General features: G+C 42.5%; 57 protein-coding genes and 1 tRNA gene (1 of these 58 only partly in view). 31 read left to right on the top strand and 27 right to left on the bottom strand.

Annotated elements, in window-relative coordinates; translation table 11 throughout:
• Positions 1 to 555, bottom strand: partial view of a lytic transglycosylase domain-containing protein gene (locus GS399_RS18860; protein WP_160846217.1) — the beginning only. The gene continues 576 nt to the left of window position 1, outside the view; 555 of the gene's 1131 nt are visible here — the first part of the coding sequence; its start codon is at positions 553 to 555; its stop codon lies off the left edge, out of view.
• A 163-nt stretch (positions 556 to 718) separates the two neighbouring features.
• Here GS399_RS18860 and dacB point away from each other — a divergent pair, with 163 nt between their 5' ends.
• The gene (gene dacB / locus GS399_RS18855; protein WP_160846216.1) at positions 719 to 2131 is read left to right on the top strand and encodes a D-alanyl-D-alanine carboxypeptidase/D-alanyl-D-alanine endopeptidase; all 1413 of its coding nucleotides are present in this window, start codon (positions 719 to 721) and stop codon (positions 2129 to 2131) included.
• Here the strand turns inward: dacB and GS399_RS18850 are convergent.
• The 3 genes from GS399_RS18850 to serS all read right to left on the bottom strand — a co-directional run bounded on the left by GS399_RS18850 (position 2123) and on the right by serS (position 4693).
• Positions 2123 to 2962: an oxidoreductase gene (locus tag GS399_RS18850; protein ID WP_160846215.1), complete on the bottom strand. Its 840-nt coding sequence runs from the start codon at positions 2960 to 2962 to the stop codon at positions 2123 to 2125. The two genes, dacB and GS399_RS18850, sit on opposite strands and share 9 nt — an antisense overlap.
• A gap of 133 nt (positions 2963 to 3095) precedes the next feature.
• Positions 3096 to 3365 (bottom strand): hypothetical protein, encoded by a 270-nt coding sequence (locus GS399_RS18845; RefSeq protein ID WP_160846214.1) that lies wholly within the window; start codon positions 3363 to 3365, stop codon positions 3096 to 3098.
• 56 nt (positions 3366 to 3421) lie between these two features.
• Positions 3422 to 4693 carry a serine--tRNA ligase gene (gene serS, locus GS399_RS18840; RefSeq protein ID WP_160846213.1) on the bottom strand — a complete coding sequence of 424 codons (1272 nt, stop codon included), beginning with the start codon at positions 4691 to 4693 and terminating at the stop codon, positions 3422 to 3424.
• A 53-nt stretch (positions 4694 to 4746) separates the two neighbouring features.
• Between serS and rsmI the strand changes: the two genes are divergently transcribed.
• From rsmI to lnt, 3 genes are all read left to right on the top strand, one after another.
• A complete protein-coding gene (rsmI, locus tag GS399_RS18835; protein ID WP_160846212.1) occupies positions 4747 to 5478 on the top strand; it encodes a 16S rRNA (cytidine(1402)-2'-O)-methyltransferase in 732 nt (243 codons plus the stop codon).
• A gap of 539 nt (positions 5479 to 6017) precedes the next feature.
• A complete protein-coding gene (locus tag GS399_RS18830; protein WP_160846240.1) occupies positions 6018 to 6629 on the top strand; it encodes a PH domain-containing protein in 612 nt (203 codons plus the stop codon).
• Positions 6630 to 8273: an apolipoprotein N-acyltransferase gene (lnt, locus tag GS399_RS18825; RefSeq protein ID WP_160846211.1), complete on the top strand. Its 1644-nt coding sequence runs from the start codon at positions 6630 to 6632 to the stop codon at positions 8271 to 8273.
• A 540-nt stretch (positions 8274 to 8813) separates the two neighbouring features.
• On the opposite strand, the gene GS399_RS18820 is transcribed toward lnt, so the two are convergent.
• Positions 8814 to 10454, bottom strand: a complete 1641-nt coding sequence (locus tag GS399_RS18820; RefSeq protein ID WP_160846210.1) for an NAD+ synthase — start codon at positions 10452 to 10454, stop codon at positions 8814 to 8816.
• A gap of 78 nt (positions 10455 to 10532) precedes the next feature.
• Positions 10533 to 11216, bottom strand: a complete 684-nt coding sequence (locus GS399_RS18815) for a porin family protein (RefSeq protein ID WP_160846209.1) — start codon at positions 11214 to 11216, stop codon at positions 10533 to 10535.
• A 112-nt stretch (positions 11217 to 11328) separates the two neighbouring features.
• Between GS399_RS18815 and gldB the strand changes: the two genes are divergently transcribed.
• Entirely contained in the window at positions 11329 to 12366 is a 1038-nt protein-coding gene (gldB, locus tag GS399_RS18810; protein WP_160846208.1) for a gliding motility lipoprotein GldB, read from the top strand.
• Positions 12367 to 12369: 3 nt separating this feature from the next.
• Positions 12370 to 13167, top strand: a complete 798-nt coding sequence (locus GS399_RS18805; protein ID WP_160846207.1) for a patatin-like phospholipase family protein — start codon at positions 12370 to 12372, stop codon at positions 13165 to 13167.
• Between the two features lie 2 nt (positions 13168 to 13169).
• On the opposite strand, the gene GS399_RS18800 is transcribed toward GS399_RS18805, so the two are convergent.
• Positions 13170 to 13388: a hypothetical protein gene (locus GS399_RS18800; RefSeq protein ID WP_160846206.1), complete on the bottom strand. Its 219-nt coding sequence runs from the start codon at positions 13386 to 13388 to the stop codon at positions 13170 to 13172.
• 175 nt (positions 13389 to 13563) lie between these two features.
• On the opposite strand from GS399_RS18800, the gene GS399_RS20725 reads away from it, so the two are divergent.
• Positions 13564 to 13737, top strand: coding sequence for a DUF6496 domain-containing protein (locus GS399_RS20725; protein ID WP_202409514.1), 174 nt, complete (start codon positions 13564 to 13566; stop codon positions 13735 to 13737).
• A gap of 38 nt (positions 13738 to 13775) precedes the next feature.
• On the opposite strand, the gene GS399_RS18795 is transcribed toward GS399_RS20725, so the two are convergent.
• Together GS399_RS18795 and GS399_RS18785 are read right to left on the bottom strand one after the other, a co-directional pair.
• Positions 13776 to 14561, bottom strand: coding sequence for a 5'-nucleotidase, lipoprotein e(P4) family (locus GS399_RS18795; RefSeq protein ID WP_160846205.1), 786 nt, complete (start codon positions 14559 to 14561; stop codon positions 13776 to 13778).
• Between the two features lie 350 nt (positions 14562 to 14911).
• Positions 14912 to 16141, bottom strand: a complete 1230-nt coding sequence (locus GS399_RS18785; RefSeq protein ID WP_160846203.1) for an NADP-dependent isocitrate dehydrogenase — start codon at positions 16139 to 16141, stop codon at positions 14912 to 14914.
• Between the two features lie 136 nt (positions 16142 to 16277).
• On the opposite strand from GS399_RS18785, the gene GS399_RS18780 reads away from it, so the two are divergent.
• The gene (locus GS399_RS18780; RefSeq protein WP_160846202.1) at positions 16278 to 16700 is read left to right on the top strand and encodes a hypothetical protein; all 423 of its coding nucleotides are present in this window, start codon (positions 16278 to 16280) and stop codon (positions 16698 to 16700) included.
• A gap of 78 nt (positions 16701 to 16778) precedes the next feature.
• Here GS399_RS18780 and GS399_RS18775 read toward each other — a convergent pair whose 3' ends face one another.
• On the bottom strand, positions 16779 to 18614 hold the full coding sequence (locus tag GS399_RS18775) for a DNA polymerase III subunit gamma/tau (RefSeq protein ID WP_160846201.1): 1836 nt from the start codon (positions 18612 to 18614) through the stop codon (positions 16779 to 16781).
• Positions 18615 to 18707: 93 nt separating this feature from the next.
• On the opposite strand from GS399_RS18775, the gene GS399_RS18770 reads away from it, so the two are divergent.
• The 5 genes from GS399_RS18770 to mtgA all read left to right on the top strand — a co-directional run bounded on the left by GS399_RS18770 (position 18708) and on the right by mtgA (position 21712).
• A complete protein-coding gene (locus GS399_RS18770) occupies positions 18708 to 19328 on the top strand; it encodes a Uma2 family endonuclease (protein ID WP_237488002.1) in 621 nt (206 codons plus the stop codon).
• A gap of 505 nt (positions 19329 to 19833) precedes the next feature.
• The gene (gene rpsF, locus GS399_RS18765) at positions 19834 to 20202 is read left to right on the top strand and encodes a 30S ribosomal protein S6 (RefSeq protein WP_160846199.1); all 369 of its coding nucleotides are present in this window, start codon (positions 19834 to 19836) and stop codon (positions 20200 to 20202) included.
• On the top strand, positions 20202 to 20465 hold the full coding sequence (rpsR, locus tag GS399_RS18760) for a 30S ribosomal protein S18 (RefSeq protein ID WP_160846198.1): 264 nt from the start codon (positions 20202 to 20204) through the stop codon (positions 20463 to 20465). Before rpsF ends, rpsR begins: the two co-directional genes overlap by 1 nt.
• A 13-nt stretch (positions 20466 to 20478) precedes the next feature.
• Positions 20479 to 20922 carry a 50S ribosomal protein L9 gene (gene rplI, locus GS399_RS18755; protein WP_160846197.1) on the top strand — a complete coding sequence of 148 codons (444 nt, stop codon included), beginning with the start codon at positions 20479 to 20481 and terminating at the stop codon, positions 20920 to 20922.
• Between the two features lie 67 nt (positions 20923 to 20989).
• Positions 20990 to 21712, top strand: a complete 723-nt coding sequence (mtgA, locus tag GS399_RS18750) for a monofunctional biosynthetic peptidoglycan transglycosylase (protein ID WP_160846196.1) — start codon at positions 20990 to 20992, stop codon at positions 21710 to 21712.
• On the opposite strand, the gene GS399_RS18745 is transcribed toward mtgA, so the two are convergent.
• The 3 genes from GS399_RS18745 to GS399_RS18735 form a co-directional block, all read right to left on the bottom strand.
• Complete coding sequence (locus tag GS399_RS18745) at positions 21702 to 21992, bottom strand: YciI family protein (protein ID WP_160846195.1); 291 nt, start codon at positions 21990 to 21992, stop codon at positions 21702 to 21704. The genes mtgA and GS399_RS18745 overlap by 11 nt on opposite strands.
• A 5-nt stretch (positions 21993 to 21997) precedes the next feature.
• Positions 21998 to 24409 carry an AsmA family protein gene (locus GS399_RS18740; protein ID WP_160846194.1) on the bottom strand — a complete coding sequence of 804 codons (2412 nt, stop codon included), beginning with the start codon at positions 24407 to 24409 and terminating at the stop codon, positions 21998 to 22000.
• 70 nt (positions 24410 to 24479) lie between these two features.
• Positions 24480 to 24965, bottom strand: coding sequence for an ABC transporter ATPase (locus tag GS399_RS18735; RefSeq protein ID WP_160846193.1), 486 nt, complete (start codon positions 24963 to 24965; stop codon positions 24480 to 24482).
• 52 nt (positions 24966 to 25017) lie between these two features.
• Between GS399_RS18735 and GS399_RS18730 the strand changes: the two genes are divergently transcribed.
• A complete protein-coding gene (locus tag GS399_RS18730) occupies positions 25018 to 25491 on the top strand; it encodes a hypothetical protein (RefSeq protein WP_160846192.1) in 474 nt (157 codons plus the stop codon).
• 226 nt (positions 25492 to 25717) lie between these two features.
• Here GS399_RS18730 and GS399_RS18725 read toward each other — a convergent pair whose 3' ends face one another.
• Positions 25718 to 26500, bottom strand: a complete 783-nt coding sequence (locus GS399_RS18725) for a (Fe-S)-binding protein (RefSeq protein ID WP_237488001.1) — start codon at positions 26498 to 26500, stop codon at positions 25718 to 25720.
• A gap of 16 nt (positions 26501 to 26516) precedes the next feature.
• Complete coding sequence (locus GS399_RS18720; RefSeq protein WP_160846190.1) at positions 26517 to 27812, bottom strand: 4Fe-4S dicluster domain-containing protein; 1296 nt, start codon at positions 27810 to 27812, stop codon at positions 26517 to 26519.
• 178 nt (positions 27813 to 27990) lie between these two features.
• Between GS399_RS18720 and GS399_RS18715 the strand changes: the two genes are divergently transcribed.
• Positions 27991 to 28066, top strand: a tRNA-Phe gene (locus tag GS399_RS18715).
• A gap of 55 nt (positions 28067 to 28121) precedes the next feature.
• On the opposite strand, the gene GS399_RS18710 is transcribed toward GS399_RS18715, so the two are convergent.
• Positions 28122 to 28928 carry a penicillin-binding transpeptidase domain-containing protein gene (locus tag GS399_RS18710; protein WP_160846189.1) on the bottom strand — a complete coding sequence of 269 codons (807 nt, stop codon included), beginning with the start codon at positions 28926 to 28928 and terminating at the stop codon, positions 28122 to 28124.
• Between the two features lie 66 nt (positions 28929 to 28994).
• Between GS399_RS18710 and GS399_RS18705 the strand changes: the two genes are divergently transcribed.
• The gene (locus tag GS399_RS18705) at positions 28995 to 29207 is read left to right on the top strand and encodes a hypothetical protein (protein ID WP_160846188.1); all 213 of its coding nucleotides are present in this window, start codon (positions 28995 to 28997) and stop codon (positions 29205 to 29207) included.
• Positions 29208 to 29231: 24 nt separating this feature from the next.
• Positions 29232 to 29795 carry a dihydrofolate reductase family protein gene (locus GS399_RS18700; protein ID WP_160846187.1) on the top strand — a complete coding sequence of 188 codons (564 nt, stop codon included), beginning with the start codon at positions 29232 to 29234 and terminating at the stop codon, positions 29793 to 29795.
• A 363-nt stretch (positions 29796 to 30158) separates the two neighbouring features.
• Here GS399_RS18700 and GS399_RS18695 read toward each other — a convergent pair whose 3' ends face one another.
• Positions 30159 to 31055, bottom strand: coding sequence for a pentapeptide repeat-containing protein (locus GS399_RS18695; protein ID WP_160846186.1), 897 nt, complete (start codon positions 31053 to 31055; stop codon positions 30159 to 30161).
• Positions 31056 to 31440: 385 nt separating this feature from the next.
• Between GS399_RS18695 and GS399_RS18690 the strand changes: the two genes are divergently transcribed.
• The 7 genes from GS399_RS18690 (at position 31441) to GS399_RS18660 (ending at position 39579) form a co-directional block, all read left to right on the top strand.
• Complete coding sequence (locus tag GS399_RS18690) at positions 31441 to 32193, top strand: DUF2092 domain-containing protein (protein WP_160846185.1); 753 nt, start codon at positions 31441 to 31443, stop codon at positions 32191 to 32193.
• Positions 32194 to 32213: 20 nt separating this feature from the next.
• Positions 32214 to 33263, top strand: coding sequence for a DUF6515 family protein (locus GS399_RS18685; protein WP_160846184.1), 1050 nt, complete (start codon positions 32214 to 32216; stop codon positions 33261 to 33263).
• Between the two features lie 270 nt (positions 33264 to 33533).
• Positions 33534 to 33779 (top strand): PKD domain-containing protein, encoded by a 246-nt coding sequence (locus tag GS399_RS18680; protein WP_160846183.1) that lies wholly within the window; start codon positions 33534 to 33536, stop codon positions 33777 to 33779.
• A gap of 170 nt (positions 33780 to 33949) precedes the next feature.
• Positions 33950 to 34204, top strand: coding sequence for a hypothetical protein (locus tag GS399_RS18675; RefSeq protein WP_160846182.1), 255 nt, complete (start codon positions 33950 to 33952; stop codon positions 34202 to 34204).
• Positions 34205 to 34555: 351 nt separating this feature from the next.
• Positions 34556 to 37369 carry a Kelch repeat-containing protein gene (locus tag GS399_RS18670; protein ID WP_160846181.1) on the top strand — a complete coding sequence of 938 codons (2814 nt, stop codon included), beginning with the start codon at positions 34556 to 34558 and terminating at the stop codon, positions 37367 to 37369.
• Between the two features lie 48 nt (positions 37370 to 37417).
• The gene (locus GS399_RS18665; RefSeq protein ID WP_160846180.1) at positions 37418 to 37954 is read left to right on the top strand and encodes a pyridoxamine 5'-phosphate oxidase family protein; all 537 of its coding nucleotides are present in this window, start codon (positions 37418 to 37420) and stop codon (positions 37952 to 37954) included.
• Between the two features lie 122 nt (positions 37955 to 38076).
• On the top strand, positions 38077 to 39579 hold the full coding sequence (locus tag GS399_RS18660; RefSeq protein ID WP_160846179.1) for a PAS domain-containing sensor histidine kinase: 1503 nt from the start codon (positions 38077 to 38079) through the stop codon (positions 39577 to 39579).
• An 86-nt stretch (positions 39580 to 39665) separates the two neighbouring features.
• On the opposite strand, the gene GS399_RS18655 is transcribed toward GS399_RS18660, so the two are convergent.
• The gene (locus GS399_RS18655; RefSeq protein ID WP_160846178.1) at positions 39666 to 39809 is read right to left on the bottom strand and encodes a hypothetical protein; all 144 of its coding nucleotides are present in this window, start codon (positions 39807 to 39809) and stop codon (positions 39666 to 39668) included.
• 230 nt (positions 39810 to 40039) lie between these two features.
• Here GS399_RS18655 and GS399_RS18650 point away from each other — a divergent pair, with 230 nt between their 5' ends.
• Positions 40040 to 40771 (top strand): DUF481 domain-containing protein, encoded by a 732-nt coding sequence (locus tag GS399_RS18650; protein WP_237488000.1) that lies wholly within the window; start codon positions 40040 to 40042, stop codon positions 40769 to 40771.
• A 77-nt stretch (positions 40772 to 40848) separates the two neighbouring features.
• On the opposite strand, the gene GS399_RS18645 is transcribed toward GS399_RS18650, so the two are convergent.
• Positions 40849 to 41025, bottom strand: a complete 177-nt coding sequence (locus GS399_RS18645; RefSeq protein ID WP_160846177.1) for a BF3379 family histone-like protein — start codon at positions 41023 to 41025, stop codon at positions 40849 to 40851.
• A gap of 180 nt (positions 41026 to 41205) precedes the next feature.
• Here GS399_RS18645 and GS399_RS18640 point away from each other — a divergent pair, with 180 nt between their 5' ends.
• Complete coding sequence (locus GS399_RS18640; RefSeq protein ID WP_160846176.1) at positions 41206 to 42012, top strand: N-acetylmuramoyl-L-alanine amidase family protein; 807 nt, start codon at positions 41206 to 41208, stop codon at positions 42010 to 42012.
• Between the two features lie 51 nt (positions 42013 to 42063).
• Here the strand turns inward: GS399_RS18640 and GS399_RS18635 are convergent, their stop codons facing one another.
• From GS399_RS18635 to GS399_RS18615, 6 genes are all read right to left on the bottom strand, one after another.
• Positions 42064 to 44253, bottom strand: coding sequence for a TonB-dependent receptor (locus GS399_RS18635; RefSeq protein ID WP_160846175.1), 2190 nt, complete (start codon positions 44251 to 44253; stop codon positions 42064 to 42066).
• Positions 44254 to 44295: 42 nt separating this feature from the next.
• Positions 44296 to 44595 (bottom strand): DUF6660 family protein, encoded by a 300-nt coding sequence (locus GS399_RS21145; RefSeq protein ID WP_369410135.1) that lies wholly within the window; start codon positions 44593 to 44595, stop codon positions 44296 to 44298.
• A gap of 79 nt (positions 44596 to 44674) precedes the next feature.
• On the bottom strand, positions 44675 to 45223 hold the full coding sequence (locus GS399_RS18630; protein WP_160846174.1) for a carboxymuconolactone decarboxylase family protein: 549 nt from the start codon (positions 45221 to 45223) through the stop codon (positions 44675 to 44677).
• 2 nt (positions 45224 to 45225) lie between these two features.
• Entirely contained in the window at positions 45226 to 46524 is a 1299-nt protein-coding gene (locus GS399_RS18625; protein WP_160846173.1) for an MFS transporter, read from the bottom strand.
• Entirely contained in the window at positions 46524 to 49295 is a 2772-nt protein-coding gene (locus tag GS399_RS18620) for a TonB-dependent receptor (protein WP_160846172.1), read from the bottom strand. Before GS399_RS18620 ends, GS399_RS18625 begins: the two co-directional genes overlap by 1 nt.
• An 18-nt stretch (positions 49296 to 49313) precedes the next feature.
• On the bottom strand, positions 49314 to 49874 hold the full coding sequence (locus tag GS399_RS18615) for a carboxymuconolactone decarboxylase family protein (protein ID WP_160846171.1): 561 nt from the start codon (positions 49872 to 49874) through the stop codon (positions 49314 to 49316).
• A 321-nt stretch (positions 49875 to 50195) separates the two neighbouring features.
• Here GS399_RS18615 and GS399_RS18610 point away from each other — a divergent pair, with 321 nt between their 5' ends.
• Positions 50196 to 50783, top strand: coding sequence for a DUF4142 domain-containing protein (locus tag GS399_RS18610; RefSeq protein WP_160846170.1), 588 nt, complete (start codon positions 50196 to 50198; stop codon positions 50781 to 50783).
• An 80-nt stretch (positions 50784 to 50863) separates the two neighbouring features.
• Here GS399_RS18610 and GS399_RS18605 read toward each other — a convergent pair whose 3' ends face one another.
• Both GS399_RS18605 and GS399_RS18600 read right to left on the bottom strand, forming a co-directional pair.
• Positions 50864 to 51373 (bottom strand): DinB family protein, encoded by a 510-nt coding sequence (locus GS399_RS18605; protein WP_160846169.1) that lies wholly within the window; start codon positions 51371 to 51373, stop codon positions 50864 to 50866.
• Between the two features lie 107 nt (positions 51374 to 51480).
• Positions 51481 to 52212, bottom strand: coding sequence for an acyl-CoA desaturase (locus GS399_RS18600; RefSeq protein ID WP_160846168.1), 732 nt, complete (start codon positions 52210 to 52212; stop codon positions 51481 to 51483).
• 1096 nt (positions 52213 to 53308) lie between these two features.
• Here GS399_RS18600 and GS399_RS18595 point away from each other — a divergent pair.
• From GS399_RS18595 to GS399_RS18585, 4 genes are all read left to right on the top strand, one after another.
• A complete protein-coding gene (locus GS399_RS18595) occupies positions 53309 to 53863 on the top strand; it encodes a hypothetical protein (protein WP_160846167.1) in 555 nt (184 codons plus the stop codon).
• 51 nt (positions 53864 to 53914) lie between these two features.
• A complete protein-coding gene (locus GS399_RS18590) occupies positions 53915 to 55456 on the top strand; it encodes an arylsulfatase (RefSeq protein ID WP_160846166.1) in 1542 nt (513 codons plus the stop codon).
• Positions 55457 to 55579: 123 nt separating this feature from the next.
• Positions 55580 to 55936, top strand: a complete 357-nt coding sequence (locus tag GS399_RS21140) for a sulfatase-like hydrolase/transferase (protein ID WP_202409513.1) — start codon at positions 55580 to 55582, stop codon at positions 55934 to 55936.
• Positions 55873 to 57168 (top strand): sulfatase-like hydrolase/transferase, encoded by a 1296-nt coding sequence (locus GS399_RS18585; RefSeq protein WP_202409512.1) that lies wholly within the window; start codon positions 55873 to 55875, stop codon positions 57166 to 57168. The genes GS399_RS21140 and GS399_RS18585 overlap by 64 nt, the downstream gene beginning before the upstream one ends.
• The last annotated feature ends 270 nt before the right edge of the window (positions 57169 to 57438 follow it).

Here is a 57438-nt window from a genome sequence, read left to right as displayed (position 1 = left end):
GCCAGCATTGTAAGATGCGATTGCCACGAGCCAGTCGTTGCCGTACATGTTGTAAGATTCCTGCAGATAATTTGCGGCGGCGTTGCAGGCAAGCAAGGGGTCGCGGCGTTCATCCAGCGAATCGTTCACTGCCAGTCCGTAACGTTTGCCGATTTCATTTAAGAACTGCCATGGACCGGCAGCGCCCGCGGTTGAAACTGCGTGTGGATTTAATGCCGATTCAATCACAGAAATGTATTTCAGCTGGTCAGGCATGTTATGTTCTTTCAATACCTTCTCATAAATAGGAAAGTAATATTTCGATAGGCCCAGCATCCTGCCAAAGCGTTCCTTCTGATTTAAAAAAGCCTTGATATAGCTTTTTACAATCGCGTTTTGGCTTAGCTCAATTTCCTGGGTTAGGGTTTTTGGCGTTCCGGTGCGGACTTGCGTAACTCCGTTGTCCGGATTACCTGTTTTAGTTTCTGCTTTCGAGGGAAGGGCAGTTAACGCGATTCCCGATACACAAAACATCGCGATTGCCAACGTTTTTTTCATCATACTTCTCTTACTCATCAGGCCTGAAAAACCTGTTTTGTACACGTTTTGCCAAAATAAGGAATAAATTATTACAACGGCAAACGGATATTTTTATGAGGCAATTATTTCTTGAGGCACAATGATCGTTTGAAACAAATTCAATACACCGGCATGGAATCAGTTTGATTATTTTAGGCGTATGAAAAAACTGGCTTTGCTATTCTTCCTGGTCCTTTCGCTGGATACATTTGCTCAAACAATAACGCAAAAAATTGAGAGAGCATATGCGAAATTTGAATCAGACAGCCAGTTCAAATACGCAACCACTTCCTTAACCGTGCTTAATGCAGAGACTGGCGAGATCGTATTCTCTAAAAATTCGAATATGGGATTAGCTTCTGCCTCAACGTTAAAAACGGTTACTTCCGCGACAGCGTTTTACTTGTTAGGGCCTAATTTTACTTATCAAACAACATTGGGTTACTCGGGCGTTATAGATGCATCCGGAACTTTAAATGGGGATTTAATTATTACGGGAGCCGGTGATCCGACGTTTGGAAGCGAAAGATACCAGGACACGAAGCCGGAAGTGATCTTAAAGAAATTTACAGACGCAGTAAGGCAATCAGGCATTAAACAAATTAATGGAAGAGTAATTTCGGACGATCATCTATTCGGAACGCAGACGCTGCCCACCGGGTGGATATGGCAGGATATCGGGAATTATTACGGCGCCGGTCCAAATTCATTAACCTGGCGGGAAAACCAACTCGACCTGATTTTACGTCCCGGAACAAAAGTCGGCGATCCGGTTCAGTTGGTACGAACGGAACCAGCTTTGACTTCAGTTCAGATTGTGAACGAGCTCACCACTGGCAAATCCGGCAGCGGCGATGAAGTTTATGCGTTTTCATCACCCTATTCGAATATCATTTATCTACGAGGAACCTACGGAATTGATTTGGAAAAGACGATTGCCGCTTCGATTCCGGATCCCGCATTAACGTTTGCGGCAGAGTTTAAAAGCCAACTGAATAAATCAGGAATGAAAGTATCCGGGTTAGAGACAACCACCAGAATATTATCAGCGAGTAAACAACCTTTTTCCCCGCCGTCTAAAATTATCGCCAATCAAACCTCGCCTGATCTGACAAAAATTGTGTATTGGTTCAACCAGAAAAGTATTAACCTGTATGGTGAACATTTGGTGAAAACAATGGCACTTAAAGCAGGAAAAGAAGTTACTACAGCGAACGGCGTTGAAATCGTAAAAGATTTTTGGAGGCAAAGGGCCGGAATCGACGAAAATTCAATGAACACAATTGACGGAAGCGGCTTATCGCCGGGCACGCGGATTACTACGTTAACAATGGCTAAAGTTCTTCAAACTGTAAAAAAGGAGCCCTGGTTTAAATATTACTTTGAAAGCCTGCCGGTTTATAACGGCATGCGAATGAAAAGCGGAACAATCAATGATGCTTTAGCTTACGCCGGTTACCAAACTTCATCATCGGGTGTTCCGCTGGTATTTTCTTTTATCGTAAACAATTATAATGGCAGCTCGAAGGAAGTAAGGCAGAAGATGTTTGCGGTTTTAGATCAGTTAAAATGAAGTATTTAACGATACTTCTTTCCAATCATTAATATTCTGTTCCACTGATTTAAGCTTATCCAGAATACCATTTACAGCAGCTTCGCCAAGCGGTAAACGCAGGGGCGGCTTTTCGCTGGTAACAGCTTTGATAATTGCTTTTGCTGCTTTTTCCGGGTCGCCGGGCTGTTGACCTGAATATCCGTTTATGCGGTTGATTACAACATGAGCAGTTTCTTTATAGTCTTCTATAAGTTTTTCCGCTCTTTTCGACGACGGTCCGGCCCATTCGGTACGAAAAGGGCCCGGCTCAACAATAGTGACAAAAATATTTAAAGGCAATACTTCTTTTGATAGCGCCTCGCTATAACCTTCTAAAGCGAACTTACTAGCGTTATATAAACCCACACCCGGATTGGCGTTCATTCCAGCCATTGACGATATCTGAACAATGTTTCCCGACCGCTGCTGTCGCATGATCGGCAAAACCTTTTGAGTAACCGCTAAAGCGCCAAAAAAATTCGTTTCCATTTGCTGCCTTGCTTCCTCCATGCTTACTTCTTCAATAGCGCCAAATAAACCGTAACCTGCGTTGTTTACCAATATATCAATCCGGTTTGTTTTGTCGATTATCGTGTCAATCGCAGTTTGTATGTCATCGTGTTTATTTACATCAAGCAGAACGCCAAACGTTTTCCCCGGAACAAGTTTATCAAACTCATCCACCTGCTCTCTTTTTCTCAGAGTTCCAAAAACGACATAACCGTTGTTTGCAGCCTCCACCGCGATTGCTTTTCCTAGCCCGCCGGAAACGCCGGTGATGAACCATGTTTTTTGTTCTTGTGTTGCCATGAAGAAGCAACAAGTGTTATAAGATTAGGTTTAGCAATTGGAATTAATTTGTTGGAATAACTTTTTGGATGACAGCAGAAGTTGACGTTAGAAAGCTTGATGTATAAGGCGCCTTTTTTTAAAATCTAAAATGCTAATACAATTTCTTGAAAAGCAGGTTCCTTAGGTCGTCGGTTGTGATAGTCCCGTGTTTTGGCCAAAGTTTTGCCGCCTCATGCCAACCTTCTCCAACGGGAGAAGGAGCCAACCTGGCAAAACTATCGCTGTCACCCGGTTTATTGATTTTAGCCACGATGGAAGCGGTTACCCCCGCAACTGAAGCGTAGGGAAATGTTGGTAGGGTAAGGAGTAAAAGCGCACAGCGGGAACAACCAATAATAGTTGTAGCTGCAGTGCGCTTCAAAATATTATAAATTTACTTTTACACCAATATTCAAGGAGTAACCATATCTAACCAATCTAATCTATATACTCAAACTTCGTATACGGTACCAGCACCGCCGGAATTTTAATTCCTTTCTCCGTTTGGTTTATCTCCAAAATCGATGCAACAATTCGAGGCAACGCCAACGCGCTACCGTTAAGCGTATGAGCCAGCTGCGTTTTACCTTCCTTGCCTTTGAAACGCAGTTTCAACCGGTTGGATTGAAATGTTTCGAAGTTGGTTACAGAAGAAACTTCCAGCCAGCGTGATTGGGCGGCACTCCAAACTTCCATATCATAAGTTTTTGCTGATCCGAAACTCATATCGCCGCCACACAGGTTTAAAACGCGGTAAGGTAAACCAAGTTCTTGTAAAAGAGATTGCACATACGTACTCATTTGCTCCAAAGTTTCGTATGACTTGTCCGGATGTACAACCTGCACAAGTTCTACTTTGTCAAACTGATGCAAACGATTGAGTCCGCGAACATGTGCGCCGTATGAACCGGCTTCGCGGCGGAAACATGGTGTGTACCCGCAGTTCTTGATCGGGAATTCTTCTTCCTTAACGATTACATCGCGGTATAAATTGGTGATCGGAACTTCTGCGGTTGGAATCAGGTACAGATTATCGCCCGTAACATGATACATCTGGCCCTCCTTGTCGGGAAGCTGCCCTGTTCCAAAACCTGATTCTTCGTTTACAACAACCGGCGGCTGTATTTCAAAATATCCGGCGGCATCCGCCTTGTCAAGAAAATAATTGATCAAAGCGCGTTGTAATTTGGCGCCCTTTCCTTTATAAACCGGGAATCCGGCGCCGGCTATTTTAACACCAAGTTCAAAATCAATGATATCGTATTTCGCGGCTAATTCCCAGTGCGGCAACGCTCCTTCAGGGAGCTGCGGCTTTTGGCCATGCTCTAAAACAACAGTGTTTTCTTCTGGTGTTGAACCCAATGGAACGGTGGTATGCGGCAGGTTAGGGAGAAGCACAATTTTGCTAAAAAGCTCATTCTCCAATGAAGCCAGTTTATCCGACAAAGTTTTGGATTGCTCTTTCAACGAAGATGTTTTGGCTTTGATCTCTTCAGCCTTTGCTTTCTCTCCCTGGCGCATTAACTCGCCGATTTGCTTGGCAGCGCTATTCGCTTCTGCCGAGAGTGTATCAAGTTCTGCCTGAGTTTTTCTTCTGTCTTCGTCTACGGAAATAATCTGATCAACTAGTTCCGGCTGTTTGAAATTTTTAACAGCTAATCGCTCTAAAACCTTTTCCCTGTTTTCGCGGATATAATTAACTTGCAGCATTAAATTGTTTTTTGGCAAATATACTATCACTTGCCAATCGACCGAAATTAAATATGAGCAAGCTTTACCTGGTGCCAACTCCGATTGGTAATATGGAGGATATGACATTCAGAGCGATCCGTGTTTTGAAAGATGCTGACGTAATTCTGGCTGAAGACACCCGGACAAGCGCACCGCTTCTCAAGCATTTTGGTATTGACAAGAAAGTTTTCTCGCACCATCAGCACAACGAACATCAGTCGGCTACCGAGATCGTCCGGTTTTTAAAAGAAGGGAAAAATGTTGCGTTAATATCCGACGCCGGTACTCCGGCAATTTCTGATCCCGGGTTTTTCCTGGTGCGCGAAGCGTTAAAAAACGGCCTGGATGTCGAGTGTTTGCCTGGAGCCACAGCCTTTGTTCCAGCGCTTGTTAACTCAGGGTTGCCGGCAGACCGTTTTACATTTGAAGGATTTTTGCCCGTAAAAAAAGGCCGACAAACTCGTTTAAAGGAGCTGGTAGAAGAGGAGCGGACAATGATATTTTACGAATCGCCACACAGGCTTTTGAAAACACTCGAAGAGTTCGGTGAATATTTTGGCGTTGAACGGCAAGCATCTGTCTCGCGCGAGCTGACAAAAATGTTTGAAGAAACCGTTCGCGGAACGTTGGAAGAAGTGAAAACTCATTTCGAGACAAATGTGTTAAAGGGTGAGTTTGTGATTTGCGTGGAAGGAAGGGAAAAGGTGAAGAGTAAGAGGAGTAAAGATGGAAATAGGGAATGGCGTGAAGGGAATGGCGAATAGAATTACGGTGATATTTGAGAATGGTATAAGGGAATAGCTTGATGAGCTAAGAAACGTTTTAACAAACACCTAGAGGAAATAAAAGCTAGAGTGAATGTAAAATTGGTGCGTGAAGAGACGAAGATTTTGTCTTTATTTTGAAAAGCAATTTCAGTGTTCCAATTAATGGCAGTCCCGTTCTTTGCTCATACTGCACAAGGCATTAGCCACAATGCCGGTATCCGCTTCGCCCGGGTTTAAAATGGTTCTGTTTTGCAACTTTATCGGACGGCCAGCGTTAATAGATGCTTAAAATTTGCATTTTAGCCCCGATGGCAGCGGATACCGGCTAGCGCGTAATGCCTGCAGGCGTATGAGCGTACAGCGGGAAGGACTTAGATAGTAGTACCTGCCTTGCGCTTCTGATGATTGACACGTCTCATTTAACGCAACACTCTTAGAAACAAGTTATTCATATAAACGATTTTAGATACTATCACAAATACCTTAAACCAATTGTGATTAACTTCGAATTAGAAAATAAGAAACAGACTATAACCATGTGGACCGACCAATATTTAACTGACGAACAAGAGCCGAAAACCGTTGAAAAGGTTCTGACGAAATTAAAGGACATGCTTACAGGGGGTGAATCAATTCTCTACGTCGCCGTGCAGAAAAAACCGGCTGTGACGCTGATTCCTGATTCGATTGTAATTACCGATAAGCGAATTTTCTTTTGTATTCCCGGCAACCTGGGATTAACAACCAACTTCGAAATATTCTCATGGAAAGATTTAAAAGAAGTTTCATTTAAGGAAGAATTTTTCGGTGCAAAATTCACCGCCGTTCCTTTGTCTGGCGAAAATATTACCACAGAATATATTCCCAAAGTTCAGGCGAGGAAGCTTTACCAGTTTTCAAATCAGCAGCTGGATAAAGAACGGGAGATGCGAAAGCAAGCTGAGCTTGAAGAAAAACGTATCCAAAACGCGGCTTCAATTCCGGTGAGTATTCAAACGGAACCAGCCCCCGAACCGCCGAAACCAATTGAAACCCCTGAAGATGAAATGACCCAAAAACTGGTGAAGTTGAAAACGCTGTTTGAAAAGCAGTTGATCACCCAGGAGGAATACGAACAAAAGAAAGCTGATATTTTATCGCAGTTTTAAGTGAGAAAGAATTATGCCGTGGCGCTTAGCAGCGCTTTTTTATTGTGGCTGGCATGGCCGCCGATGCCGTTTACTTCGCCGTTACTTTTGGGTGCTTTTGTGCCGCTGTTATTTGCAGTGGATAATATCTTAGCAACTGATTTAAAAAGAAAAGGTAAAACGATTTTTAATCTGTGCTTAGCCACATTTTTTATCTGGAATACATCCTGCATTTACTGGGTTTTCAACTCTCTACATGCGATTATGCCCTGGTATGTAGCGATAGTTATTTCGTTAATTCCATTTGGACTGGCAGCAATTTTAATGACGTTCGCTTTCTGGCTTTATTACAGATTGCGAAAAGTGACCACTAAATGGTTGAGCTACGCGGGCCTTATTTCTTTCTGGATCGCTTACGAATATCTGCATCAAAGCTGGGACCTGGCTTTCCCATGGATGACATTAGGAAACGGCTTTGCGCAGTTTCATCAGCTGGCGCAATGGTATGAATGGACCGGCGTTTACGGGGGAACTTTATGGATTTTATTGTCCAATATCCTGGTTTTAGAAACGTATTATGCGTTTAAAGCCGCTGATTTAAAAAAGGGAAAGAACTATTTTATCGGGAGCATGTCGCTTATCCTGGTGCCGGTTATCGTATCGTTGGTGATATACATGAGATACGAAGAAAAATCCGATCCGGCAAACGTGGTAGTTGTTCAGCCGAATATTGATCCGTACGAAAAATTCGGTTCGATCCCTTCATCGCAACAGGTTGATCATCTCATCAGGCTTTCTGATTCTATTGGCCAACCAAATACGGAATACTTCATCTGGCCTGAAACGGCAATCCCCGCTGAAGTTGATGAAAAGCGGATAAGGGATAACAGGGATTTTTTAACCGTCCAGAATTTCTTAGCTAAATACAAAAACGGCAACGTTATTTCAGGTATCGAAAGTTATGCGATCTATGATACTGCTAAAACGGAGACCGCCAGATTTGATCCTAACTCACGATTGTATTTCGACAGCTTTAATGCGGCGATTCAAATAGAAAATTCGGCCAAGGTAGATTTTTACCATAAATCGAAATTGGTCCCGGGTGTGGAGCAGACCCCGTATTCCAGCGCGCTCGGCTTTTTGAAACCTGCGTTTGCAGCCTTCGGCGGCACAACCGGTGGCTACGGGCGACAAAAAGAAGCCAGTGTTTTTTATTCTCAAAGCGGAATCGGTTCGGCGCCGGTTATTTGCTACGAATCAATTTGGGGCAGTTATGTAGCTGACTACGTACAAAAAGGGGCACAGTTTATCGCAGTCGTTACCAACGATGGCTGGTGGGGAAATACCTCGGGCAAAGATCAGCACCTGGATTATGCAAAATTGAGAGCTATTGAAACCAGGCGCTGGGTTGCTCGTTCCGCGAATACCGGTATTTCAGCTTTTATTAATCAGCGCGGCGATGTTGTACAGAAAACAAAATGGTGGGTTCCGGCAGCTTTAAAGCAGGATATTAACCTGAACGAGTCGCTTACGTTTTATGTGAAGCATGGTGATTATATAGCCTTCGCAGGATGTTTGGGAAGCGGGGTGTTTTTAGTCTTGTTAGTTGTTGGGCAATTTAAAAGAACAAAGCAAAAAATTCCGGTGATGAAGGGTCCTCTTTGAGAGACCCTTCTGGGACAAAAAATTCAAAATACATTCTGTGCCGGTTGGTTCGATTCGAAGGATCATCCGCTCACTATAAACCTGACCGTAACGGATACCGGCTTGTGAATAAGGCCTGAGCAGTATGAGTGAAGGGCAGGACTATCGGTGGTTATTAGCACGACTTTAGCTTTTTAAATAGTTAATTTCATAGATGGGTAACGGTCCTCGGTCTGTGTCCCCACAGACGGAAACCATCAACTCAGAAATCTTCACGATAATCTGTTAGAAAGCAGAAGTTATCAACACCTTTTTCATACAATTCATCCGAAGACCATGGATACTTTTCTGGTCTGTCGACAAGTACTTGGAAACTCTTCCCGCCAAGTACTTCCAGTCGGATTCGATGCAGCTTTCAGTCGGTTTCAATGCAGCATCCGGTTCCATTCGATGCAGCTTCGAAGGCTTCTGGGCAAGGCTTCGGTAGACTTTGGAAGCAGTGTCTAAGGATTGTGGATCGTAGATGTCTGACACTTTTAAAGTGTCTGACGTCTGGCAAGCCTACATCAAATACTTGCCAACAATCGGCATCCGCCTTCCCATCCCAAATGCTTTAGGCGAAACCCGCAAAATCGGCGGAGTTTGGTAGCGTTTAAATTCTGCAATGTTGACCAGTTTCAGAACCCGGCGAACGGTCGTTTCGTCAAAGCCCTGGGCGATAATGTCTCTTGAACTTTTCTTTAACTCGATGTATTCGTAGAGTATTTTGTCAAGAATATCATACTCAGGAAGTGAATCTGAATCCTTTTGATCTGGCCTCAATTCGGCCGAAGGGGGTTTTACAATCGTATTAACCGGTATTATTTCGCCGTCTTTGTTGATAAATTTCGCCAGTTCAAAGACCTGTGTCTTATAAACATCGCCGATGACCGAGATTGCACCAGCCATGTCGCCGTAAAGCGTTCCGTACCCTACCGCCGCTTCGCTTTTATTGGATGTGTTCAGAAGAATGTAGCCAAACTTATTCGACATTGCCATCACTACGACAGCACGGCATCGTGCCTGGATATTTTCTTCGGCAATATTAAATGGCAGGCCTTTAAAAGCAGGTTTCAGCATGTTGTCAAATGCTTGTGCTGCGTCCTTAATGGCCACGATCTCGTGTTTACAGTTAAGGTTATTTACGAGATCGATCGCATCTTTTATTGAATGGGCCGTCGAGAATTTTGAGGGCATTAAAACGGCCATTACATTTTGCGAACCGAGGGCCTTTGCTGCTAAGGCGCACACTACGGCGGAATCAATTCCTCCCGAAAGCCCAAGAACCGCTTGTTTAAAACCGGATTTTTCGAAGTAATCCCTGATGCCTAAAATTAATGCATCATGAATCTGTTCGACATCGCTTTGCGGACTATGCATAGTTGGCTCAAGGCCGAGAATTTCTCCTTTATCAAATTCATAGATCTTGAAATCCTCAGAGAAATAGCTCATTTCGTCGAGCAGATTTCCATCTGCATCGTAAACTGTGGAACCTCCATCAAAAATGATCTCTGTTTGAGAGCCAACCTGGTTCACGTACAGCAAGGGAAGTTTGTATTTTTTGCTATTGTCGCTCAATACTTTGTCGCGTTCATCGTCATGTTTATACGAAAATGGTGATGCCGCGATGTTGATCATCAAATCAGGCTTTTCTTCGATTAGCACATCCATCGGGTTGGCTATGTAAAGCGGATTATCATTTATATTCCAAAGATCTTCGCAGATTGTCAAGGCAATTCTGCTTCCTTTGAAATCAATGCATTTTGTGGTTTGAGAAGGTTCGAAATAGCGGTACTCGTCGAACACATCGTAGTTTGGCAGAAGTGTTTTATGGATCGTTTCTTTTATCTCGCCGTTTTCAATAAACATCGCCGAGTTGTAGAGGTCTTTACCAAGCGGATTATTATTGATGGTCGGCAGACCAATAATGCAGGCGATGCCGCTGGTTGCAGCAGCAATCTGTTTGGCGGAGTTCTCGCAAAGCTCAATAAACTCCGTAAACTCTAAAAAATCACGCGGCGGATAACCACATACCGATAACTCTGCAAAAACGACAAGGTCGGCGCCCAGCTGTTTCCCTTTTTCAATAGCAGCTATAATTTTATCGGTATTGGATTCGAAGTTTCCAATGTGGTAGTTCAGTTGTGCGAGTGCGATTTTCATCAGAGAATAGATTGTTTTTAAATGATGATGAGGCGATCATGTGCGACGAAGTTTTTTCATACACATGATGGTTTCATATTAAAAATACAGCGCTAGGTTTAAGGCTACATACGAATTTCGGGCTGATTGCCCATTAGAAAACACGTCTGTAAAACCATTGTTTAGTGTCACACCGGTTAAAATGCTGGTGTTAGCCCCAATGTTCCATTCAGCGCCGGCACCTGCAATAAGACTTAAGCGAAACGTTTTTTCGTTATCAATCGAAACGTTTTTTTCGTCGGCCGTCACTATTCCATTACTCGTTAACTTGAAATCACGTTTTGCTCCGATCGTTATTCCTGTACCCAAGCCGAATTGCCCGTAAAATCGAACTAGTTTTCCAGGATCTGTTTTAAGCTTAAGAGTTAAAGGCAGTTCAAGGTATTGAAGTTTGTAAACCGCATTAGAAATGTCGGAACCCGGTCCGCTGTTTGATGCCACAGTTTTTACCTTCGAATTGATCGTGGTCACTAAAAATCCTGAAGAAAAGTAATAATTTTTCGAGAAGCCGAAATCGCCAAGTACGCCATATGAAAACCCTGTTCGTAAGCCATCGCCGTTTGATCCAGGTGTATATCCGGATTTAAAATCCATCCATCCAAAAGTCGGCGTCGCAGTAAAGCCCAACCTGAAATTCTTTTCTTTTTCCTGCGCTTTGGATAATGATGGCAGAATAATTACGCTTAACACAATGATGGCAATTAGCAGAAGCTGTTTTTTCATCTATTAATTTGTTGTTTTAATGGTGACGAAGCTATCATGATTTATGTCATCCCGTTTCCGAATTTTGAAGAAATCATGATGGTTTCATATTTTCGCTTTTCTCTAAAATAAAATGTACTTGAAATCCCGGCAAATCTATTTGTTTTTTTTTATTAGCATATTCATTGCCTCATGCAGCAATAGAAAGAAGGTAGACGTAAGCAATATTAACCTTGATCTTAAAATAGAACGCTTCGATCAGTCGATGAAGGAACTCGATCAAACAAATCTTTCTGTAAAAGCGCCGCAACTGCAAAAACAATACGGTTTTTTTTATAACGATTACATGCGCGAAATGTTGAACGTGGGCGATCCCAGCGATACTTCGTATTATAAGAATCTGCGTGTGGTTTTGCAGCAAAAGGATTACAAAGAGTTATCGAAAACGGTTGATGAGACGTTTCCTGATCTGAACGGCGTGCAGAATGAATTGAACGATGCCTTTAAGCATATTTTGTATTACTATCCGAAGCAAAAAGTACCACGACTTATTTCGTTTCTCTCCGGCTTCACGGTGCAAACACCAATCGGAAATGATTACATAGGTATCGGTCTTGATATGTTTTTGGGTTCACATTCAAAGTTTTACCCGGCACTGATTGAAAGCATACCGGCATATGTTTCACGTCGCTTTACGCCGGAAAATATTACTCCACGTGTTATGGAGGCATTTACGCGGGAAGAGCTTTTTCCTGAGAAGGATAATTCAACCACATTGCTTGACAAGATGATCTATAATGGGAAGATCATGTATTTTATGGATCAGGTCATGCCGGATTTATCCGACAGTTTAAAGATTGGCTATACATCCAAACAGCTTCAGTGGTGCAAGGATTATGAAGGGGATATCTACGGCTATTTCCTGGATCAGAACCTTTTATATGAATCCGATTATATGAAGATACAGGGTTATTTAACCGAAGCTCCGTTTACGCCGGAATTAGGTGAAAAGAATGAATCGGCTCCTAAGCTTGGAGTTTACATCGGCTGGCAAATAGTAAAAAAATATATGCAGGAAAATCCTGATATTACCGTTCAGCAATTGATGCAAGATAGCGACAGTCAGCAGATATTGAATAAATCAAGATACAAACCAAAGAACGCAGTATAATTTATGGCCGATCATTTAAAAGTTGGAATTGTTCTTTCCGGCGGAGGAATTCGCGGTATTGCACATTTAGGCGTACTGAAAGCGCTTACCGATGCAGGCATTAAGATTGATCACGTCAGCGGAACAAGCGCAGGCTCAATAGTGGGTGCGTTGTTTGCACAAGGGCACGATCCTGAAAAGATTTTGTATGAATTTCTGAAAGTAAAGCTTCTCAAATTTATCCGTGCTTCCTTCGGCGCGAATGGGCTGCTAAGTATTGAAAACACGCAAAAGCTTCTTTTAGAGCTGATTCCGCATAACTCGTTTGAAGGACTAGCTGTTCCATTGACAATCGCTACTACAAACTTCAGCGAAGGAACGCTGACCTATTTTTCGTCCGGCGAACTAATTAAAGCTATTCAGGCGTCCTGTGCTATTCCAGGCGTTTTCAAGCCAGTAATTATCAATAACCAGATGTACGTAGATGGCGGAGTCCTGAATAATTTTCCGGTAGAACCGCTCAGGAAGGATTGCGACATTGTAATCGGCTCGACCTGTAATCATTTACCGGTGGTAGATAAGATTATTAATTTCAAAAAATTGATTGAACGTGCAGCTATCATGTCAACCAATGCCGACATGGAAAACAAGTACACGCTTTGCGACGTAGTTATCGAGCCTCAGGGAATGGGAGCAACCAGCATTTTCGACATTGGTAAAACGGAAGAAATTTACTGGTTGGGGTATGATTGTGCACTGAAAATGATTCAAACAAATCCAGTGCTTAAAAATCTTACAAAAAAGCCGTTAAAAATAGCTTGATGCTATTTCAGGATAGTAAAAACTGCTTTAAAGCCTATAATAATTCCGATAATTAACAAAATATTGGAAGCAAGATCAAGCATGCTGTTATCGCCAAAGAAGCGCAAAATAACACCTAAAAATCCAATTGCAACGGCAGCAACTATAATGATGTAATGACTGCTGGCGTTTGAATGCTCTAAACTTTCTTGCTTGGTGTATATTTTTGTTTCGTCTGCCATGTTTTAAAATTTGGCGCTAAAATACAAATCAGATTTAAATAGCAAGAACTTAAGTGAAGAAAGGTGTGTCGATCGGTTCTTTAATGCTGCTATTAAAGGAGACAAACGGCCCGAGTTTCAATCATGAACCAATTCCATTTTCTCTTGTTATCCTGATATCTAATTGGAAAACATCATGGCAAAATATTCAGAAAAAGCACAGGAAAAGGTGCATGATACGATGCACGAAATGAAAGAAGGAAAACTGAAATCCGGATCTGGTAAAAAAGTAACTTCAAAGAAACAGGCTGTTGCAATCGGATTATCGGAAGCCCGGAAAGAAGGGGCAAAGGTTCCCAAAAAGAAATAAACAATTAAGGCTTAGTTACATAACTAAGCCTTAATTGTTTAAAAAGATTTCAGCTTCGTGCTTTTAATCTCCGATTTTTCCTGTTCTGTTAATCCTTTTTTATTATCGAAAATCGCGGATTCCCAGTCGCCGTACATTGGATTGGGCAGCATAATGAACTTTCTGCCAAATTCATTGCGCAAGCTGTCCACAGCGGTGTTTCGGTCGGTTTGATTGCGCTGGTAAAACACTTCCGCGAAATCGCCAAGATTATCGCCGCAAAGCATTACGATATTATAATTTTTAAGAACTTCCTGGCGCCTAGCTTCTTTATTAGATGTTTTGTCTTTTAGCATCAAATGTTTCTGATCCGCAAACGGGAATCCCCAGTCGACAAGGTTTTTTAATGTTGTAGCGCTCTCATCCAAACCCCGGTTGCTGATATAAAACGTTTCCACGCCTTTTTTCGCTGCATATTTCAAAAAACTCAATGCGCCCGGAACGGTGTCGGCCTTGGCAAGGTCCGTCCATGCTTTCCAGTCGTTATAATTAAACACGCCGCCTTTTTGCAGTTGTTTACCTTCAGCGGGCGAATTGTCGAGAACAGTTTCATCAATATCAACCACGATACATCTTTTCTTTGCCGATTTCGTTTTCAGCGCCTGGTCAAGACTAAGCTTTGCAAAATTATAGCCTTGAAAACAGAGAGCGCGGTACTCGCCAGAATATTGCTGCCAGAGAACAGCATTAACGTTGTCGTGGGAGTAGGATGGGTAGTTTTCAGTCTGCGCGTACGATTTAGAAATTGTAAAAACCAGTGCAACGCATAAAAGTCTTTTAAGCATCAACAAAGATAAGGATGCCGAAGTAATTTGTGAGCTGGAAAATTGTTGGATTTAATTCCGGAGGCCTAAAAATAGTGTAAATGCCACAACAATAACGAGCATGAATAACAGGAATATATATGTTTTCCAGCTGGCGAAATTCAAAGTCCAGCCCATTGCCCGTGATTGTTTAGGCACTACGGTTCTATAATCGTTTTTGTTAAAGTAGAAGATGCCGTATTTGTAATTGAAAAGGTTATCTACAGGATCCATATTAAGCCGGAGGAAATATCAAGACGAATTTAAAAAATAACTGCCTATAAATACAAAAGTCCGGCTCATCGCCGGACTTTCCCTAAAAAATTTAAATCTTACTTACCTAGTTTCGCTTTCAGATTCTGATCAATTGCATCCAAAAATTCTTCTGTGTACAAATAATCTGTTCCGTGCTCAACATTTGGTTTAATGCTGATCGCCAAATCCTTGGTCATTTTACCGCTTTCAACAGTTTCGATACAAACTTTTTCTAAGGTATGACAGAAATCGATTAGCTCTTGATTACCATCCAGTTTACCGCGGAATTCCAAACCTCTTGTCCATGCAAAAATAGAAGCAATTGGGTTTGTAGAAGTTGGACGGCCTTTCTGGTGTTCGCGGTAGTGGCGTGTTACTGTGCCATGGGCAGCTTCCGCTTCCATAACGGTTCCATCTGGTGTAACCAAAGTTGAAGTCATTAATCCTAATGAACCAAAGCCCTGAGCAACTGTGTCCGACTGAACATCACCATCATAGTTTTTACAAGCCCAAACAAAGTTTCCGTTCCATTTCAACGCTGATGCAACCATGTCATCAATTAAGCGATGTTCATAAACGATACCTTTTTCGTCAAATTTCGCTTTATAGTCAGCCTGGAAAATTTCTTCAAAAATATCTTTAAAACGGCCGTCGTATTTTTTAAGGATGGTGTTTTTGGTTGATAAATATAAAGGCCAGCCTTTTTGTAAAGCGGTGTTAAAGCATGAGTGTGCGAAGCCGCGGATTGATTCATCCGTGTTATACATGGTTAATGCAACACCATCCCCTTTGAAATTGTAAACTTCGTATGACTGCGTTTCACCGCCATCTTCCGGAGTGAACGTAACGGTAAGCTTGCCTTTTCCTTTAGTAAGGAAATCGGTTGCGCGGTATTGATCTCCAAAGGCATGGCGACCGATGCAAATAGGAGCAGTCCAGTTTGGAACCAAACGTGGCACGTTGCTCATTACAATAGGCTCACGGAAAACAGTACCATCAAGAATATTACGGATAGTTCCGTTCGGCGATTTCCACATTTGTTTCAGGTTGAACTCTTTTACACGAGCTTCGTCAGGAGTAATCGTGGCACATTTAATACCAACGCCATATTGTTTGATCGCGTTGGCCGCGTCAACTGTTACCTGATCGTCGGTTTGGTCGCGGTATTCCATGCCCAAATCATAATATTTGATATCCAGGTCCAGGTAAGGAGTGATCAGTTTATCTTTAATAAATTTCCAGATGATGCGGGTCATTTCGTCACCATCAAGCTCCACAACCGGATTGGCTACTTTTATTTTTTCCATGATTTAAAAATTATCGGGTATTCAAATGAGCCGTAAAAATAAGAAGATCAGTCGAGTTGACAAGTAAAGAATGCGAAATTGAGGTGCTTCGAGAACTATAATGAAAATTGAATGTTTAACCTGAAAATAATTAAGAATGGCATTACCAGATGAGAATTTCCCTGAACTTAACGATACCGGTTCAGATAGAGACCGCACATTAAAAGACGATCTCGGTGAAACTATTGATCAAAATGATCTCGCTTTTAATGAAGAGGAAAATAGTTATGAACTTGATGTAAAAAGTGATGATCCGGACTATGATCACCCCGATCCTTATGATACTGCAGCCCCAAACGGTGAAGATGACAACTCGGATTGGGACGAGGCAAATCCGTATGTAGGCGACGAATATGATAAGGATCTGTCATTAGAAACTGAGGTTGACAAGTTAGGAATGCATATCGACAAGGGTTCTATTGTGGAAGTTGATCCTGTTGATGAGAAGCTTGCCGAAACTGAAGAGGATAAACGTGACGACCTGGATGAAGAGGGTTATCCAAAAAATGACCAAGTTTAGCAGATAAAGGATAAATATGAAGGAGTAAGGATGGCACTCGGCCTGTCTTTATTCCTTTATCTTGTCATCTTTACTCCCTTATTCTATTCCCAAATTAAAGTGCCTTCTGAATTCTTCCAGCGCAGGATTTTTTTCTACCATGTGCTGATATTTTTCGTTTGAGGTATACAACCTCCTTTTCGTCGTTTGCTCGGCTTGTTTCGGTACGATATCGATACTGAAGTTTTTAAGTTCGACACGTAGAAAGTTCAACAGATCAATTTTTTCAAGGATCAAAAGATCTTGCTGAATTTTGTTTTCGATGATCACTTCAATTTTCCAGTCAGGAAGCAGCACCGGCGGATTGGAAGTCATCACAGTAAATAAATTTAGCTTCGCTGCAGCCTTTGATTTTGAAGCATATTCATGCCAGAGCTTTAGAAAGTCATCATTTGAAAAGGCGTTTTTAGCGTCACCTGAAATATACTGAGGTTCGTCTGACTCAGCGACTTCTGATTTCACCGTGAGGTCATTCAAATTAGGTATTAACGATGAAGTGACGAGACCGGGCTTTGGCATCGTGACTTTTGGCTTTTCAACCGGAACCGCCTTGGGCTCAACCGGCAAATCAGCTGCTTCAGAATCTCCACTAGCAGGGCCATCGTTTTCTTTTTTCAGCGGTTGATTTTCAATCCCTTCGTTAGATGTTACCGAAGTTTTTGGAGTGGTGTTTTCGACGTTTTGCTTTGGACTTTCAGTTTCTGATATTAATGTATCAGGTTTTTTTTTTAAGTCCCTTTCGGAATCGTTGTTTGAAACTGGAAGATTTACGAGGTTTATAGCCGATGCGATGTGGCACATTTTGATCAGCGCCATTTCCACCTGCAAGCGTTGATTTTTGCTTTGTTTATAATTAAGATCGCACTGGTTAGCAATGTTTAAGGCTGAAAGTAAGAAAGAGGCAGAAGTAGCCTGTGATTGCTGCAGATATTTTTGCCTGATTCCCTCACTTACTTCCAACAATTTCAGTGTAGTGGGATCTTTTCCCACTAACAGGTTACGGAAATGCGAAGCAAGGCCAATGATGAAATTGTTTCCATCGAAGCCATTAGCCAGAATATCGTCGAAAATTACAAGCGTTTGAGCTACATTTTCCTTTAAAAGGAAATCAGTGAGCTTGAAATAATAGTCGTAATCTAAAATATTCAGATTGTCGATTACCGCTTTGTACGTTATATTACGGTTTGAAAAACTGGCAATCTGGTCGAACATGGACAGTGCGTCGCGCAAGCCGCCATCGGCTTTTTGGGCAATAAGATGGAGCCCGTCGTTATCAAATGCTATATCTTCTTTGTCAGCTATCGAGGCAAGATGACTGGCCATATCTTCGACGCGAATACGGTTGAAATCGAAAATCTGGCAGCGCGATAAGATCGTCGGAAGGATTTTATGTTTTTCGGTAGTAGCGAGAATGAAGATTGCATAGGAAGGCGGTTCTTCCAGCGTTTTAAGAAAGGCATTGAACGCCGCCTGCGACAGCATATGAATCTCATCAATAATATAGATTTTATATTTTCCGCTTTGTGGCGGAATGCGAACCTGCTCGATCAGGCTGCGAATATCATCAACGGAGTTGTTTGAAGCGGCGTCAAGTTCATGAATGCTGAACGAATTTCCATTTTGAAATGAAAGACAGGACTCGCAAACGCCACAGGGCTCAATATTTGGCGATAAATTTTGGCAGTTAATTGTTTTCGCAAGAATACGCGCGCAGGTTGTTTTACCAACGCCGCGTGGTCCGCAAAATAAAAATGCCTGAGCCAGTTGATTGTTTTTAATGGCATTTTTCAGCGTATTGGTAATATGCTGCTGTCCGACAACGCTTTCAAACGTTACCGGCCTGTATTTCCTTGCTGAAACAATGAAGTTTTCCATCGCCACGAAAATAAGAAGAAGAAGCGAATTATAAAGCAGCGCCCGGATAATCTGTGCGAAAAAAATTAGTATTTTTGATTAAGCATGTCGAATATGAAGGATTATAAAATCGTCGAAGATCCGATTATAAGTCGCGTAGAAGATATTGATTTTTCCGGATCGTATACTTATGCAGATTACTTTAAATGGGAATTTGATGAACGCCTGGAAATAATTAAAGGGAAAATATTTAATATGAGCCCTGCACCCGGATCAATTCATCAGCGCGTTTCGGGTATAGTGTTTAACAATATATTCAATTATTTAAAAGGAAAGCCTTGCGAAGTTTTTTCTGCTCCATTTGATGTTCGGTTGTATCGTACATCAAAAGCCGACGAACAAATAAAAACGGTTTTGCAGCCCGATTTATGTGTTATCTGTGATCCTTCAAAGGTTGACCTTCGCGGCTGTATCGGCGCACCGGATATTGTAGTTGAGATTCTTTCCAAAGGAAATAACAAGAAGGAGTTGAAAAACAAGTATGAAGTGTATGAAGAATTTGGCGTCAAAGAATACTGGATTATTCATCCTGAAGAAAAAACCTTTTTTAAATATATTTTGAACGAAGAAGGAAAATTTGTCCCGTCGCGGCTTCTTACCATTGGTGACGAGGTAGCAACTGAAGTTTTACCCGGATTTGTGCTTTCGCTCGAAGATGTTTTTGCAGATAGATAAGTTTTTGGATTACAAATCCATTGTTATTACGTCTGGATTTTAAATCCCGACGAGCGTTACGGGGCTGAGAAACAAGCTCGACCAGAACGCTGGCAATTCGATAATAGCTGCACAACAGAAGTATTTAAACCCGATTGAAACGGATACCGGCCAATGTGCTGAAGGCCTGCAGGCGTATGAGTGTAAAGCGGGAACAAACTTTAATAAAGGAAATGGCATTGCTTTTCAAAAAACATTCCCAATAATTTATTGTAATAACTCGCCCCGTAGTTTGTGGCATATTCTCTCCAACTAACTACATCCAATAAATACCAGCTAAAACGGAGAAATTAGAATCAAGAATCGTAACGTTTTGGCAAAACTTACCGACGAACTTCATACCTATTAAATACAATCGAAAACAAACACATTATATCTTCTAAACAATTTCCGCACAACCGCTTGAATATCATAACAAATATCCCTACATTTGCGTCCCCGTTTAGGGGAATAAAAACAAACAGTAATGCAACAATACGAATCAGTAATCATTCTGACCCCGTTGTTATCTGAAGATGCTGCGAAAGAGGTAGTTACCAAATTCACAAAAATCTTAACAGATGGCGGAGCCGAAATTATCCAGGAGGATAATTGGGGTCTGAAGAAACTTGCGTATCCTATTCAAAAGAAAACAACAGGATACTATCACCTAACTGAATTTAAGGCTCCGGGTGAATTAATTAACAAGCTGGAGGTTGAATTTAAACGTGATGAGCGAGTTATGCGTTTCCTAACAATTGCGTTAGATAAACATGCCACGGCTTACAACGAGAAAAAACGCAGCGGCGCTTTCAACAAAAAGAAAGATGCTAAATCAGAGGAGGTAGCAGGCTAATGGCAAAAGAACAAATCCAATACGTTACCGCTCCAAAAGTGGAGGATAACCGTAAAAAGTATTGCCGTTTCAAAAAGAACGGTATCAAATACATCGATTACAAAGACGCAAACTTTTTATTGAAGTTTATTAACGACCAGGGTAAATTATTACCACGCCGTTTAACAGGTACTTCATTGAAGTTCCAGCGTAAAGTGGCTCAGGCTGTTAAGCGTGCCCGTCACATCGGTTTATTACCTTATGTTGCAGATTCATTAAAATAGGGGGATAAGCGAAATGGAAATTATTTTAAAACAAGATATCAAGAATCTGGGCGAGAAGGACGACGTAGTAAACGTTAAGCCAGGATACGGACGCAATTACCTGATTCCTCAGGGATTTGCAATTTTGGCAACTTCTTCCGCTAAGAAAGTTTTGGCTGAGAACTTGAAACAAGCTCAGTTTAAACAAGATAAAATTAAAAACGATGCTCAGGCAATTGCTACTAAATTGGAAGGCGTTAAGCTTACAATTGGTGCAAAAGCAGGTGAAAGCGGAAAAATATTCGGTGCGGTTAATACCATCCAGGTTGCTGATGCATTGAAGAAAGAAGGCTTTGACGTTGATCGTCGTCGGATTACATTCGAAACTGAACCAAAATTTGTTGGCGAGTATGTTGCTAACTTAAACCTTCATAAAGAGGTTAAGGTTAAAGTTCCTTTCGAGGTAGTTGCCGAATAAGTTTTTTTGAAAAACACCATGAAAAGGTACTTCAATTGGAGTACCTTTTTTATTTTTGGAGCCTCTGATGGCGAAGAAAAAATCTCCTGCAAAAAGCAAAAAGTCCAGCTTTTTCTCTAAAACTCTCACTTTTATCCGCAAGGCTGTAATCATTTATATTTGTGTTACAGTAGCCTGGGTTTTACTTTATCGTTTTATTAATCCTCCGATTACATGGCTGATGCTTCAGCGAGGGATTGAAAGAAAGTTTGACGGTAAAGAATGGAAGATTGAAAAACACTGGCTGTCTTTTGACGAACTTTCAAATAATCTGAAGCTAGCGGCAATGGCCGGCGAAGACGCCCGTTTTTTACAGCATTGGGGTTTTGATTTGCAAGCTATTCAGAAAGCCTATAAAAAGAATGAACAGGGGAAGAAAGTGAGAGGAGGAAGTACGATCAGTCAGCAAACGGCAAAAAACGTATTTCTCTGGCCGGGACGATCATGGATCCGCAAAGGATTTGAAGCCTATTTTACCGCGCTTATTGAGATTTTCTGGAGCAAAAAGAGGATCATGGAAGTTTACCTGAATGTCATCGAAATGGGCGATGGAATTTACGGAGCAGATGCCGCGACACAAACTTATTATCAGAAGCCGGCAACCAGTTTATCCAAAGGTGAGGCGGCTATGCTGGTGGCAATTTTGCCGCTTCCGTTACATTGGACACCAAAACATCCAACGCGATATAACTACTACAAACAGCGCTTGATTCTTCGAAATATGCGGAATATGGGAAAAGTTAAGTTTTGAGAATGCTTTTAAGTTTTGTATTCGTCTGCGATGCGTTGAACTCGGTAACAGTAAAGGTTGCCAGTTTATGTTTATAAAAAGGATCATGCTGCATGATTTGCTCGATTTCTTTCAAGCTGTCTGCTTGCGCAATGATGATACCGCCGGTTCTTGGTTTTTTTCTTCCGGACATTAAGAATATATCCTCCTTATAGTATTTGTCCAGAAACTTAACGTGCGAGGACATGTGCTGATCGATTTCATCGAGCGATGAGATATAGGTTAAATCAATTACGAACATACTTTCTAATCATGATCTTTATTCCATTTAACCTTTAATTTTCCCTCTTCGTCTGTAGCTTTTAAATGTAATACCAGGCCTTTCATACGGCGTTCTTTCCGGAGTTTCTTGTCAGTAATATCGGCGTCTTTTTTCGGGTTGCGAATAGGCACGTCAACTTCGACGTTAGTTTTCCCCGGCGACAAACCATAGGTGCCCTTCACATTGAAATTCAGCACACTAGAGTTTATCTGCATAGGACTGATATCAACCTCATCTCCCTTGATTTTCAGCGTTCCATCGAGTGTTCCTATTTGGATATCATTGAAATCGCGGTTGGCAAAAACGAAACTGCCAACTTTTTGGATCGGTTCGAAATTAAGCAATGATGCTTTCTGTAAATTAAAAATAACTAACCCGTTCATAGAGCGCGGCAGCACCTTTCCAATATCAGAAATGTTTCCTGAAGCATTTACACGGGCAGACAGTAAACCGGTTAAATTTTTACTGGTTAACGTGGTTTGTCCGAAATTATTAAACGAGTAAAAAAAGTCTTTAACGTTTACGTGGCTGATTACAGAACTGATCGTAAATCTATTGCTGTTCGAGCCTGTTCGTACATTACCCGTTAACGAAAGATTGCCACCGGCATGGCTAACAGTCATTTTTTGCAGGTAGATACCATTTTCCGACAGCAAGATTCCGGCGTCAAGATTTCGCGCAATAAATTTATCGTAGATAGCCTTATTTACTTTCAGTTTCATTTGCACTTTTGATTGATCAAGCACATTGCTTAGCTGTTCAATGATGTTGTTTGACCGCTTTTTTTTCTTCGCATTTCGTGGGCCGAGAAATGGAATAAATTCATTTAAATACAGCTGCGGACTTTGGAGATTCCAGTTTAGTTCAATCTTTTCAGGCGCCGTATAATAAAAGTTCCAGAAATTTTGAACAGCACCATTTACATATAAAATGCTATTTCCTACCTGGAATCGTCCATTGTCCAGCGAAAATCTGTTCTGTCTGAAATTTAAGGTTAACGCGCTTTTTACCAAGTGTAATTTTCGGGGAATGTAAAGGATATCTGCGTCTTTAATATTTATAATCCCCGTTACCACCGGTTTTGTAAATTTAAAGCTATCGATATTTGCAACGTAGTTTAGCTTCAGGTCGGCTGTGCCATTCTTAAAATTGAAAGTCTCTCCGCCAAGCGACTGATTTAAATTATCTAGGGGAAACGTAGAAACGATTTTACCCCGCGCGATCGGATTCTTAAGGTCGGTAATGGTTAGTGTGTCGACGTTGAATGGTGCATTGTAATATTTGCCAGACAATTTTTTAAATCGGATCACAGAATTATGGTCGCTTACTTCCAGGGCGGTATTATTTCTGTTTGTGTACGTTCCATCAAAGCTGCAATCGGTAATGGTACCGCCCGGAAATTTTAAATTGTTATTCCTCACAGCGCACGAAACATTAATCAGCGGTTCTCCAGCCTTGCCAGTAGCCCCATTGATTCTTGCCTGAACATCCATTGGCTTCTCGATTTGAAACATCGCCAGTTTGCCGGAAATATTTGGCGGCAGTAAGGAGCCTGCGTTTTTAAACAAAATATTTTTAGCGGCCACATCGAGTATAAAATAGCCTGGTTTGTCATACGTGTCAATTTTAGCTCCAACAGTAAAATCATCGCCGCCGATATTCAATATACTTGGCTCAACCAAAATGAGTTTTTTATCAATAATATAATGAACGTCAAGGTTTCCTTTAATCGCCTTCTGTTTCATAAAGCTTCCCTTTCGGCTGTTGAATTCAAAATTGTTGACAAAGAGGTCAACTTTAGCTTTTACCGCCCACCCACTGTCAGGATAATCTACCTGTGCTTTAATATCGTGGATGTTGAAATTGAATAATTTGTATTTCCGGCGATTGTCAATAACAAGGTTGACATTGTTAAAGTCAAACTTCCCAAACTCCGGTGTGCCTTTTTTCGTTTTTTGTTCGGGTTTCTTTTTGGTTGGTGACTTAAATAGCGAAGTGTTGCTATATCCGGAAGTATCCGTGTAGATATAAATCGTTGCGTTATTAATTCCAATTTTTTTTATCTCAGTATTTCCCGCAATCAGCGACCACACATTAACTGATACATCAATATCTTTTGCACGTAACAAATCATGGCGGTGTGTTATCCACAAACTATCGCGTAGCAAAACATCTTTTAAAGAAACAGCTACTCCGGGAAATCCCTTGAAAAGTGAGGGTTCAATATCGCCAACAGTAAGCTTCCCGTGGATATTCTTATTTAGTTGGACCATGATTTTATCCAGTAAGGATTTTTTATTGGCCGAAACGTAAATTGATGCAGCAATTGACAGCAGAAGTAGAAAGCCAATAAGCGATCCGAAGACTATAAGGGAGATTTTCAGCCAGCGAGACATTCAGGGTGTACGGGTTTATTATATAAACCGACACTGCTTAATTTGTTTTGCAGAATGCAGTTATTGCTTGTCAGGCTTTTGCGAGTTCTCCAAATACCCTGGCATGCCAGCTTTTTGCATACGGTATTTCCCAAGATGTGTTCAGCTCAGCAAGTGTTTGAACCATGTTGTTAAACACAATTGTATTTTCATTAATCAAGGCCTCAATAATTTTAGCTTCGAATTCGCTTCGTGTACAGTCGATAATAAGATCATGATCCCGGTAAGCCAGATTGAACCTGTCAAATAAATTGAGATTGTACTGCTGATCAATTGCATGCAAAACCTTAACTGATTTGTCAATAGAACAGCCTGTGGCGCCCGCAACTGATTCGTCAATGATTAAAATGATAAATCTGTCATAGCGAATTTCAAATCCTGCTTCAAGATCATTCCCGTGAGCTTGCCATTGCCCGACGAAATTCTGCAGGATAGTGGAGATTTCGTGAACCTCTTGGCTAGTTAACGCTCGTTGCGACTGATATATCCAAATGCGGGAATGTTGAGAAAATTGCATTTCCAAAATTATTGAATTTATTAATTTGTATCGGTTTTTTACAAGCCTTATTATGTTAGCTTTTTGTAAGAAAAAAAAGGCATTTTATCTTTTGGTCGGCTTGATTGCTTTAGTTGGAAGCTTTGCTTTTAGAGGAGCAAACAGTAGTATAGAGGCGAGCAATCAATTTTTTTCCACAAGCTTCGATCCTGATTATGGCAAAACAAAGCTGAAAAAGTGGGAGCTGGCGATTACAGAAAACGGATTTTTCCGCTTACGCAAAACTTTGGCGAATGGCAAGCAGGAATATTATTCGTTCAACTTGTCGAAATTTGAAAGCCTGGACTACCTGGGCACAGAAAGTTCAGGGGTGCTTTCATTAAAAACTCAGAGCGACAACATTATTGTTCAAACATTCAACGACCCGGCCGGCAATATTGATTCAATGAGTCATCAGCTTGAAGTGCCGTTACGGAACATTAATCTTGACAATCTCAATAAACTTCCGGAAAATCTTGAGCAGATAAAAAAGAGCGCCGCTTATTAACCTCATTTTTTGATGAAAAACACCCGGATAAAAAAGGGTGTTTTCCCCCTCCCAAATACCGTGATATTACTCATCGTAATTCAAAAGCTTTGCCGCATTTTTGACGTATGGAACAATTAGGAATTAGTTCCCGGTTTTGATTCAGTTTTCGTATTGTCCTTCCTAAAATTAATAATAAAGTGTGTTTAGCAAAGCGGTTCCCGCCAGGGATTAACCGCTTTCTTTTTTATAAACCGTTAGCTCTTGCGGTAATTTCTGCAATGTCAAGTACGCTTACTTCCGTTTCTTTGTTGAAGTTTTTAACACCGTCGCGAAGCATTGTCATGCAGAAAGGACAGGCGGCGGCAACAACTTGCGGATTAGTTTGCAGCGCTTCCTCAATACGCTCTATATTTATGTCTTTAGCACCTTTTTCCGGTTCCTTAAACATCTGTGCACCGCCGGCTCCGCAGCATAAACCGTTACTACGGCAACGCTTCATTTCTACCAGTTCGGCATCCAGTACTTCGAGGGCGCGGCGGGGGGCTTCATAAACGCCATTGCCACGGCCTAGGTAACAAGGATCGTGAAAAGTTATTTTTTTCCCTTTAAAGCTTTCGCCTCCTTCAGCCTTCAATTTTCCTTCATCGATGAGTTGCTGAATGAGTTGAGAGTGATGAATAACATCGTAGTTGCCGCCCAACGCCGGATACTCATTTTTTAATGTATTAAAACAATGCGGGCACCCGGTAACAATTTTTTTTATTTGATAGCCATCCAACACCTGGATATTAGCCATCGCTTGCATTTGGAATAGAAATTCGTTTCCTGCTCTTTTTGCCGGATCGCCGGTGCAACTTTCTTCAGTTCCTAAAACGGCGAAACTGATACCGACATGGTCTAAAATTTTACAAATATCCCGTGTGATTTTTTGTGCGCGTTCATCGAAACTGCCTGCGCATCCAACCCAGAATAATATATCTGGCTGCTTGCCTTCTGAAAGCATTTCTGCCATTGTAGGTATAGTCATTTTCTTGCTGTAAATGTTATTGGTTAGCCCAGTTAAGCCGGTCTGCCGGAGAATATTTCCACGGAGCACCATTATTCTCAATATTGCCGAACATGCTGTTCAAGCTTGCCGCTGCCTGCGATTCTTCCATTACCGCGTATCGCCGCAATTCAACAATAATGTTAAGCGGATCGATGTTTACCGGGCAGGCGTCGGTACAGGCATTGCATGTTGTGCATGCCCAGATTTCTTCCCGTAAAATATAATCGTCGAGTAATGCTTTCCCATCCCGGTGATCTTTGCCGTGTTTGTCTATATTTTTTCCGATCTCGGTAATCCGGTCGCGGGTATCCATCATAATTTTTCTCGGTGAAAGAAGCTTGCCTGTGATGTTGGCGGGGCAAACAGAGGTGCAGCGGCCGCACTCAGTGCAGGTATATGCATCCATCAAATTTTTCCAAGTCAGATCGGTTGCATCTTTTGCGCCAAATCTGACAGGCTCAGCTGATGTGACCGGTGTGAATGATGGATCGAGCATCGCCTTTACTTCATTTGTTACGGACTGCATATCATCAAATTCTCCTTTTGGATTCAGCTTGGAAAAGTATGTATTTGGAAAAGCCAGTATGATATGGAAGTGCTTAGAGTAGGGAAGATAATTCAGGAACGCAAAAATTCCGACGATATGAAACCACCAGCAAATACGTTCGAGCAGAACCAGGCTTGATTCTGATGACGGTAGCAAAGGGCTCAGCCAGGAACTTACAGGGAAAGCACCGGCTTTGAGATAATGAGTAGCGCCTTCCAGTTGTAGTTTATGGTCAGCCGAATTCATTAGTAAAAATGCCGACATCAAAAGTATTTCGGCGAATAAGATGTAGTTGGCATCCGATCGCGGCCAGGATGTCATTTCGCGCGCCCAAAAGCGTTTTACTTTAACAATATTCCTTCTGATCAGGAAAACAGCACAAGAAATCCAAACTGCCAGAGCGAGCCATTCAAATGCTCCGATCAGGAAGCCATAAAAGCCGCCTAAGAATGAAAAAATGCGGTGTGTGCCGAATAAGCCATCAATCGCGATCTCTAACACTTCAATATTAATAATTACAAATCCGGCGTACACCAGAATGTGCAGGATACCAGGCACTGGCCTTACCACCATTTTGCTTTGCCCAAGTGCAACACGAGCCATTGTTGCCCATCGATCTGCTCGCCTGTCAGATCTGTCAAGCGGTTTGCCAAGTTTAATGTTCCGGACAATTTTACGAGCGTTATAAGTAAAAAGCCCGATAGCGGCTATGGTGACGAGTAAAAATATAATCTGACCAATCATTGCTTTTGCAGGTTTAGTACGAAGTTAGTGAATGCCGCAAAATAAAATTTATTATGCATGCATAAAAAATAAAATTTAGAATAAGTTTAAATCGGTGATTGTTTGAGGGTTCGAAAAAAAATGAAAAAATATTTTTTTAAGTCTAAAAAGACACTACATTTGCAGTCCCAAACGGGTTGGTACCTTAGCTCAGTTGGTAGAGCAAAGGACTGAAAATCCTTGTGTCCCTGGTTCGATTCCTGGAGGTACCACCACAAACCCTGTTTACGATAAGTAGACGGGGTTTTTTGTTTTTAGGTAAGTTGCTCTCTAATCTAAACTGATCAAATTTAATTCCTTGAATACTTGCCTCGTTATACTCATTCTGCTTTGAGAAAACTGATCGTTTTTTTCATTCAATGATTTTGTAACCCTGGTAGCAAAGAAGTAAATATTGTTGCCTGTTTCAACGTACCCAACCCACCAGCCATTATCAAAACCGTCGTATGACCATCCCGTTTTCGCATATAAGGAATATTTTGACGTTTGTTTAATCAACATCATATCTTTCACCTTATCTATGGTAGTTTTTGTAAACGGTAACTGATTTAGATATAAGGCCTTTAGAAAATTAATCTGGTTAATAGGCGATATTCCGAAACATCCATAATTCCAGAAGTCGCCATTTTTCCCGTGTTTGATTTTAAGATTGCCGTAATGTATTTTCCTTAGATAATGCTGATATGTTGTTATCCCTATTTTCTCGGCCATTTTTACATAAAACCAGATCGTAGAATTTTTGAATGCGTTCTTCATGTCTGTGCTTACGTTCCATTCTGGCACAATTGTTCCTTTAAAAGTTTTAGGCTGACCGTCGTACTGTATAATTACGTCAGTGTCAGCAATTGCCTTCGTATCCAAAGCAATCAGGGAGTTAGCTATTTTAAAAGTTGAGGCAGGCAAGGTTTTACGGGCGGCATCCCGCTTATCCGTGTAATGCCATTTATCCGCTTTTAAATCATAAACGGTTGTGCTGCCCTGCAATTTCAAAGCTTTGAAATGATCGATGTTTACTGCCTGTGAAAAAGCACAGGTCGGCAGAACAGTTAGAAGAAAACTTATTATTTTTTTCTGCATGTTGATTAGTACGGGTAGTTGACTTCCAAATATATTAAAGGTTAAAAATTTAAGAAGCCAAATGGAGTGAATCAGATCACGCGCCTGGTAAATCGTGGCCTGTTAAATAAAAAAACTCCAGACATTTCTGCCTGGAGTAACCTAAACCTTATCACAATTACATATGACTATGTAACAAGCTATAAAGATAACATTTCTGCCAAAATTGCCAAGAAAGCGATTATAGCAACTGTAATCGGGAGCGTGCAAAAACCGAATAAGATTTCAGTTGTAACCTAACTTAACACCAATAATACCTATAGCATGAAAAAATTGATATTGGAAGAATGGTTGTCCCTGGATGGTTATGCGGAGGATAAGAACGGCAAGTTGGATTTTTTTCCGGAGACGAAAGCAAACCGATATTCGGACCTGGATCAGCTGAATTTCCTTGAGAGCATTGATACCATCCTGCTGGGACGGAAGACATACGAATTGTTCGTGGATTTCTGGCCCACGGCTACAAATGATGTTGAAATAATAGCCGATAGGTTAAACAGCATTCCTAAAATTGTTTTTTCAAATACCTTGAAGAAAGCGCCATGGGGCAAATGGCCGGATGCACAGGTTCTTTCAGGTGATGCAATGGAAGAGGTAAAAAAGCTTAAAGAAAAAGACGGCAAGGATATGGTTTTATGGGGCAGTATTTCGCTTGCACAATCGCTGATGCAGGCAAACCTGATCGATGAATATCACATTCAAATATGCCCCGTTGCGGCCGGCGGTGGTAAAGCTCTTTTTCCAGGCGCTGATCATTACAAAAATTTAAAGCTCGTTGATGTAAGGCAGTATGACACCGGCGTGGTTTTCCTGCACTATAAGGTTTGATATACATTTTTGTAATGTGATTGATTCCGCTGGTAACCATTGCATCGGAAAAACTCGAAGGGGTTTTCCTGAATAACAACTCCTTCGGTTTTGTTGAAATCCGGTCAACCATGCGCTGATTTGCTCATAAAATAAAACCGGCATAACGATCCATTAATTTTTTCAAGCTTATACGGTTAATCACTGACGTTGCTGTTGGTTTTTAATGATAACCCAAATCTGGCTTAAGTGTCGCGCAGGGCCACTTAAACCTTCTATGAAATCATATTACATAGCTTAATGAATAAGGCCACCACTTTTTAAGATTTGTCGCTCAAAAATTTCTAGCAAAGAAGTATTCTGTCGTGCAGTAAGAACATGTTGCTATGTTGCCAACAATGTAATACCTGTAAGGTCCGCCTTTCCGTTTTTCAAAAAAGCATAAGTTAGATTGTCCGCCTTGCAATCAATGAACTGAACCTGTTTCAATCGATGATTATTTTTAAAGAAGATATTAATGAGCGTTGCATTTTGAAATGTCACCCTGGAAAATCCGCAATTTTCAAAATGGCAGTTTTCTATTGTGCCGTCAAAAACAAGATCGGCAAAATGAGTGGAGTTAAACGAGGCGCGGTTCCAAACTGTATTTATCATTATATTTTTTACGAAGTCTGACGATTTGAATGTCACTCCGGAAAAATCTGCGCCAGAAAAATCGCAACCTTTTATATGACTGTCTGATAGTTCAGCTTCTTTTAGCGAACAGTCGTTAAAGAGATTGTTGACTAAATTTGAGTTTCGAATACGGCTGCTGCTCAGGTCGGAACCGGAGAAGTTGCAGCTATCGATATTATTGTTTTTTAGAAGAAGTTTTGATAAATCCGAAGCGATAAACTTGCAGTTCTGCATGCTAGAAGAACTGAATTTTTCATGCAAATTTTTTAATTCGGAAAAGTCCGCGTCCACCCAGTTTCCGCGTGACATATCCCAGCCAACTTTGTTTTCCAGTTGTTCTGGTAGCAATTCGGCCGGTTGGGTTACAAGAGATTCGGTTGCCGCTTCGTTGACTGCGGATTTGAAAGTGTCCGAAAAATAGTTGAGATCAACACCCAGAATTTGGGCGAGCCGGTTAAATGTAATGATGTCCGGGATAGACTCACCGCGTTCCCATTTTCCAACTGCTTGCGGGCTGACAAATATAAGTTGACCAAGTCGCGCTTGGGATATGTTGATTTCTTTTCGTGCTTTGGCAATTTTGCTGCCAATCTTCTTAGTGTCCATAAGTGTTTTTAATTTTTCGACAATGCAAAAGTATTTTGATTCACATCAGAATCGGTAAAAAACGCGGAACCTGTTAGTTGTAAATCTGCTAATTATGGTTGTTTTTGACAACTTGTAGTAGTAAATGTCGATCGCGGACATAAAAAAATTGGAAGAAGGTTCCAAGGGATAAAGCAACGCGCGAGGTATTAAAAACGCCGGGGAGTTTGATTCGGCCTCCTTGCATCAGCCTTGCCGATATAATAATGGTTTCACTTTGTAATTTGAAACTTCTCACATTCCGCATAGTCGCGGTTTACTTTTAACTAAGCTTAACTTTATTTTAATTATGCTAGCCTGGCACAGATTACAAATAAATGCCGGGAGACTACAAATAAATAAGCTTATGAAAAAAGCAACTATAATCAGGTCGTTCACAGGATTGTTGTTTGCAGGAGCTATCTTTTCCGGCGATTCCTTTGCCCAACAAAAATTCCTGGACTCTGCAGCCATTAATTTGCTCGATAAGATGACCAATACCATCGGGAAGCTGAACTCCTGCAGTTTTACGGTTCGTTCCTTATCAGACGAAAACGATTCGCAGTTTGGGACGCTTTCAGAATTTAATGAAAGCAAGGTCAGTTTTTCGGGCAACAATAAAATGCAGGTAATGTCAGAAGGCGAGAAAGGAAAAGCGGGCTTCTGGTTCAATGGCAAGAACCTGGTTTACTATTCTTATACACAGAATAATTATGGAACGATGGACTCGGCTCCTTCTACAACCGTCGAAGCGATTGATAAAGTACACCGGAATTACGGAGTGGATTTTCCAGCGTCCGATTTTTTTTACCCGACGTTCACCGACGATCTAATCGATATATCCGACCGTATCGAGTACCTGGGAAAGATGACGATAAACGACAAGGCTTATCATAAGATCGCGGCGAAGAGCAAACAGGTTTCCATACAATTATGGCTTAATGCGGATGAGAATTGCCTGCCGGCTAAATTGATCATCATCGGGCTGGATGAAAATACAAAGCATTATGAAGCAAATATCACCGACTGGAAATTAAATCCCGATCTGCCCGACTCATTATTCAGTTTCGAGAAGCCCGCCAACGCGAATAAGCTCATCATTTTATCCAAAAAGAATTAGTTAATTTTAATATCATAACTATGAAAAAGCTAAGCAGGAGGTATCGCCACATGGCGCTCGGATTGCTCACCAGCTGTTTTATTCTTTTAATTTCTGAAGACCTGGCTGCCCAGCGCCTGGGACATCGCGGTGGTGGTGGTGGCGGAATTTCCCGGCTATCCGGCGGAGCCAACCGATCAATAAACGGCGGCGGTAATATATCGGCCAACAGACCGGCTATGACCTCATCTTCTGGTCGAGGTGTTAGCCCTGACAGACGTTCTAATGCAGGTTCAGCTCTTCAAAACAGGGGCGGTTCAAACCAACATAATAATAGCCCGGGCTTAGCTAACAACACCGGTAATAACCGGCCAGCATCTATTAATAACAGTCGCCCCGGTAATAACAATAACAACCGACCGGGCAACAACACTAACATTGGCAACAAAACGAACATCGGCAATAAGGTGAACGTTGATAACAGCCGTAAGAATGTCAACATCAATGTTGACCGGAGCAGGGATGTCAATATTAACAACCGCAATACTGTCGTACGCCGTAATAATTTAAATACCTATGTGCGCCCTCCGTATGTTTATGGCGGCAGAAGATATTACGGTTACCATCCATACGTTTATCACCCATTTCGCCCATTTTACTGGGGTCCGGTATGGCACCCATGGGGCTTTTTTGTGGCCGCCCTGGCCACCACGGCTATTGTTGTAGCTGTTGAAAATGCGCAGTATCATTATGATCAGGGCGTTTGGTACCAGCAGGCGAACAACGGTTATACAGTAGTTCAGGCTCCCGTGGGAGGAACCATAACGACTGTTCCGTCGGGTACTGAAACGGTGGTGGTAAATAACACGACCAATTATTACTATGGCGGAGCATATTATGAAAAGAGCGGAAGCAGTTATAAAGTAGTAGCGCCGCCGGCCGGAGCAGTAGTGACTAATCTTCCTGAAGGTGGAGAAGAAGTTAAAGTGGGAGATGAAACTTATGTGAAAGTTGGCGAAACCTATTACCAGCCCGTAAAGGTTGATGGCGCTAACAAATACGAGGTAGTGCAGGTGGAGGAAGGAGAATGACCGGCAATTGGATGGTTATGTGGCGCCCGTCATCGGTGCTACCTTAAGTGCGGTTGTGCGGCGTTATGCTCTGGAAAAAAGCTGAGTAGTTTATTTATTGAATGACTTTACCGATCTCTTAATCACTGTAATTTAATAATAGTTATTACCCCAGGTAAACTGAAATTTGGCTTATTCACCCTCATTGTATTCATCTTTTATTTGGACGTTTCCTGCAAAAAAACAACAACTGCTGCGATAGATTGCGTTGGTGAATCCCTGCTCGTGAGTATGAAATATACAACAGCGAGCGACAATCCGAAAACGATTTATTTCATTATTGACTACAATGGTTCACTTACTGTTAATTCTGTCGAGTGGAACTATGGTGATGGCACAAAGGAAACCATCAACGGCACCACCGCGTCGCACACTTATCAACAGGCAGGAACCTACACTTCACAAGCGAAGGTTAACCTTAAAAACGGTAAGTCAACCTGTTCGGTTGAGCCTAAAAAGAGCATAACGGTGAATTAATTAACCCTTCACGCCCGGGAGTTTTGCGGTCATATACTGTATGGAAGTATTCACGTATATAAATACGTTATTGGCATTACGCCTAGCTTCAGCCTTGCTCATCTTCTCCGCGGAACGGTAAAGTTTGTCCAGCATCCTTCCCGCGTTAAGCCCTATGGCATTCATTTGTTATGGGTCATTTACTTATTTATTACCCTGGTTCTTTCTGGTGGTGGGAATTCCTGCTTTCCGGAATTATACAATGGCATTTCTTTACCTACTTTTTCATCGTTCTTTATATCACTAAATATTATGTCATCTGTTCACTGTTATATCCGGATGATTTAAACGATTACCAGGATTATGAAGATTATTTTTTTCGAGGAAGAAATGGTTCTTCGGGTTCATGGGACTGTCATTTTTGGCCAACATCTTCGATACCTTAATAAAGGCGACGCCTATGTAAATCGATTCGGTATCGAAATGATAATTCGGGCGGTTGGACTACTTGTTCTGTGTGTTTTTGCGAGTCGGACCGACAACCGGAAGTTTCACCTTGGACTTGTACTTTTTTTCATCCTCTACCAGCTGACTTATATCGCTCGCTTTTACAATATCGAGCTTAAATAATACTTGTCATTTCTTGCAACGTCTCTGGTAATAACAGCGCTGGGAAAATCTGTATAACAAGTTCACAGAACCGAACAATCTGATTTACAGCGTTGTGTTCGCTTCTCTTTCTGCTTAGATTTAAAGTAGAAACACGCTTGAAAACTTAGAACCTTTGACCTAATAACGTGAAACCTCTCTCACTAACTGTCCGCAGCCTCAGGTTTGCTGCCGGATTATTTATGCTTATTCTGCTCGCCGGTGGCAAAGCGAACGCCCAGTGGATACGTAAGGCCAACGAAATCCGTAAAAGAGCCGAATGCAATAATGTTATCTACCGGAACAAGTTGTATGTTTTTGGAGGCTTTGGCGATAATCCGATTATTGAAAAAACCAATGAAGTATATGATATCGCAAGGAATAAATGGACGCAGATAGCACCCTTTCCTGCAGGGAAAGAAATTACGCACAACGGTATTGCATTAGTTGATGATAATGTCTGGATCATTGGCGGGAGAGCAGTTGATGCGCATGGTCCGGCCAGTAGCCAGGTAATTATTTATAACATCACTACAAACACATGGTCTGATGGGCCTGAACTGATAAATCCCGAAACGGGACAAGCCTTCCCAATGGGTGCTGGCGGGTACGCCCTGCTTGGCCGGACAATTCACGTTTTTGGAGGGTTCGGTCCAACATTGTGTGATGACCAGGCCATATTGCACTTAACGCTCGACGTAGATAAATATCTTGCAGATCCCGCGCATGTTACCTGGGAAAATAAGCTCGCCCCAATGCCGGTTCCACGAAATCATATAAGTTATGTCACTCTTGGTGGAAAAATATATGCTTTTGGCGGGCAGTTTCAGCATGATTGCAGCGCCCTGGATCAAAAGTATTGCCATGTTTATGATCCGCTAACCAATACCTGGACGAGGCTTACCGATCTGCCGGTGGTGCGCTCACATGCCGAAGCTGCAACTTTTGCAGTTGATGGTAAGATATACATGGTGGCCGGCCAGGGTGTAAATAACGTAACTCAAAATACGGTTTACCAGTTTACTCCGGAAGCCAATAACGGAAAGGGAAGCTGGACAAATCTGGCCGCTTTGAAGTTACCCGCCAGTTATCTGGGCTTATCGGCAAAACTTGCCGGTAACCAGTTTTTAATAACCAACGGCGCACGGACTGTTTACAGCGATGAGCGCACTGAAACATATTCGGCAACGATTCCAAGGAGCAATGTCCGGACACTCGGGTTCTCAGTGCCTTGCCTGTCCGTGAAAGCTGATTCGGCGGGAACGTTAACTGGTAAGAATCTGTTATATGTTATCCAGGATTCTACTCAGTTTACTACCACTTCAAATGCCAGCTGGCTTACCGTGTCAAAGAATGCTGGTGGTATGGCCACGTTAAATGGCAAGGATGTTGAAATTACCATTAATGCAGATAGCCTGCCGCAGGGGAATTATTCCGGTACGATTACCGCGACAGCGATTCCTTCGGGGTCAAAAGCCAGTTTTTGCGTGAACTTAACGGTTGTTAAACCGCTTTCCGGTTACTCGCTTACAGTAAATAAAAATGGAAGTGGGATAGTAACAAAAAGTCCTGATAGCGTTACCTATGATGGATCGACGGTGCTGCTAACAGCTGACGCAGCCGCCGGATGGAAGTTTGATAAATGGACTGGCGATACGAGCGCAACGACAAATCCCTTAACGATATTAATGGACCGTAGTAAAACGCTTATAGCAAATTTTAAGGCTGATAGCACAACCGACAGTCTGGTAACAAACCTTGTTGCTACAACCGGCAAACCGTACCGCATAGGGACACTAGCCGCCGGCATTACATATTATACCGATCGCACCTATAAGATAACTTCAGTTCCTTCCTCACTTACCGGAGTGCCCTTCTTGCTTACTGCAAATGATGATAAATCGAATAACTCATCTTCTCTGCTCTCTTTTAACCTTACCAAAGAAGCTACAGTTTTTGTAGCATATGACAGTCGTGCCACTGTATTGCCCAACTGGCTGAACAGCTGGGAAAAGCTGCCCGATAAGATTAGTGTCGACGATCCTAAGCTTGTTTCCTTTAACCTGTACGGTAAAAAGTTCAGTGCAGGTAATGTATTGATCGGGGGCAATTTGCAAAGTCCGGCCGCGGGTGCCCAATGCCAGTTTGTTGTCATTGTCAGAGCCAACAGCGAGAGCTCAGCAGATAGCTTAATTAGTAATATCGAACCGTTTACAGGCAACAAGTATGAATTAGCGCAGCTTGCTACCGGAACCACATATTACACCGACCGTAACTATAAAATTGGGTTGGTTCCTGTGTCGCTGGTTGGTGCATCGTTCATTAAAACACCGGCCGACGATAAATACAATAATTCGGCAAAGCTGCTAACCTTTGATTTGTCTCAAGATGCAGATGTTTACGTTGCATACGATCCGCGTGCTACTGTTCTGCCTGCATGGTTGTCCGGCTGGCAAAAACTTGCCGATCAGATTGGAACAGACGACCCGAAGATGTTGCGGTTAAATCTGTATTATAAGCCAATGCCCATGGGCCAGGTGAGCCTGGGTGGAAACCTTCAAAGCCCTGCGTCCGGCGCGATGTGTGCATATTTCGTTATAGCAAAACCTCAGTCTGCAACAGTAATAACTTCAGCGAAATATGCAGCCGGCAAAGCTTTTTTTCAAAATCAACAAGAAGTTAAGCCGTTATCGGAAAAAGTCTCAAATGTTCCCGTTTTGTATCCTAACCCTGTTAAAAGCAATTTGAAAATTGTGTTCAAGGACTCTTATAAAGGTATTTCAAGAATTCATCTTGTTGATCTGGACGGAAATAAGCGCGAAGTAGCGAGTGCCTTTTTTAAAAACACTGGCTCTACCCTCAGTATAGATATCGGTTCTCTGTCGTTAAAGCCGGGCATCTATGCTATACATGTGGTTTCAACAGATGGGAGAACCGATATCATGCGGGTCATTGTTCAATAAAACTCAACTATTTAGTTTGCCTGCTGTTATAGGTGAAAAGAAATACCTATGGATAGCATTAATAAAAACCAGCCGGAAGAGAATTATCAGCAGCTGGAGGGCAGCGAAGCTGCAAAGAAAATTAAGGAAATAGCAGAGAAAGCCGAGACATGTTTTTTTAATAGCAATATTAAAACCGGACTTCCATTTTCAACCAGGCCAATGTCAGCACAGCAAGTTGACGAAGAAGGGAATATTTGGTTTTTAAGTGCCAACGACAGCCATAAAAATGAAGAAATTAACAGCGACCCTTTCGTGCAACTTTTATTTCAGAATTCCGCGCATGCAGGTTTTTTGTCGGTTTACGGAATTGCCGAAATTGTTGAGGACCGCGCAAAAATCGAGGAATTATGGCATCCTTTGTTGAAAACTTGGTTTACTGAGGGTAAAGACGATCCGCGTATCAGCGTCATTAAAGTAAATCCTACACAGGGATATTATTGGGACAATAAGCATGGCGGAATTGTTGCATTTATAAAAATGGCAGCCGGTGCGGTATCCGGAAAAACGCTGGATGATTCAATTGAAGGAAATTTAAGCCTTTAGTATCAGGAGCCCGGGAATGAGTTCCCGGCTTTTTCCAGTTCAACCAAATTTGTCGGTTTCAATTTCTTAGTTTTATCGGCTAAAATGTTTTCACCTTGCAAGAGGTGAGTTAACCAACACCCATGGAGGATAATACGTCCCATAATCAAACGGCAGAGCATTCTCCGGCAAGTGACCTACAGTTTAACCTTCTGACAGATTCTATGCCTCAGCAGGTATGGACCGCTTCACCAGACGGAAAACTTACTTATATTAATAGCCAGGCCCGTGCATTTTTCGGTAAAACATCGCAGGAATTACTTGGCATTGCGTGGCTTGATGTAATTCATCCCGATGATAAGCAGCAATGCGTTGAAACGTGGACGTATGCACTCGAAACCGGAACACTTTATGAAGTTGAATTCCGGCTGGCTAATAACCAGGGAGTATATAAATGGCATCTTGGAAGGGCATTGCCTGTAAAAGAAAAGGGTGAAATTGTTAAATGGATTGGTACCAATACAGATATCGACGAACGCAAACGAAATGAGCAATCCAAGGACGAATTTATCAGTATAGCCAGCCATGAGTTAAAAACGCCGCTTACTACTGCCAAAGCATATATTCAGCTTTATGAGCGTATGCAAACCGGAATAGCAGACAAGCCGGCATCGTTTATACAGAAGGCAGGTCAGAGTATTTTGAAGCTGGAGAAACTGGTAAATGACCTGCTGGATGTTTCTAAAATCAACGCAGGCAAGCTGATGTACAATGTTGAAGCATTTTGGTTTGACGAAATGTTGGACGACGTGATAGAGAGCGTTCAGAATACTGCGCCTCAGCACAGAATAATTATCGAACAAACTGCGCACATCGAGTATAAAGGTGACAAACTGCGCATCGAACAGGTGGTTAACAACCTGCTGAACAATGCCATAAAGTACTCGCCGGGCAAAGACAGGGTTATCGTCAGGTGCGAAGTACACCAGGAGAATATCGTCGTTTCGGTACAGGACTTAGGAATAGGTATCGCCCCCGAACATTTAGGTAATCTTTTTAACCGGTTTTATCGTCTGGATAATACAGTCACCAGGTTTGAAGGATTAGGCTTAGGGTTGTATATCGCATCGGAGATTGTTAAGCGTCACAACGGCAGCTTCTGGATCGAAAGCGAACCGGGCGTTGGCTCAACATTTTACTTTTTGCTTCCGGTAAATGGGAAGATCGAACTTAAAGAATATGAAAATACGAAAACGTCCTATAAAGCTAATTTTATCGAGATCGTTTATAACCAGTCAGAACACCGCATTGAAGCAAATTGGCTTGGTTACCAAAATTATGACTCTGTAAAAAAAGGATGTTTGCATATGCTGGATATTTTGCGCGATAATCATTGCGACCGGGTGTTAAATGATAATACTTATGTCATTGGCAACTGGTCGGAAGCCGTAGATTGGGGAGGCGAAGTGTGGTTTCCCGCTATGGAAAATGCAGGATTGAAATATTTTGCCTGGATCTATTCGCCAAGCACTTTCAGCCGGATGTCTGCTGAGAAAAGTATCGATATCGCCGTCGGAAATTTAATAACCAGGTTCTTTACTGAAAAAGAAGAAGCCGATAACTGGTTAAAGTCGCTCGACCAATAAGCCATTCATCTGCATTTAAATTACCATAAAAAACAAAAAGCCCGAAAGGGCTTTTGCGTTGTTTTCGTAGATAATTGTATATATGGTCAGGCTGCCTGTTTTACAGTTTTGCCCTGGTTGATGCCTTTATTCTTCCTCGCTTTGAAAGCTTTTAAATCGGCCATTAATAATTCTTTCAACTCTTTATCAAATGCTGCTGTTAGCGTATCTAGGTTTAATGTAGTATCCATGTTTTTAAGTTTTAGTTGTTAAGCTTAATGCGAAAGTTGTGCCAAGTGCCGGAAACCCTCCATGTTGCTTGAAATTCCCGGATAATTAAATAAGGTGTATGAAAAAGCATTCATTTCCTGTTTTTTTAATTAGTCATTTCGTCTTCAGAAGCCGTCAATTGCTTTTTTGAAAACTTTAATCAGGCTATTCAGTAGTAAATGGAGCCAGAAAGAACTATCTCGTATTTATTATGAAAAAAGGATGTATGCTTTTCTTTTTTATACTTTGTCACCTGCTTTCATTCGCACAATTTACCGACAGCACTCATTACTATGTCAATTTTACGTTAGGGGGAAATATCAATAAAACGGATGATGCCGATTCATACCTGCTTAACAATGCCTTAAGGTTTAGTGTCAAGAAGAAACGAGTTACGCTAAACGCTTCCAATAGCTGGTTATATGGCAACCAGGATTCGCGGCTTACCAATAATGATTATACCGCGACGCTTGATTTTAATCTTTACGCTAAAAACACGAAACTTTATTACTGGGGTTTGGGAAATTATACCACGAGCTATTCGCTTAAAATTAACAATCAGTTGCAAACCGGCATAGGTGCCGCATACAATCTGGTTAATAATGACAATAATTATTTAAATATCAGTGACGGAATTCTGTTTGAAACAAGTGATCTGTTCCTGGATGACAGCACCCGGGAACGATATACAACTTTTCGTAATTCACTCAGGTTATCTTTTAAATGGACGGTTAAAGAAATCATCGTGCTTTCGGGCACTGGCTTTTTGCAAAATTCCCTGCAGTACAAAAGTGACTACATTATAAAGGGCAATACTGCCTTAAAAATTAAGCTTAGAAAGTGGCTGGGCCTGACAAGCTCGCTAACTTATAATCATTTTGCTCGCACAAATAAAGAAAACCTGTTGTTTACTTATGGGCTGACGATCGAAAAATATTTTTAGAGTGTGAGAATCGACACGATTCTGAGAGGTGATATAAAAGTGAAGAGCCCATTAAGGGCTCTTCTTGTTTCTTTAGACTATGCTTTGTTTTTAATTTCTGTAACCTCAGTTCTGATTTCCTGAGCCAGGTTTTTTAAATCTTGCATAGCTTTACGAACGCGTGTTCCTGCAGCGTTGTTAGAATTGTTATAAAATTTTTCTGCGTCCGCTTCTACCGATGCGATAAGCTCTTTTAATTTTGAAAATTTTTCCATGTCGAAAGGTATATAATGTTTCGTGTAAAATTCAAATTTTTCAGCACATAAAGCAACATTTTTAGGCGATTTAATTGTTTTTTATGCATTTTGAGCCCTTTACGGTGGTGGTTGAAACAAAATGCGGTGCAACGTGTAATTTTTTTAACGACTGGAAAGGCAGCAAACTGTACGATATTAATGACAAAAAAACTCTCAAAATTTCCCTGTTTGGTACTGATTTTTCTCACGACTCTCTGTGCGCAGAAGCCTGCTTTTAGCCAGGTCGCATCGGGGAAAGTGAAAACAATTGTAATTGATGCCGGGCATGGTGGCCAGGACAGGGGAGCGAGCGGGGAATACTCTGCTGAAAAATCAATTACTTTAAAAGTTGCACTTGCGCTGGGTAAAGCAATAGAAGCACGCTTTAGTGACGTGCGCGTTATTTACACCCGGACAACTGATGTTTACGTAAAGCTTTATGACCGTATCGGCATAGCGAACCGAGCAAAAGCCGATGTCTTTATATCTATTCATTGCAACTCGCTGCCGCTTAAAAAAGCCGGGCGCAGCACGTTTAGCGGAACGGAAACCTATGTGTCCGGCTCCGGGCGCTTGGACGAGCAGGATGTCGCTATCCGGGAAAATGCATCTATCCTTTTCGAAAAGGATTATAAGAAAAACTACGACGGTTATGATCCTAAGGATCCTGCCAGTCTGATCATTTTTTCGCTGATGAAAAATCAATTCCGCAAACAAAGCCTGGCCCTCGCTTCAAAAATCCAGGAGCAATTCGGAAAATCGGACAGGAATAACCTGGGCGTTCGGGAGCAGAGCCTGGCAGTATTGGCGCGCGCCGGAATGCCGGCCGTACTCACGGAAATTGGGTATATCAGCAGCACGAAAGAAGAAAAATACATGAACTCCAATGAGGGCCGGGCCGAAATTGTGGAGAATTTGCTGACAGCGATAGCCGAATATAAACTGCTGAAAGCTTTAAAAAAATAATGCTTAATGAGCTGGCCTGAACGGAAGCTGTCAGCCGGCTCATTCTTTCGTTTAGTCAAAATTCAATTTAATTCCTCCATTTATTACAAAGCCGTCAAGCGGAGCATAAATATCTTTGAATTCCGGATTGGTTATACTGCCGGTATAAATACTTCCAAAGCGCGTTTGGCGTGTATCGGTAAAATTTTCAAAATTGATGAACAGCGAAAATTTCTCCCAGATCTTTTCTGCCATAAAACCGGTTGTCCAGTAACTTCTTCCAGTTGTACCATCGTTCAGCTGCTGCCTGCTAAAGTAATAAGCCTCAAGACCGATTTTCCATTTGTCTTCTAGTTCGTACATCAATACATTATTAAGCCGGTGTTTTGATACAAGCGGATACTGTCGGAAAAGATCGTTTGTATGCTGGTTTACGTCAGCGAACGTATAGCCGATAAACAACTTGAAATTCCCGGTGATTATCCTGGCATTGGTTTCCAGTCCTTTGGTATGCAGATCGCCCTGTGGCTGCAGGTATTGTAAATATCCGTTATCCAGCGATGTTAAAATAATCGGGTCTTTTATTCTGGTGTAAAAAAACAATTGATTAACTGAAAATCCGACCTTGTCGTTAACAAGCCTGACTGTATAATTAAGGTCGATATTTGCGCCGTACGATCTTTCAGCTTTTGTGTTGTTTACATCAATCGGTAATACATTTCGGAACTGTATACGTTCCGCGTCTTCGGTAAAGATAGTTGGTGGTTTATAACCAAGACCACCGCTAATCCGGGTTGATAAATACGGATTGATCTTCCAAAGTCCGGCTAACCGTGGCAGGACAAAAAAACCGTAATCGGTATGGTAATCACCACGCAAACCAGATTCCAGGCTGAGTTTTTCAGTAACCCGCCATGTATTCTGCAAAAATATTCCAAATGTATTTTGGGAGTAACTGCGCAAGGGAAAAGAAATCTGCTTGTCTTCGGCAAAATGATCTGAATAAAAATTCAAGCCGGCTATCCATTCGGCTTTCACACCGTTGTATGCGTAATTAGCTTCACTAAAAGTTGAAAACTGCTTTCCTGAAAAGATATAATCCGGTAATTGCATTTTTCGGTCATAATAACTGAGGCTGTTTTTTACACTGAGTTTGCTCTGATAATTAAGCCAGGTATCAAAGCCTGCCTGCGTACTGATACGTCCCGTTTTGTTTTGCTCGAAATATGAATGATCGGAGGAGGCATCGCCTTTGATATAATGGAGATCGCCCCCAATTCGATTTTCACTCATCGCGTTCACTCCGACATTAATAGTCGTATTTTTACCGAGGTACAACCAAACCTTTGGATTTAATGTAACCCGGTCGTACTTAGGAATAGCTGTAAGGTCGATATTTGCGGGATCGTAGGCATTGCCATGGTTATAGGCGGCAAAAATCGTAGTTCCGATATTTTCGGATCGCCACGAGTAAAATGCACTGCCGTCGAAACCAAGCGCAGATGTTGCGTTCAATAAAACGTTCAGCTGCGGTTTTTCGGAGGGTGTTTTTGAAACAAGGTTCACCAAGCCAGCAATTGCGCCTCCTCCATATAAGGTAGATGATGAACCTTTGATTACTTCCACCTGTTTTAAATCAAGAGGAGCTATCTGCAACAGGCCTAAGCCGCCCGAAAACCCTGAATAAAGCGGAAAACCATCCCGGATTATTTGGGTGTATTTTCCGTCCAGGCCTTGAATGCGGATGCTGGCGTTGGCACTTGTCGCAGAAGTTTGCTGCGTTTGAATCCCCGTCGTTTCTGCCAGTAGCATACGAATGTCGCCAGGTTTCATGTTTGCCTTTTCTTGAAGCTCTTCGCCATTCACCACTTCTGCACGGGTCGGTGTGCTTGCGAGATCCAGGCCGCTGCGCGTAGCAGTTATAATCACCTGATTCAACTCATTATCTTCCGATTCGTTCCTGGCGCTTAGCAAAAACAGTTGTAAAGAATCCTGTTCGCCTGTTACGTTGGCGCGGATAAAAAGGATTTCATATCCTGTATAGCTGATCCGAATGTTGTGCAAACCGCTTGGTATGCCCGAAAACTCAACTACCCCCGTGTCGTTAGCCGCCATTGAACGTTTTAGGTCTGTAAAGCTGAATGTCGCGCCTGGCAATGGCTGTCCGCTGGTTTTGTCAAGGATTTTTCCCCGAAATGCGTATTGACCAAACGAACTTATATGGCATAATAATACTGCAATGAGCAGCGATGTAGTTTTCATTTAATGTAAATTAGTCGTTAGGAAAATTGAGAATTTGACCTGTCAGACTAACTTGGGCGGTTGCCAAATTTTTAAAGTGACTTTTTGAAAAAAGGGGGTCAGGTATACCGGATATGATTTTCTGGGAACAGAGGCCGAAAGAGACGCGCCCTTTTCCTGTGACGGATTTATTACGAAACCGTTGCATGTACCGCATGAAAAGAACGGAGAACAAACGTTACAGTCATTACCTTTTTGAAGTTCTTTTTTAGCAGAGTTATCGCCGCATGAATCATTTATGCAGCATGGCTTTACAGCAAGGAGCAATACATAAAACGTCAATAGGCAGCAAAGGATTTTCACTCCGCTAATATCAGGATGTTTAAGGAATGTACAAACTGATCAGCCGGACATTCATATGAATTGTCCGGCTGATACAGAACTATTTGAAAACGCTCGCCAAATATCCTTCTTCGGCTCGTTGCGGAGCCCTGTTAACATAAAACTGCCTGTCCTGAGGCGCCCAGGTGGCTAGCCCGTCGACATAGCGGTTGAACATGCAAAATGCCGCGGCGATTAAAACCGTATCATGGATTTCCACATCACTTGCACGTGCGTTTTTTGCCACGGCTATCTGCTCACCGCTTACGTGTTTGCCGCCTTTTTGTACGCTTGCTGCAATGTCCAATAAGGCTTTCAGCTTAGTGCTGATGTTGACGGAATTAAAATTATTTTTTATTTCATCGATTTCATCGGTATTGCACTTCAGGTAATGTCCGGCAAGAGCGCCATGGACATTTTGGCAAAAAAAGCAATCATTCAGATATGAAACATAAGTCGCAATGAGTTCGCGTTCGCCGCGGCTCAAAGAGTTATTATCGTCACGCAGGAGCGTTTCCGCAAGTAAATTTAAGGGCCTTTCCGTTTCAGGCCGGAAAGCCATCAGTCCCCTTATTCCGGGGAGATCATTGTTTAATTCGATATGTGCCATAATCAAAGTTCGTTATCGGTAATAATATTAGCTTCTGGTATTTTACTGTTGGTATGGGCAGTAACTTCATCACTTATTTTCAGCGCCAGAACGCAAATCAGTCCAACCAGAAAAACAAGTGAAAATATGAACAAAGCGTTCCCATAACCGCCAAGCTCATTTACAAGCAGGCCGACAAAAAGTACGGCGGCCGCGGTGAACAGTCGGCCGGCATTGAAGCAAAAGCCGGTTGCCGCAGCACGAATACCTGTTTTAAACAAGCCGGGAATATAAACTGATAAAATGCCCTGGCTGGCGCCGAAAAATAATGCAAGCACCGCTATCTCCGCGTAAACAACCTGCGAAAATCTATCGTTCGTTTTGAAAAGAATAAAGGAAACGACTGCGCAAACAGTGAAGCAAATAATCAGAGATCGTTTCATGCCTGCGCTTTTTAACAGCCAGCCGGAAAAAAAGCCGCCTACCAACCCGCCCATACCAAGGAACATCATACTTAAACTTCTTTCCTTCTGGCCATCATCGTTTACCAGGGTTTGAACCCATGTAGGAAGCCAGGAAAATATGGCCCATAAACCGATAAGCATGGTGCCGAATATGACAGAGCCAGTTAGAAGGTCTTGTCTGTTGGTCGCCGAAAACAGGCTGTTGTCGATCAGTTTGCTGTGTAGCTTTTCCGTGCGGTGTGTCGTCCAGACATCCGATTCATCGATAATGAAATATCCGATTAACGCAAGCGCAAGAGGCAGCGATCCGATAAGGAAACCTTCCCGCCAGGATGATACAAAATAATTGATCAGTCCGGCAGAGAAGATTCCAATCGGGAAGGCGATCGATAAAATGCCCGTATAAACCGCCTTACTTTTAGCAGGCCAAACTTCGCTTATCAAAGTAAACGACACGACCAACACGCCGCCCACGCCAAATCCGCTCAGGCAACGGCAAATCACAAGGCCCAGCCAACTCGGCATAAACCCTGTCAATACTGTGAAAATACCATAGCAGGAAATCGCCATCAGTAAAGCGCTCTTCCGGCCGGTTCTGTCACTTATCAGCCCCCATGAAAATCCGCCGATAGCCCAGCCAAAAATGAACAGTGAATTGATGTAGCCGCTAATGTAGCTTAGCTGTTCGGCGTTCTGCCCGCCCCGCAGGTCTTGTACAACGACCGGCAGGTAAACAGACATCAGTGTAGAAACCGATCCGCCGAAAGCACTGCTCAGAAAGCATAATATAAATAGCGGAAACAGGTACAACGTTTTTCGGCGTACGACCTCCGGAGGGTTAATTAAAAGCGTTTCCATTATTTAAGGAGGTTTTCAAAGGTTAACGATACATAATAAATTGCACCAACAGACGGAGAGCCATATGCCTGGTAGACCTGGTTATTGAAAATATTGCTTCCGCCAAGCTTGATCGTCGCGTTTGCCTTCGGGAGTTTTTTATTAACCTGCATATCCACCAATGAGTAAGCGTCGATCCTTCCGGGGCGGTTGCCGTTAAAGGTACCGTACCAGTCAAATCCGCTTTGCCAATGCCAGTTGAGGTTAAAGCCAAATCCGTGCAGGACATTGCCGTTGGCAAATGTCAGATTGGTGCTGTATTTGGGCGTATTGAAAGCCGCCACATTGTTGGGGTTTGCATTTCGCAGGTTAAAGGAGGCGATAGTTATGTTGCCACCGAGTGTATAGTTCCGTGGAAGCACCCACGTAAGCCCGGCACCTCCGCCCTGTGCCGAAACTTTGTCGGGCGCGTTGGTGTAAAGCTGGTAAAAATGACTGGTCGTACTGCTCAAGGCTTCGGCAGCAGCGATGGGATTTATTGAACCGTCGGCGGTATATACGCTGGATTGTGGTGCATTTACTGTGGTATTCAGGATGAAATTGGTGTAGGCGCTGTAATAATAGTTCAGGTCTATCATGAGCTTATTGGCAAGTAGTCCTTTGTAGCCTACTTCAAAGGCTTTTTGTTGTTCGGGTTTGATGTAGGGTACGTTTGATTTCTGCAGTAAATTTTTATTATCTGCTACGGCCTGCGGAAAAGGTTTTCCTCCGGCTAAGTCTTTTCCGAATGCTCCTGCAAATGCGCCAAATGAGCTTGCGGTAAATGAATTCTGATAAACGGTAAGATTTTCACTGTTCTTTGGAGCGCCGCCGAGGATGGTGATAGGGCCTACGTTCAGGTGGATGAATTGATCGACCGGTGTCGGATTCCTGAAGCCGGTTTGGTACGATGCGCGGAAGTTATGATTGCGTGCAACAGTGTACACCGCCGATACCCTTGGCGTAAAATAGCCATCGAAATTTTCGTTTTTATCGTAACGTATCGATGCCAACAGGCGTAACTTATCATCGATCAGGCTTTTTCCTGCTTGCACAAAGGCTCCGAACTCTTTAATGGTAACTTTGTTGTCTTTATCGTCGAAGAGACTGCCATTAGTGAACATGTCATAGTAGCGAAAGCTTGCCCCGGCAAGGAGGTCGATCACTTTTACGGCAGACCGGAAATCATACTGCCCTTCTGCATTGTAAAATTTGCTATTGCTGAAAACGCCGGCGCCGCTTAAACCATAATTGTGAATTGAAGCGTCTTTTGCATCATTAAAAGCTGCTGTTCCTGGCAAGAATCTTCCCTGGTCGGCAAAGACTCTGGCCGCGCCATGGTTTTGGGCGTTCACTCCGTTAACCTCCCCCTTAAATGCTGCTGTGTAACGGTCGAACCAAGTGTTATCGGCTTTGTCTGGGCTTACAACCTTGCCGGTAAGATCCTGAACCCAGTCGCGGTTTATAAATTGCGCCAGTGAACGTGTATTATATGAATCGTGCGAATTTTCTATCACGGTGTATCCGCGAACAAAGAAATTGTTCGACTTTAATTCCAGGCGGTGTGTTTGCAGTACAAAATTATTCAGATCAAAACGGCTGCTGCCGGAATAGCTCGCTGTGCCCCGTCCATAATTGTACTGGTAAATGGCCTGCAACTTATCGGTTATTTTGTATTGCAATGCACCATTCAGCTTCAGGCTGTAAACATCGTAATTCATCAGGTCCTTTTCTTCGTAGCCGGTGCGTGATACCAGGCCAACGCCATCTATTGGTTTTGACACTTCGTCTCCGTAGATATTAAGCGCGTCCTTTCCAGGATTAGCCGGACCGCGCATATTGGCAGGTGTGAGGGCGCTTACATCCGTGTAATTTGTCGCGTACCAGTCTGTTCCGCTCAGGTAGGACGCGTTGATCTTAAATGCGAACTTGTTATTGAAGGCTTTTGCATAACGCAGAGCGAGGTCATATAAGCCTTTAGATCCGGTGGCGCTTTCATTAAGGTGGTTAATGCCGGTTTTAGCTTGTAGCGTAAGACCCTGGTATTGAAAAGCATCCTTTGTGTGCATAAGCAATGCGCCGTTGAATGCCACAGGGCCATAAAGTGCAGAAGCCGCACCGGGAATAACTTCGACGCTTTCTACGTCAATATCCGAAGCGCCGAACATATTACCTACTGCAAAATTCAAACCCGGGGTTTGGTTATCAACTCCGTCTACCAGCTGTAGAAATCGTGGATTGCCGGTACTGTTAAAACCCCGCGAATTAACCTGTTTGTAAGTTAAACTGCTGGTAACGGCTTCCATTCCTTTTAAACTTTGCAAGCCATCGTAAAACGTTAACGAAGGGTTTTCTTTGATACCTTTCAGGTTTAGTTTTTCAATACTTACCGGTGACCGGAGGATGTTTTCACTTACGCGGCTGGCTGCTGTTACAACCTCGTTAAGCAGCACAACCTGCTGGTTTAAAGTGATACGCACAGCCTCGCCGGCGTTATTTACCAGGATCTCCTTGTTTTCGTATCCTACTGATGATACCGATAGTAATAAAGGAAACTTTAGATTGGCAATATTCAACGAGAAATTTCCCTGCGCGTCTGTGGTAGTGCCGTTGGTTTTCCCTTTTACCTTAATGCTGGCACCGCTTAACGGTTTGGCCGTTAAACTGTCGGACGCTGTCCCGCTAATCTTTGCTTGCTGCGCATACAGGCCAAGCGACGAGAAAAGTATAATGATAAGTAGTATTCGTTTCATAGTTTGTTTAGGTTTAGTTTATTTTTTTAAATGGTCATATCCCTGTGGCAGGCGTGTGTAACCGTGGTTTACAAGTCGTTCGGCGAGTGTGTCATAATAGCTTTCATTTTCCGGGAGAGCGGTCGCCATTCCGTCAACGTACCGGTTATAGAGACAAAATAAAGCGGCAATAAGCACCGTATCGTGGATTTCAAGATCTGTTGCTCCGGCAGCTTTCGCTTTGCCGATCACTTCTTCGGTCACTAGTTTGCCGCTCCGTGCAGTAAGAGCAGCGATCTGCAGCAGAGCTTTTATTTTATCGCTGAGCGCAGCGGACGAAATATCATTTTTAATGCTTTGTGTCGTTTCGTGTTCGCCGAGCAGGCGGTCCGCAGCTGCTGTGTGTGCGGTGGTGCAAAATTTGCACTGATTTTCGTTGGACACGACAGTTGCTATCAACTCCCTTTCGGCCTCGGAAAGTGTCGAAGGTCCACGCAGTAAGATTTGTGTCAGATCACGTATTGGCTGGCCCGTTTCTTTGCGGTATTCCAGCAAGCCTGTAATCCCCGGAAGATGAGGCTCAAGTGCTATGTGAGGCATAATTTAGTTAGTTTATTAAGAAATAAGGATTGACTGGTCAGCGCTGAGGCATGACAATAGAAATTGAACCCGCAGTTGAAAAACAGCAAAACGAAGTTGAGAGCGCGGTAAAGCGGTTACATGAATTAAGTAAAGCGGTTACTTGGTCTTACTCAGTGGCGAACGTCTTGTTTGTTTAGCGTTGGGTTAGTTTATTACAATTGGTGTTTAAAACTGCAATAAAAATGTTACAAAAACAAGAGTGACGTTAAGGAGTGAATTTTTTTAAAAAACTAAGAATGCCCGCAACTGTTAGAGCTTTATTACCATACACCTATGAAAATGAAAAAGTTAAATTATCTATTAATGGTCGCAGTTGCCGCACTTGCTTTTCAGGCATGTAATAACGGGCCGAAAGATGCCAAGGAAACGGCCGACAGTTTAAACAAAACGAAGGACACAACTTCCAACGCGATGAACACCGGAGGTATCGCCGTTACTAACGACGATGCGAAATTTGCAACCGATGCCGCTGTTGCCGGTATGGCCGAAGTTGCTTTAGGAAAACTGGCACTTGAAAAAACCGCTAATGCGCAGATTAAAGACTTCGCCAATATGATGGTTGCCGACCATAGCAAAGCTAACGACGAGCTAATGGCCATTGCCAAGCAGAAGAACATCACCTTGCCGACAACGGTAGATGAGGAACATCAGAAGAAAATGGATGACCTTAGCAAGAAAAGCGGCGCCGAATTTGACAAGGCTTACGCTGACGCAATGGTTGACGGACATAAAAAAGTGCTGGATATGATGAAGGGCGAGGCCGACAATGGCAGCGATGCCGAATTGAAAGCCTTCGCGTCAAAGACAGCTCCGGTTGTGCAAACGCATTTAAGTGCGATCGAGAAAATTCATGACAGCATGAAATAACGTGGGGATTTAAAGATGAAGGATAAAAGACTTATCCTGCTTCGAAAAAGGCCGCTTAATAATTAAGCGGCCTTTCCGTTTTAAAAAGGCCGGTCCCAGAACGCGGGCGGTTCAATGCCTAGGGATCGCAGATATACATATCCCTGTCCGCGATGATGAATTTCGTTATCGATAAAATAAAGGATTGTTGAAATGACCGAATTTTCATATTGCCCGAACGCCACAACCTGATCATGAAAACGTTCAGCGCTGATCTGCGGCCAGTATGCATCCAATAAAGCAGTTACTTCGTCCCAGATTCGTAAAAGATCCGCTTTCGTTTCATTTGTCAGATTTCCTCCGAAATGATCCATTTCCGGGGAAGCGGTCCAGTCGCCTGTAACGATTCCTTTAATGCCCGGACCGCTGAGGCCGATAAGTTCATGTGCCAGCAGTGCAAATGTTCGCATGCCGCCGATGGAATAGCTGAAAAGTTCGTTTTCTGGAAATCGCTCAATTAGTTGCCTTGTGAGCTTACGATGTCCTTGCCAATGTTTAAGTAATTCCGCGGAACTGATAATTTCAAGCTTGCTGATTGCTGTTTCGTTCATGATGATGAATTTTGGTTTCAGGCAAATTATAGCTTCGTACTGACAACCCTATGTCAGTGTAGAATTTAAGAGCTAAAATTATTTCGAGCTATCAACCAGCAATTCTATCAGGCTGCTTTTCGCAATTTTATGATTCTCAAGATATGCAGGAGTTTCATTACCGGAAAAACAGGATCGATCTCGAACCACCTCTTGCCGAAATTAGCGCTGTTAGGGTGGCGGTGATGATTATTTTGAAATAGCTCGCCAAGCATCAGAAAATCGAAAGGTGTTGTGTTTTTCGATTTATCGTTGTTGTCAAAATTTGAATATCCATACTTATGTCCGCACCAGTTAACGATCGCGCCATGAACCGGCCCCATTACATAATGAATCGGCAAAAGCAGGAACATCCACCATTCGGTAGCGAAAACGATGTAAAACCAGGTATAACCCGCCCCAAAAAGGAGCCGGGACAAGATTGATGACCCTATGCGGTCGATCAGCGGCCACTCAGGATAGTGTCCAGGAAATTTAGCTTCCGAGTCGGTAGTTCTCTTAACGTGATCGCGAAAGGTTTTGGCCGTAGCAATCATCATTTGATATACATCTGTGAAAAAGTGCGGTGAGTGCGGATCCTTTTCAGTATCGCTGTAAGCATGGTGTTCGCGATGCATCAAAGCGTATGCCCGCGGATTTAAAAATGAGGCGCCTTCAAAGATGTAGGCCATAAGATAAAATACACGCTCCCAAAATTTATTTGTTGTAAACATCCTGTGAGATGCATAACGGTGCTGGAAAAAAGTTTGAAAAAACAGGGAAAGAAACCAGTGGCCAATAAAAAAAATAAGTATAGACATGAGAAAATGATTGTCACCGGGAAATAGATGCTCTTGTGGAGAATTTAAAGCTGGTGGGATTAATATGAGAGCTTATTCGAGAGAGATATTGTATAGTTGTGTTTTGTTAAAGCTTACAAGATAGCGATTACTTTTCACATTTAATGTATAATCATGTGATCTGTTTAAAAATACCTGAATAGGGTAACCGAATGTAGCCGGGAGACGACGTAAAATCAGTTACAGGTTGAAATGTTCGAAATTATCCCGGGCAGGAGCAGCAATGCCCCGGATCTCGGTCTTGCGCGCTTGAAAAGATGCCATGAAGCCCCTACTCCAATGCGAATAATAGTAACTTGTTCAAATACATCGAACCGTCTGTTAGCGCCGGACTGCTTATTTTGTTTACCAAAGGGTCTCGGTCAAAACTTTGCCTGGATTATGCACGTGGCAAATATGACTCCAGTGGTTTTTCTTTTCGCCTAATGAGGCATTCTAATCTAAAGGATTGAAGCGATTAACAATAGTGAAAAGCAAGTTGCTTCGTTATCGGTTCCAGTAGTCCCTTATCATACACAGGACAAATTTTCATGGCGAAATAACCGCAGCCAAAACGCTTTTTGTGCAATATCTGTTCGGTTTAAACCGGATTGCAGTGATACCCCGCAGCAGTGCGCTGACAAGTGAAGTGGGCGAGGAGTAAAACGTAAAGCCGGGCTACCGAGGTTTGAAATACTGTATTTGTTTTTTCAAAACCTAATGGGATAATTTCATCACTATTTGAGATGTTTTAAGACGCGCGCGAAACTGTAAATGGTATAGCCTATTAATCCAAATGTAAGCGAAGGTTTTATCAATAAATTTTCTGAAAAGCAAGTTTCTCCAAAATCAATTGACTAGTCCGAAGCTTCTGCTGTAGGAAATTGACCGATTAACCGCTTCTGCCGGTTCCATTTTAGAAAGTGAAACCGACTTTCCGGCAAATAATTCGTTTGTGCTTTGCCACCATAATAATTTTACTCTCGCTTCGTCGCCATTGCCCGTCTGGCCGCCCTGTAAATTAAATATGCAGAGAACTACTTTAAATTTTAAATCTCATAAACTAAAAACCACTGTTATGAAAAAGTTAGCTGTACTGGCGGTTGCAGTTTTACTGACAAGCGCCAGATTATTCGCACAGGATGATGTCGTGATCACCGGATCAAAAAAAGCGGGCTCAACCGTATCGTCGGAAGAAATCACTAAAGCGATCCAGGAAAAGTTTCCGAACGCCAAGTCTGTCAAATACTACGAGGTTCCTGCTTCAGGCGTTGAAAACGGCTGGGCGGTAAGCAAAGATTATAACCTGACATCTGGAGAAGATGTAGGACATTACGCAGTGAGCTTTTACCAGAACAACGCAAAATATTACGGGCTCTTTGATAAGGACGGCAAAGTAGAGATGTACAAGTACAAAAGGAGCGAAGCCACGCTGCCGGATGCTGTTAAACAATCATTAAGAGACCTTGCAAAGGGCGACTATAAAAGCTGGAAAATAGATAAGTCTACCTATTACAAAACCGAACAGGAAGGCGGAAGCGGCAAGGAGTACTACGAAGTGACCGCCAGTAAAGGCAGTACAAAAAAGAAAGTTTATATCGCCCCGGACGGTAAAGTGATAAAAATCAAATAATTAATACAGGAAAGATCAGGTGACCGGTGAAGGATTTCAAAACAAAGGACTATGAAAATTAAATTTAATTTACTTACTAATGTCGCCGTTGCCATAACGCTGACCGCAATTGCATTACAAGTTGATGCGCAAAACAAGCCGAATATCCTGGTTATTATGGGAGATGATATCGGGTGGTATAACGCAGGGTGTTACAATCGTGGTATGATGGGGTATAAAACGCCTAATATAGATCGTATTGCAAATGAAGGCGCCCTTTTTACTTGCTGGTACGGCCAGCAAAGTTGCACAGCAGGCCGGGCGGCCTTTGTTACCGGGCAATCGCCAATTCGTACCGGATTGACAAAGGTTGGTATGCCAGGTGCAAATATAGGGTTGAGTGCCAAGGATCCGAGTGTGGCAGAATTGCTGAAGCCGCTTGGTTATGCCACGGGCCAGTTCGGTAAAAACCATTTGGGTGATAAAGATGAATTTCTGCCTAGTAATCATGGGTTCGATGAGTTTTTTGGCAATCTCTACCATCTGAACGCGGAAGAAGAACCGGAAGCACCCAATTATCCTAAAGATCCCAATTACAAAAAAATGTTTGGTCCACGCGGAGTTATCAAATCAACTGCCGATGGAAAGATAGAGGATACCGGACCGCTTACAAAAAAACGGATGGAAACAGTTGACGAAGAGTTTACAAGCGCCGCAATCAACTTTATGGACAGGAAAGTCAAAGAAAAAAAGCCTTTCTTTTGTTATTACAACTCTACACGATGCCATATTTTCACCCATTTGAGTCCGCAATATGAAGGTAAAACAGGTCTGGGTTTAGAAGCAGATGCAATGACGGAACTGGATGATAATGTAGGTAAATTGCTGGCAGAGCTTGAAAAACTGGGCGTGGCGAATAATACGATTGTTGTGTTCACTACTGATAATGGGGCCGAGATGATGAGCTGGCCCGACGGTGGCAGCACACCTTTTCGCGGAGAAAAAGCGACCAATTGGGAAGGTGGTTATCGTGTACCAACACTCATCAAATGGCCTGGTGTTATTAAACCCGGCACTATTTCAAACGATATATTTGCACACGAAGATTTTATACCCACTTTTTGCGCCGCTGCGGGTGAACCAGATATCGTTCAAAAATGCCTTAAAGGTTATGCGGCCGGAAACAAAACTTTCAAAGTTCACCTGGACGGGTATAACATGCTGCCTTTTTTGAAAGGAGATGTAAAAGAAGATCCCCGAAAGGAATTTCTTTACTGGAGCGATGACGGCGATCTTTTTGCCGTGCGTTACGGACGATGGAAACTGGCATTTATAGAACAATACAATACCGGGCTCGCAATTTGGGACAGAAACTATGAAAGACTTAGAGCTCCTATGATATACGACCTGTATGCAGATCCTTTTGAGCGTGGGCCTCAGTCTTCTTGGTACCCTGACTGGAAGGCGAAGAATATCTTCTTTCTGTATGGGGCCCAGGCGTTCGTAGGCAAATGGTTATCTACTTTCAGAGAATTCCCGCCTAGGCAAAAACCCGCCAGCTTTAACCTTGACGAAGTAATACATAAAATGAGTGAAAAGCCGAGCGCGAATTAGATCTGACATTGCTTGATTTTATAGCAAAGGATTTCTCGCTGAAGGAAAGCACTTGAAATTAAAACTCCTTACCATACCTTGGAAAATTGAATGCCAACATAAAAGACCAAAAATCATTGCCATATGAAAAATATATTCCCGCTGACTAAATGTGCTTTAACAGCCTTGCTGCTTAACGGATTTATTTCGTTAGCACAGGCGCAAAGTAAACCCAATATCCTCGTCATCTTTGGCGATGATGTTGGCCAGACCAATATCAGTGCCTATTCATTTGGGGTACTGGGTTATAAAACACCCAACCTGGATGGTTTAGCACACTCTGGTATGATGTTTACTGACTATTATGCCGAGAACAGTTGTACTGCTGGAAGATCGACGTTTATTACAGGTGTGCTAAACGCACAGGTTTATCTAAAGTGGGTATTCCTGGCGCACCTGTTGGTTTGCAGGCAAGGGATATTACAATTGCACAGGCTTTAAAGCCTCTTGGATATAACACCGGTCAGTTTGGTAAAAACCACCTGGGCGATCGAGATGAATATCTCCCAACAAAACACGGTTTCGACGAGTTTTTCGGTAATCTGTATCACCTGGATTCGGAAGAAGAACCTCAGCGACCATATTGGCCAAAGGACGATATAGCTTTTACTAAAGCAAATACACCCCGCGGCGTATTGCATTGCACTGCAGATGGAAAAATTGAGGATACTGGTCCCTTAACCACCAAAAGGATGGAGACCATTGACGACGAAACTACTGCCGCCTGTATCGATTTTATGAAAAGACAAGTGCAAAGCGGTAAGCCATTTTTTAGCTGGATGAATTTTACCCGTATGCATGCTTTTACTCATATTCGCCCTTCTATGCAGGGTCAAAGCGGCATGCCTGGCAATGATTATGCGGATGGAATGTTAGAGATGGATATGGACGTAGGTAAGCTTTTGAAAGCACTGGACGAGCTGAAAATCGCAGATAATACCATCGTAATATTTACAACAGACAATGGTCCCAACCAATTTAGCTGGCCTGATGCTGCAACAACTCCATTCCGCAGTGAGAAAAATTCAAACTGGGAGGGTGCTTATCGTGTACCAGCATTTGTGCGTTGGCCGGGTCACATTCAGCCTGGTACTGTCACTACCGAAATGTTTGCAGGGCTTGATTGGTTCCCTACGCTATTGGCTGCCGCCGGTGATACAAATATAAAAACGCGTTTATTAAACGGCACCAGTGTCGGAGGCAAGACATTCAAAGTACACTTAGACGGTTATAACCAGCTCGACTTCCTGACGGGAAAAACAAATAAGAGCTTTCGGGAAGAATTTGCTTATTTCAATGACGATGCGCAACTGGTTGGCTTCCGGTATAAAAACTGGAAAGCGGTATTCCGCGAACAGTCAGCTCCAGGTGGGTTCAAAGTATGGTCAGATCCATTTATACTCTACAGGGTGCCAAAATTATTTAATCTGCGGATGGATCCGTATGAAAGAGCTGATCTGGTTTCTGACCAATATTATGATTGGATTTTTAAAAATGCCTACCTCGTCGGCTGGCTTGGTTTCCATGCTGTAGGGTTCCTGGAAACCTTTAAGAAATACCCGCCGTCTCAGCTACCTGCCAGTTTCTCGGTAGATGGGGTGGAAGATGAAATAAATCAAATAAACAACCAGATATTAAAAGCCCATGCACCTGTGTCCGGGGCAGATAAATAACACCATCAGCTACCGCCCCCCGGTACCTTGATTTCGTATAGTTGTTTAGTTAATTAATATCATGGCCTGTGTCGTCACAGGCCATTTTTTTATTTATTCATGCCATTTAAATCACCCACCTAGCCTCCCTCTAGGGAGGAACAGTTTCTGCTGAATGGCCATAAAGTGCCAGGTTAATGGTCGTTGCTACAATATTCGTTGATCACTCGAACAATATGTGTTTTCGCACTGCCACACCTCCCTCGAGGGAGGCAGGAGGGTGATATTATT

The sequence above is a fragment of the Hufsiella arboris genome (assembly GCF_009834875.1).
Classification (GTDB): Bacteria; Bacteroidota; Bacteroidia; order Sphingobacteriales; family Sphingobacteriaceae; genus Hufsiella_A; species Hufsiella_A arboris.
Note: the sequence above shows the minus strand (reverse complement) of the source record. Positions and strands in the feature narration are given on the sequence as shown.

What these genes read in the sequence shown, in the direction of transcription:
- dacB (WP_160846216.1), top strand. Translation starts at nt 719, where the DNA reads ATGAAAAAACTGGCTTTGCTATTCTTCCTGGTCCTTTCGCTGGATACA.
- GS399_RS18850 (WP_160846215.1), bottom strand. Translation starts at nt 2,962, where the DNA reads ATGGCAACACAAGAACAAAAAACATGGTTCATCACCGGCGTTTCCGGC.
- serS (WP_160846213.1), bottom strand. Translation starts at nt 4,693, where the DNA reads ATGCTGCAAGTTAATTATATCCGCGAAAACAGGGAAAAGGTTTTAGAG.
- rsmI (WP_160846212.1), top strand. Translation starts at nt 4,747, where the DNA reads ATGAGCAAGCTTTACCTGGTGCCAACTCCGATTGGTAATATGGAGGAT.
- GS399_RS18830 (WP_160846240.1), top strand. Translation starts at nt 6,018, where the DNA reads ATGTGGACCGACCAATATTTAACTGACGAACAAGAGCCGAAAACCGTT.
- GS399_RS18820 (WP_160846210.1), bottom strand. Translation starts at nt 10,454, where the DNA reads ATGAAAATCGCACTCGCACAACTGAACTACCACATTGGAAACTTCGAA.
- GS399_RS18815 (WP_160846209.1), bottom strand. Translation starts at nt 11,216, where the DNA reads ATGAAAAAACAGCTTCTGCTAATTGCCATCATTGTGTTAAGCGTAATT.
- gldB (WP_160846208.1), top strand. Translation starts at nt 11,329, where the DNA reads ATGTACTTGAAATCCCGGCAAATCTATTTGTTTTTTTTTATTAGCATA.
- GS399_RS18805 (WP_160846207.1), top strand. Translation starts at nt 12,370, where the DNA reads ATGGCCGATCATTTAAAAGTTGGAATTGTTCTTTCCGGCGGAGGAATT.
- GS399_RS18800 (WP_160846206.1), bottom strand. Translation starts at nt 13,388, where the DNA reads ATGGCAGACGAAACAAAAATATACACCAAGCAAGAAAGTTTAGAGCAT.
- GS399_RS20725 (WP_202409514.1), top strand. Translation starts at nt 13,564, where the DNA reads ATGGCAAAATATTCAGAAAAAGCACAGGAAAAGGTGCATGATACGATG.
- GS399_RS18795 (WP_160846205.1), bottom strand. Translation starts at nt 14,561, where the DNA reads ATGCTTAAAAGACTTTTATGCGTTGCACTGGTTTTTACAATTTCTAAA.
- GS399_RS18785 (WP_160846203.1), bottom strand. Translation starts at nt 16,141, where the DNA reads ATGGAAAAAATAAAAGTAGCCAATCCGGTTGTGGAGCTTGATGGTGAC.
- GS399_RS18780 (WP_160846202.1), top strand. Translation starts at nt 16,278, where the DNA reads ATGGCATTACCAGATGAGAATTTCCCTGAACTTAACGATACCGGTTCA.
- GS399_RS18775 (WP_160846201.1), bottom strand. Translation starts at nt 18,614, where the DNA reads ATGGAAAACTTCATTGTTTCAGCAAGGAAATACAGGCCGGTAACGTTT.
- GS399_RS18770 (WP_237488002.1), top strand. Translation starts at nt 18,708, where the DNA reads ATGAAGGATTATAAAATCGTCGAAGATCCGATTATAAGTCGCGTAGAA.
- rpsF (WP_160846199.1), top strand. Translation starts at nt 19,834, where the DNA reads ATGCAACAATACGAATCAGTAATCATTCTGACCCCGTTGTTATCTGAA.
- rpsR (WP_160846198.1), top strand. Translation starts at nt 20,202, where the DNA reads ATGGCAAAAGAACAAATCCAATACGTTACCGCTCCAAAAGTGGAGGAT.
- rplI (WP_160846197.1), top strand. Translation starts at nt 20,479, where the DNA reads ATGGAAATTATTTTAAAACAAGATATCAAGAATCTGGGCGAGAAGGAC.
- mtgA (WP_160846196.1), top strand. Translation starts at nt 20,990, where the DNA reads ATGGCGAAGAAAAAATCTCCTGCAAAAAGCAAAAAGTCCAGCTTTTTC.
- GS399_RS18745 (WP_160846195.1), bottom strand. Translation starts at nt 21,992, where the DNA reads ATGTTCGTAATTGATTTAACCTATATCTCATCGCTCGATGAAATCGAT.
- GS399_RS18740 (WP_160846194.1), bottom strand. Translation starts at nt 24,409, where the DNA reads ATGTCTCGCTGGCTGAAAATCTCCCTTATAGTCTTCGGATCGCTTATT.
- GS399_RS18735 (WP_160846193.1), bottom strand. Translation starts at nt 24,965, where the DNA reads ATGCAATTTTCTCAACATTCCCGCATTTGGATATATCAGTCGCAACGA.
- GS399_RS18730 (WP_160846192.1), top strand. Translation starts at nt 25,018, where the DNA reads ATGTTAGCTTTTTGTAAGAAAAAAAAGGCATTTTATCTTTTGGTCGGC.
- GS399_RS18725 (WP_237488001.1), bottom strand. Translation starts at nt 26,500, where the DNA reads ATGACTATACCTACAATGGCAGAAATGCTTTCAGAAGGCAAGCAGCCA.
- GS399_RS18720 (WP_160846190.1), bottom strand. Translation starts at nt 27,812, where the DNA reads ATGATTGGTCAGATTATATTTTTACTCGTCACCATAGCCGCTATCGGG.
- GS399_RS18710 (WP_160846189.1), bottom strand. Translation starts at nt 28,928, where the DNA reads ATGCAGAAAAAAATAATAAGTTTTCTTCTAACTGTTCTGCCGACCTGT.
- GS399_RS18700 (WP_160846187.1), top strand. Translation starts at nt 29,232, where the DNA reads ATGAAAAAATTGATATTGGAAGAATGGTTGTCCCTGGATGGTTATGCG.
- GS399_RS18695 (WP_160846186.1), bottom strand. Translation starts at nt 31,055, where the DNA reads ATGGACACTAAGAAGATTGGCAGCAAAATTGCCAAAGCACGAAAAGAA.
- GS399_RS18690 (WP_160846185.1), top strand. Translation starts at nt 31,441, where the DNA reads ATGAAAAAAGCAACTATAATCAGGTCGTTCACAGGATTGTTGTTTGCA.
- GS399_RS18685 (WP_160846184.1), top strand. Translation starts at nt 32,214, where the DNA reads ATGAAAAAGCTAAGCAGGAGGTATCGCCACATGGCGCTCGGATTGCTC.
- GS399_RS18680 (WP_160846183.1), top strand. Translation starts at nt 33,534, where the DNA reads ATGAAATATACAACAGCGAGCGACAATCCGAAAACGATTTATTTCATT.
- GS399_RS18675 (WP_160846182.1), top strand. Translation starts at nt 33,950, where the DNA reads ATGGGTCATTTACTTATTTATTACCCTGGTTCTTTCTGGTGGTGGGAA.
- GS399_RS18665 (WP_160846180.1), top strand. Translation starts at nt 37,418, where the DNA reads ATGGATAGCATTAATAAAAACCAGCCGGAAGAGAATTATCAGCAGCTG.
- GS399_RS18660 (WP_160846179.1), top strand. Translation starts at nt 38,077, where the DNA reads ATGGAGGATAATACGTCCCATAATCAAACGGCAGAGCATTCTCCGGCA.
- GS399_RS18655 (WP_160846178.1), bottom strand. Translation starts at nt 39,809, where the DNA reads ATGGATACTACATTAAACCTAGATACGCTAACAGCAGCATTTGATAAA.
- GS399_RS18650 (WP_237488000.1), top strand. Translation starts at nt 40,040, where the DNA reads ATGAAAAAAGGATGTATGCTTTTCTTTTTTATACTTTGTCACCTGCTT.
- GS399_RS18645 (WP_160846177.1), bottom strand. Translation starts at nt 41,025, where the DNA reads ATGGAAAAATTTTCAAAATTAAAAGAGCTTATCGCATCGGTAGAAGCG.
- GS399_RS18640 (WP_160846176.1), top strand. Translation starts at nt 41,206, where the DNA reads ATGACAAAAAAACTCTCAAAATTTCCCTGTTTGGTACTGATTTTTCTC.
- GS399_RS18635 (WP_160846175.1), bottom strand. Translation starts at nt 44,253, where the DNA reads ATGAAAACTACATCGCTGCTCATTGCAGTATTATTATGCCATATAAGT.
- GS399_RS18630 (WP_160846174.1), bottom strand. Translation starts at nt 45,223, where the DNA reads ATGGCACATATCGAATTAAACAATGATCTCCCCGGAATAAGGGGACTG.
- GS399_RS18625 (WP_160846173.1), bottom strand. Translation starts at nt 46,524, where the DNA reads ATGGAAACGCTTTTAATTAACCCTCCGGAGGTCGTACGCCGAAAAACG.
- GS399_RS18620 (WP_160846172.1), bottom strand. Translation starts at nt 49,295, where the DNA reads ATGAAACGAATACTACTTATCATTATACTTTTCTCGTCGCTTGGCCTG.
- GS399_RS18615 (WP_160846171.1), bottom strand. Translation starts at nt 49,874, where the DNA reads ATGCCTCACATAGCACTTGAGCCTCATCTTCCGGGGATTACAGGCTTG.
- GS399_RS18610 (WP_160846170.1), top strand. Translation starts at nt 50,196, where the DNA reads ATGAAAAAGTTAAATTATCTATTAATGGTCGCAGTTGCCGCACTTGCT.
- GS399_RS18605 (WP_160846169.1), bottom strand. Translation starts at nt 51,373, where the DNA reads ATGAACGAAACAGCAATCAGCAAGCTTGAAATTATCAGTTCCGCGGAA.
- GS399_RS18600 (WP_160846168.1), bottom strand. Translation starts at nt 52,212, where the DNA reads ATGTCTATACTTATTTTTTTTATTGGCCACTGGTTTCTTTCCCTGTTT.
- GS399_RS18595 (WP_160846167.1), top strand. Translation starts at nt 53,309, where the DNA reads ATGAAAAAGTTAGCTGTACTGGCGGTTGCAGTTTTACTGACAAGCGCC.
- GS399_RS18590 (WP_160846166.1), top strand. Translation starts at nt 53,915, where the DNA reads ATGAAAATTAAATTTAATTTACTTACTAATGTCGCCGTTGCCATAACG.
- GS399_RS21140 (WP_202409513.1), top strand. Translation starts at nt 55,580, where the DNA reads ATGAAAAATATATTCCCGCTGACTAAATGTGCTTTAACAGCCTTGCTG.